The sequence below is a fragment of the uncultured Kordia sp. genome, from assembly GCF_947489565.1.
Lineage (GTDB): Bacteria > Bacteroidota > Bacteroidia > Flavobacteriales > Flavobacteriaceae > Kordia.
In genome coordinates this window covers 57,672-115,342 of the sequence record NZ_CANLEA010000009.1, presented here as the reverse complement: position 1 = coordinate 115,342, position 57,671 = coordinate 57,672, and the positions used below count along the sequence as shown (strand labels likewise).

The 57,671-nt window shown below is 34.5% G+C and carries 45 protein-coding genes (2 of these 45 cut by a window edge); 26 read left to right on the top strand and 19 right to left on the bottom strand.

Annotation, left to right across the window (positions count from 1 at the left end; translation table 11 throughout):
• Both Q0845_RS13745 and Q0845_RS13740 read right to left on the bottom strand, forming a co-directional pair.
• Positions 1-676: the beginning of a helicase HerA-like domain-containing protein gene (locus Q0845_RS13745; protein ID WP_298514174.1), read on the bottom strand. The gene continues 845 nt to the left of window position 1, outside the view; only the first 676 of its 1,521 coding nucleotides appear in the window; it begins with the start codon at positions 674-676; its stop codon lies off the left edge, out of view.
• Positions 677-835: 159 nt separating this feature from the next.
• A complete protein-coding gene (locus tag Q0845_RS13740; protein WP_298514172.1) occupies positions 836-3,181 on the bottom strand; it encodes a T9SS type A sorting domain-containing protein in 2,346 nt (781 codons plus the stop codon).
• A 224-nt stretch (positions 3,182-3,405) separates the two neighbouring features.
• Between Q0845_RS13740 and Q0845_RS13735 the strand changes: the two genes are divergently transcribed.
• Positions 3,406-3,939, top strand: a complete 534-nt coding sequence (locus Q0845_RS13735; protein WP_298514170.1) for a hypothetical protein — start codon at positions 3,406-3,408, stop codon at positions 3,937-3,939.
• A 155-nt stretch (positions 3,940-4,094) separates the two neighbouring features.
• On the opposite strand, the gene Q0845_RS13730 is transcribed toward Q0845_RS13735, so the two are convergent.
• A complete protein-coding gene (locus Q0845_RS13730; RefSeq protein ID WP_298514167.1) occupies positions 4,095-4,799 on the bottom strand; it encodes a bifunctional 2-polyprenyl-6-hydroxyphenol methylase/3-demethylubiquinol 3-O-methyltransferase UbiG in 705 nt (234 codons plus the stop codon).
• Positions 4,800-5,103: 304 nt separating this feature from the next.
• Between Q0845_RS13730 and Q0845_RS13725 the strand changes: the two genes are divergently transcribed.
• From Q0845_RS13725 to Q0845_RS13715, 3 genes are all read left to right on the top strand, one after another.
• Positions 5,104-5,610, top strand: coding sequence for a YkgJ family cysteine cluster protein (locus Q0845_RS13725; protein ID WP_298514165.1), 507 nt, complete (start codon positions 5,104-5,106; stop codon positions 5,608-5,610).
• A gap of 66 nt (positions 5,611-5,676) precedes the next feature.
• Entirely contained in the window at positions 5,677-6,528 is an 852-nt protein-coding gene (locus tag Q0845_RS13720) for a sterol desaturase family protein (RefSeq protein ID WP_298514162.1), read from the top strand.
• Positions 6,529-6,537: 9 nt separating this feature from the next.
• Positions 6,538-7,773, top strand: a complete 1,236-nt coding sequence (locus Q0845_RS13715) for a glycosyltransferase family 4 protein (protein WP_298514159.1) — start codon at positions 6,538-6,540, stop codon at positions 7,771-7,773.
• A 485-nt stretch (positions 7,774-8,258) separates the two neighbouring features.
• Here the strand turns inward: Q0845_RS13715 and Q0845_RS13710 are convergent, their stop codons facing one another.
• Entirely contained in the window at positions 8,259-9,542 is a 1,284-nt protein-coding gene (locus Q0845_RS13710; protein ID WP_298514156.1) for a DUF1343 domain-containing protein, read from the bottom strand.
• Between the two features lie 8 nt (positions 9,543-9,550).
• Here Q0845_RS13710 and Q0845_RS13705 point away from each other — a divergent pair, with 8 nt between their 5' ends.
• Complete coding sequence (locus Q0845_RS13705) at positions 9,551-10,792, top strand: FtsX-like permease family protein (RefSeq protein WP_298514153.1); 1,242 nt, start codon at positions 9,551-9,553, stop codon at positions 10,790-10,792.
• A gap of 105 nt (positions 10,793-10,897) precedes the next feature.
• Here Q0845_RS13705 and Q0845_RS13700 read toward each other — a convergent pair whose 3' ends face one another.
• Positions 10,898-13,303 (bottom strand): tetratricopeptide repeat protein, encoded by a 2,406-nt coding sequence (locus Q0845_RS13700; RefSeq protein WP_298514150.1) that lies wholly within the window; start codon positions 13,301-13,303, stop codon positions 10,898-10,900.
• Positions 13,304-13,490: 187 nt separating this feature from the next.
• Here Q0845_RS13700 and Q0845_RS13695 point away from each other — a divergent pair, with 187 nt between their 5' ends.
• On the top strand, positions 13,491-14,852 hold the full coding sequence (locus Q0845_RS13695) for a pyridoxal-phosphate dependent enzyme (RefSeq protein ID WP_298514146.1): 1,362 nt from the start codon (positions 13,491-13,493) through the stop codon (positions 14,850-14,852).
• A gap of 73 nt (positions 14,853-14,925) precedes the next feature.
• On the opposite strand, the gene Q0845_RS13690 is transcribed toward Q0845_RS13695, so the two are convergent.
• The 6 genes from Q0845_RS13690 to Q0845_RS13665 form a co-directional block, all read right to left on the bottom strand.
• Positions 14,926-15,270: a hypothetical protein gene (locus Q0845_RS13690; protein ID WP_298514144.1), complete on the bottom strand. Its 345-nt coding sequence runs from the start codon at positions 15,268-15,270 to the stop codon at positions 14,926-14,928.
• A gap of 791 nt (positions 15,271-16,061) precedes the next feature.
• The gene (locus Q0845_RS13685) at positions 16,062-17,117 is read right to left on the bottom strand and encodes a T9SS type A sorting domain-containing protein (RefSeq protein WP_298514141.1); all 1,056 of its coding nucleotides are present in this window, start codon (positions 17,115-17,117) and stop codon (positions 16,062-16,064) included.
• Between the two features lie 204 nt (positions 17,118-17,321).
• Positions 17,322-17,534 (bottom strand): hypothetical protein, encoded by a 213-nt coding sequence (locus tag Q0845_RS13680; RefSeq protein WP_298514139.1) that lies wholly within the window; start codon positions 17,532-17,534, stop codon positions 17,322-17,324.
• Between the two features lie 220 nt (positions 17,535-17,754).
• Entirely contained in the window at positions 17,755-18,498 is a 744-nt protein-coding gene (locus Q0845_RS13675; RefSeq protein WP_298514137.1) for a hypothetical protein, read from the bottom strand.
• A complete protein-coding gene (locus tag Q0845_RS13670) occupies positions 18,498-18,998 on the bottom strand; it encodes a hypothetical protein (protein ID WP_298514134.1) in 501 nt (166 codons plus the stop codon). The genes Q0845_RS13675 and Q0845_RS13670 overlap by 1 nt, the downstream gene beginning before the upstream one ends.
• Before the next feature lie 138 nt (positions 18,999-19,136).
• Positions 19,137-19,289, bottom strand: a complete 153-nt coding sequence (locus Q0845_RS13665) for a hypothetical protein (RefSeq protein WP_298514132.1) — start codon at positions 19,287-19,289, stop codon at positions 19,137-19,139.
• Positions 19,290-19,930: 641 nt separating this feature from the next.
• Between Q0845_RS13665 and Q0845_RS13660 the strand changes: the two genes are divergently transcribed.
• From Q0845_RS13660 to Q0845_RS13635, 6 genes are all read left to right on the top strand, one after another.
• Entirely contained in the window at positions 19,931-20,695 is a 765-nt protein-coding gene (locus Q0845_RS13660) for a DUF6261 family protein (protein WP_298514131.1), read from the top strand.
• Positions 20,696-20,731: 36 nt separating this feature from the next.
• Positions 20,732-21,022, top strand: a complete 291-nt coding sequence (locus Q0845_RS13655; protein WP_298514129.1) for a GIY-YIG nuclease family protein — start codon at positions 20,732-20,734, stop codon at positions 21,020-21,022.
• A 402-nt stretch (positions 21,023-21,424) separates the two neighbouring features.
• Positions 21,425-23,755, top strand: a complete 2,331-nt coding sequence (locus tag Q0845_RS13650) for a sensor histidine kinase (protein ID WP_298514127.1) — start codon at positions 21,425-21,427, stop codon at positions 23,753-23,755.
• Between the two features lie 7 nt (positions 23,756-23,762).
• On the top strand, positions 23,763-24,425 hold the full coding sequence (locus Q0845_RS13645) for a hypothetical protein (RefSeq protein WP_298514125.1): 663 nt from the start codon (positions 23,763-23,765) through the stop codon (positions 24,423-24,425).
• Positions 24,422-25,063: an HNH endonuclease gene (locus tag Q0845_RS13640; RefSeq protein ID WP_298514121.1), complete on the top strand. Its 642-nt coding sequence runs from the start codon at positions 24,422-24,424 to the stop codon at positions 25,061-25,063. Before Q0845_RS13645 ends, Q0845_RS13640 begins: the two co-directional genes overlap by 4 nt.
• Positions 25,060-26,637, top strand: coding sequence for an N-6 DNA methylase (locus Q0845_RS13635; RefSeq protein ID WP_298514119.1), 1,578 nt, complete (start codon positions 25,060-25,062; stop codon positions 26,635-26,637). Before Q0845_RS13640 ends, Q0845_RS13635 begins: the two co-directional genes overlap by 4 nt.
• A gap of 47 nt (positions 26,638-26,684) precedes the next feature.
• Here the strand turns inward: Q0845_RS13635 and Q0845_RS13630 are convergent, their stop codons facing one another.
• From Q0845_RS13630 to Q0845_RS13620, 3 genes are all read right to left on the bottom strand, one after another.
• Positions 26,685-27,014, bottom strand: a complete 330-nt coding sequence (locus Q0845_RS13630; protein WP_298514117.1) for a hypothetical protein — start codon at positions 27,012-27,014, stop codon at positions 26,685-26,687.
• A gap of 202 nt (positions 27,015-27,216) precedes the next feature.
• Positions 27,217-27,594 (bottom strand): hypothetical protein, encoded by a 378-nt coding sequence (locus Q0845_RS13625; RefSeq protein ID WP_298514113.1) that lies wholly within the window; start codon positions 27,592-27,594, stop codon positions 27,217-27,219.
• Between the two features lie 178 nt (positions 27,595-27,772).
• On the bottom strand, positions 27,773-28,042 hold the full coding sequence (locus Q0845_RS13620) for a hypothetical protein (RefSeq protein WP_298514108.1): 270 nt from the start codon (positions 28,040-28,042) through the stop codon (positions 27,773-27,775).
• A 456-nt stretch (positions 28,043-28,498) separates the two neighbouring features.
• On the opposite strand from Q0845_RS13620, the gene Q0845_RS13615 reads away from it, so the two are divergent.
• From Q0845_RS13615 to Q0845_RS13605, 3 genes are all read left to right on the top strand, one after another.
• Positions 28,499-30,157: an AraC family transcriptional regulator gene (locus Q0845_RS13615; protein WP_298514106.1), complete on the top strand. Its 1,659-nt coding sequence runs from the start codon at positions 28,499-28,501 to the stop codon at positions 30,155-30,157.
• A gap of 96 nt (positions 30,158-30,253) precedes the next feature.
• On the top strand, positions 30,254-30,562 hold the full coding sequence (locus Q0845_RS13610) for a hypothetical protein (protein WP_298514103.1): 309 nt from the start codon (positions 30,254-30,256) through the stop codon (positions 30,560-30,562).
• A 119-nt stretch (positions 30,563-30,681) separates the two neighbouring features.
• Complete coding sequence (locus Q0845_RS13605) at positions 30,682-30,948, top strand: hypothetical protein (RefSeq protein WP_298514100.1); 267 nt, start codon at positions 30,682-30,684, stop codon at positions 30,946-30,948.
• 214 nt (positions 30,949-31,162) lie between these two features.
• On the opposite strand, the gene Q0845_RS13600 is transcribed toward Q0845_RS13605, so the two are convergent.
• The 3 genes from Q0845_RS13600 to Q0845_RS13590 all read right to left on the bottom strand — a co-directional run bounded on the left by Q0845_RS13600 (position 31,163) and on the right by Q0845_RS13590 (position 36,548).
• Positions 31,163-32,674 (bottom strand): T9SS type A sorting domain-containing protein, encoded by a 1,512-nt coding sequence (locus tag Q0845_RS13600; RefSeq protein ID WP_298514098.1) that lies wholly within the window; start codon positions 32,672-32,674, stop codon positions 31,163-31,165.
• Between the two features lie 568 nt (positions 32,675-33,242).
• Positions 33,243-35,558, bottom strand: coding sequence for a beta-glucosidase BglX (gene bglX / locus Q0845_RS13595; protein ID WP_298514096.1), 2,316 nt, complete (start codon positions 35,556-35,558; stop codon positions 33,243-33,245).
• A gap of 117 nt (positions 35,559-35,675) precedes the next feature.
• Complete coding sequence (locus tag Q0845_RS13590) at positions 35,676-36,548, bottom strand: AraC family transcriptional regulator (RefSeq protein WP_298514094.1); 873 nt, start codon at positions 36,546-36,548, stop codon at positions 35,676-35,678.
• 217 nt (positions 36,549-36,765) lie between these two features.
• On the opposite strand from Q0845_RS13590, the gene Q0845_RS13585 reads away from it, so the two are divergent.
• The 9 genes from Q0845_RS13585 to Q0845_RS13545 all read left to right on the top strand — a co-directional run bounded on the left by Q0845_RS13585 (position 36,766) and on the right by Q0845_RS13545 (position 53,280).
• Positions 36,766-39,801 carry a TonB-dependent receptor gene (locus Q0845_RS13585; protein ID WP_298514091.1) on the top strand — a complete coding sequence of 1,012 codons (3,036 nt, stop codon included), beginning with the start codon at positions 36,766-36,768 and terminating at the stop codon, positions 39,799-39,801.
• 20 nt (positions 39,802-39,821) lie between these two features.
• On the top strand, positions 39,822-41,363 hold the full coding sequence (locus tag Q0845_RS13580; RefSeq protein WP_298514088.1) for a RagB/SusD family nutrient uptake outer membrane protein: 1,542 nt from the start codon (positions 39,822-39,824) through the stop codon (positions 41,361-41,363).
• A 216-nt stretch (positions 41,364-41,579) separates the two neighbouring features.
• The gene (locus Q0845_RS13575) at positions 41,580-44,879 is read left to right on the top strand and encodes a VCBS repeat-containing protein (RefSeq protein ID WP_298514085.1); all 3,300 of its coding nucleotides are present in this window, start codon (positions 41,580-41,582) and stop codon (positions 44,877-44,879) included.
• A gap of 72 nt (positions 44,880-44,951) precedes the next feature.
• Positions 44,952-45,947 (top strand): SMP-30/gluconolactonase/LRE family protein, encoded by a 996-nt coding sequence (locus tag Q0845_RS13570; protein ID WP_298514083.1) that lies wholly within the window; start codon positions 44,952-44,954, stop codon positions 45,945-45,947.
• A gap of 1 nt (position 45,948) precedes the next feature.
• Positions 45,949-48,192 (top strand): glycoside hydrolase family 3 N-terminal domain-containing protein, encoded by a 2,244-nt coding sequence (locus Q0845_RS13565; protein WP_298514081.1) that lies wholly within the window; start codon positions 45,949-45,951, stop codon positions 48,190-48,192.
• On the top strand, positions 48,185-48,679 hold the full coding sequence (locus tag Q0845_RS13560) for a gluconokinase (RefSeq protein ID WP_298514079.1): 495 nt from the start codon (positions 48,185-48,187) through the stop codon (positions 48,677-48,679). The genes Q0845_RS13565 and Q0845_RS13560 overlap by 8 nt, the downstream gene beginning before the upstream one ends.
• Entirely contained in the window at positions 48,676-50,064 is a 1,389-nt protein-coding gene (gene gndA / locus Q0845_RS13555; protein ID WP_298514077.1) for an NADP-dependent phosphogluconate dehydrogenase, read from the top strand. Before Q0845_RS13560 ends, gndA begins: the two co-directional genes overlap by 4 nt.
• Positions 50,052-51,437 carry a gluconate:H+ symporter gene (locus tag Q0845_RS13550; protein ID WP_298514075.1) on the top strand — a complete coding sequence of 462 codons (1,386 nt, stop codon included), beginning with the start codon at positions 50,052-50,054 and terminating at the stop codon, positions 51,435-51,437. The genes gndA and Q0845_RS13550 overlap by 13 nt, the downstream gene beginning before the upstream one ends.
• 16 nt (positions 51,438-51,453) lie before the next feature.
• A complete protein-coding gene (locus Q0845_RS13545; RefSeq protein ID WP_298514073.1) occupies positions 51,454-53,280 on the top strand; it encodes an MFS transporter in 1,827 nt (608 codons plus the stop codon).
• A gap of 14 nt (positions 53,281-53,294) precedes the next feature.
• Here the strand turns inward: Q0845_RS13545 and Q0845_RS13540 are convergent, their stop codons facing one another.
• Complete coding sequence (locus tag Q0845_RS13540; protein WP_298514071.1) at positions 53,295-54,467, bottom strand: nitrate/nitrite transporter; 1,173 nt, start codon at positions 54,465-54,467, stop codon at positions 53,295-53,297.
• Between the two features lie 96 nt (positions 54,468-54,563).
• Between Q0845_RS13540 and Q0845_RS13535 the strand changes: the two genes are divergently transcribed.
• Together Q0845_RS13535 and Q0845_RS13530 are read left to right on the top strand one after the other, a co-directional pair.
• Positions 54,564-55,148 (top strand): SRPBCC family protein, encoded by a 585-nt coding sequence (locus Q0845_RS13535; RefSeq protein WP_298514069.1) that lies wholly within the window; start codon positions 54,564-54,566, stop codon positions 55,146-55,148.
• A gap of 8 nt (positions 55,149-55,156) precedes the next feature.
• The gene (locus tag Q0845_RS13530; protein ID WP_298514067.1) at positions 55,157-55,861 is read left to right on the top strand and encodes a hypothetical protein; all 705 of its coding nucleotides are present in this window, start codon (positions 55,157-55,159) and stop codon (positions 55,859-55,861) included.
• Between the two features lie 7 nt (positions 55,862-55,868).
• On the opposite strand, the gene Q0845_RS13525 is transcribed toward Q0845_RS13530, so the two are convergent.
• Positions 55,869-57,671, bottom strand: partial view of a thioredoxin domain-containing protein gene (locus tag Q0845_RS13525; RefSeq protein WP_298514065.1) — the 3' portion only. 288 nt of this gene lie beyond the right edge of the window; 1,803 of the gene's 2,091 nt are visible here — the last part of the coding sequence; its start codon lies beyond the right edge, outside the window; the stop codon is at positions 55,869-55,871.

The following is a 57,671-nucleotide window of genomic DNA, read 5'->3' as shown; positions in this document are numbered from 1 at the left end:
TTTCACCAAAAAATAAATCGGCACCTTGCTGTTCTAATTCGATAATTTTACGCAAAATAGCACCTGTAGAAGCGGTAGAAATTCGTCCGTATGCTTCTTGAAATTCTTTTTTTCCTTCATTAGTAGCATATTGCAGTACTTTTTTAAAGTCTTTTAAATCGAGTAATGGCATTTTATTGTCATCACAGTATTTAAAAATAACGGCAACAATTCCTGATTGTGTTTCAGACAAGTCTAAAATTCGAGATAATAATACAGGACCAAATTCAGAAACGGTAGCACGCAAACGCACACCATCTTGATCGGATAGTGATAAAACTTCAATAGGAAAATTTTTAGCTTCAAACGGAAATCCAATTTTAGCATGACGTTCGTCAATTTTAGGATGTCCTGGACTCGGTTGTGCCAATCCACTTAAATCACCTTTTAAATCCATTAATAACACAGGAATTCCTTTATCTGAGAGGTTTTCAGCAAGTACTTGCAAGGTTTTGGTTTTTCCTGTTCCTGTAGCGCCGGCAATTAAACCGTGTCTGTTTAAGGTTTTTAATGGAATTTTTACATAGGCATCTGTAACAGTTTCTCCTTCATACATGGCAGCTCCCATGGTAATATATTCTCCTTTGGTTACATATCCTTTTTCAATGTGTTCAATAAAATTATACTTGCTACTCATCTGTTCGAAAATTTGGTTAAAAGTAAGCGATTTTGATGAAGTCTAAAAAAAATGCTTTCAGATTTCCGCGAAAGTTATTCACGAAGAAAGGTATAAAAATAAAAACATCCGCTTTTCAAATGAAAAACGGATGCTGTTTAAGTAAGGTAAGTTCAATGTCTAGTATCTCACAATCTTTTTAGTGATACTAGTATTTGTTTCTACGTCAGTAATTCTTATGAAATAGATTCCAGCAGCTTCACTTCTCATAGAAAGTGAGTTATCTCCTTGATTAAAAGAACCTGCTTGGATGCGTTGTCCTGTAACACTACTAATTTCGTATGTTAAGCTTGTATATTGTTTTACATTTACTGTAAAGTCTGAAGCTGAAGGATTTGGATAAATACGCAGACTACTTGTCAATGCATTTTCTCCAACGCTTAATGGTTCAGTAATTTTGAATAAGTTAGAAACACTAGATGCAAATGATCCATTACCATTAATTAAAGTATTTCCATTTCCATCTTCTAAACGATACGTTCCTGCTCCGTATTGGCAGCAAATTCCATCACCATATGAATCAAGTAATGTAAATGTGTAACATTCATTAAGTGTTGTAATGTTTACATCTTGAATTTCATCAGGTTGAGTTCCGTTTACAGCAGTTGTAATATATGGTCCACCACTTCCAACAACAGTTCCGTTAGAATCTTCTAAAGTCCAAGTAGTTTCTGCTCCGTAACGGTCTGGCGTAATAATTACTCTAATTGTTGTTACTTCAAATCCTTGCGGAATGGTAAAGTTTCTAGTATTTGAATCGTTTGATGGCGATTGATCTGTATTTCCATTAGGGTTTGAAACAGTAGCTGTAAATGAATGATTACCTTCTCCAGAAACTCCAATTGCTGATAAAGGAATATCGTCAAATTCATCATTTGCTAAACTTCCTGTCCAGTTGATGGTTGTTGCTGTACCACCATCTAATTGATACATAATAGTAGCACTTGTCATTTGTGTATTTCCAGCATTTCTAATACGAATAGTTGGCGTAATAGTATCTTCACACAAGTCTGTAGGAACATTTAATATAGAAATTGCCGCGTCAAAATCGAATGTTTGTGTTGGTGGAAATTGTTCTAATGTAATTGGATTTGTTCCAGCAGGATCTAACCAAAACTCTAATTGAGTAGCATTGGTTGTACCAAAATCCCAAGAAACTCCAAATCGTCCATAAATATCAAAACCTCCGTTATCATTGGTTCCAGAACAAGCTGCAGAACCTCCAGAAAGTTTTCCGATTATCAATCCGTCTTGGTCAAATAAAGGAGAACCTGAAGAACCTGGCTCGGTTACACCTAAATCCCAATCGGCAATTCGCCACATTTCAGCATTTGGTTCACCGTTAAAAGCAGTTGTTGTTCTTGTTGCTCCTTGTACATCTACACATACTTTTTGAATATCTCCGCTTGGGTGATGCACACCAACATTTAAAGAAGGTACAGCAGTAGTAGAACGATTCCATCCTGCCCATACTAAGTCAGCACTATTATTTGCAAAGAAAGTAGCATCTGTAATTTCAATCAATGCCATATCTGATTTTGCATTGGCAGCTCTTAAAATACCACCACTAGCCGTTTGGATAAAAGAATTGTCAACACTTGGTGCATTGGTAGCACAGTCTGCAACAGATTCGTCACTTGCCCAGTTGAAACGGAAAGCCCATCCAGCAACAGAACCACCTAAACAGTGATTGGCTGTTAAGAAATATGGAGTTCCATCATTATTTGTATTATTTACTAAAGAACCAGTACAGTTACCGCTTCCTCCAACAACGATCATTCCAACAGATCTTTTTACATCTTCTTTTATGTCATGTGCCGTAGAATTAAACGCAGAAATATCACAGTTTACATCTACATTACATGGTCCAGAGTCATTCAATGCTTCTGGGTTGATTTCACTTGGATCAGGATAATTTAATGTTCTATATCCATGTACCACATTTCCAATATTTAAACGTCCTTGACCTCTTACTTTTTTTGGTTCAAAGTATTCAATCCAAAGACTTTCTCCATCTACCATCCAAGTTCCTAAAATTTCTTCAGGACTGTTGTGTAAATGCGTAAATTCATTTAATATTTGAGAATGATCACCATTATATACATATACTTTTCCACCTACAGGAATATTGTAGCGATCAAAGATTAAGTTCATTGTTAAGGCTCCAGGAGAAATAAAGTTGATTCTCCAGATACGATCTCCGTTTGGTAATTCATACCATCCGCCAGCATTATCGATTCCATAATCTACAAAATGATCATATCCAAATCGCCAAGGAATGGATTTATCTAAATCATTTACAGCATCTTCAGCTCTTAATGGAGCCAAATTTGGTTTTTCAAATTGAATTGGAGCCACTTTATCGATTGTCGGAATACTCCAACTTTCGGGTTGTGGTCTTTGAGGATTTTGCGCAGATACCTGTAAAATAAAGGCAAGTAGCACAAGAAGAGTAAAGTTTTTCATAGTAAATAGGTTGTGTTAATTTAGTTTACGATATTTTTTTGTCGGGAAATTAACAAAAAAATAACATTTATTGTCCTTTTTTTTAAATTTGTGACAATATTTCTTGGTTGATTTTGAATTAATTAACAATTTTTACTACAAAAATACATTTTATATTTCTTTTTTGGAATACTATTTGAAAAGCAATATTCTTGTAACGCCTACCACTTATATATTTATTTGATATGAAAAAATTACTTATTGTTACTTTCCTGTTTATCTGTGCACAAACTTCTATGGCACAAACGGACCCGTATATAGACAGTGTAAAGAAGTATTTAACTATTAATGGAACGCAAGAACAATACGAAGGCGCTATTAATTCAATGTTTGATATGTTAAAAAATCGCTTCAAAGATTATAAAATTCCTGAGGCTATTTGGAACGAGTTAGAAGGTGACAAGAAAAAACATGTCGAAGATGTAAAGGCGATTCTTGTTTCAGCATATAAAGCTTATTTTACGCTGAATGACATTAAGAATATGATCGTTTTTTATGAATCGGATGCTGTAAAACAGATGAGAGCCGATAAAGCTAAACTCACAGATACACAACGACAACAAATTGTAAACTTTTACGATTCGGATACAGGTTTAAAAATGATTGCCAGTCGTGATGGTTTGGCAAAAATTGAAGGAGAGATTTCTCAACAGTGGAGTGGCGATTTGTATAAAAGTGTCCTAAATAAACTTGCAGAAAAAGGATATAGCTTGAATTGATTCTTTAGACGCATTTTACTTTTAGACTGTTATCGCTTTAGAATATTAGACATGCTTCGCTTTTAGATGCGGCTTTTCCTTTTAGTATTTTGGTAGCGCTTACGCTTTGGTATTTTAGTAAATAAACTTTATTTTCAAAGAGACAAATCCACAAATTATTTCGTCAACTTTGCCAAATAATCATAATGTTCACCTTCTACAATCAATTCGCATTGTAGACCACAAGCGTGCGCAGCATTTTGCAATGTGTTATAATCAATATATAACCAATTAAAAGGCGCTTCATGTTCCCCTTTATAGCTTACATAATACAATAGTTCACCATAATAATCGGTTTCAGAAGGAATCCATTTGCCGCCATCTTCGTCTTCATCAAACATATAAATGATATCTGATGAATCGACTAAGATTTGTCCATCGTCGGTCAATAAGGTCTTTAAATGATTTAAAAAGGCAGTAATTCGATTTAATTTTCCACACATGCCTGCACCATTCATTAAGAGCAGAATAGTATCAAACTGTCCAGAAAACTCCATCACATCTGCTGTTTCCGCATGTGTAATGCCTCTAAGTTTACAAGCTTCAATAGCAGCTTCAGAAACATCGATGGCAGTAACTTCCAGATTACGTTCATTTTGTAAATACAGACTGTGACTTCCTGCGCCGCAACCTACATCCAATACTTTTCCTTTTGATAATTGCAATGCAGTTTGTTCTAGCAAAGGCATTTCTGAGTAGGAACGAAATAAATAAGGAAGTGGCAACGAATCTTCTTCCGAAATAGAAGTCGCCGTTACAATATCTTCTGTGTAATTTCCTTGTTGATAATCTAAAATCGCTTTTCCGAATAAATCTTTCATACGTTACCTGCTTCTCGACAAAAGTACACTAAGAAATTGAACTTTCTCTAAAAGGCATAAAAAAAGCAACGACTACTAACTAATGTATTTGTCGTTGCTTTGTGTTAACTATAACCTAAATAATTAACAAAATAAATCTAGACCCTAAAAATCCCCCAATTTTACGACTCTAGCTTTCATCTTCTTATACATAAAAATGACCTCTCATTTTTAGTATTATACACTCTAGTGTCTCTATGAAATTTTTGTTACCCACTAAATCCGAAAAATGTTGTGTATTTTTGTTTTTTTAAGACAAATGCAAATGCAGGACATTATTGAGGAGTTGCCAAAAAAGGCAAAAGAAGTAGAAAAAGAGAATCAAAAATTCTTTCAAAAGTTAAAAAAGAAAGTTCCTAAGAATCTCGATTATATTATGCAAGAACTGCATGAGGAAGAATTTAAGAAAACAGATTGTCTTGCTTGTGCCAATTGCTGTAAAACCACAAGTCCGATATTTACCAATGCTGATATAGCACGTATTTCAAAGCATTTTCGCATGAAAGAACATCAGTTTATCAGTCAGTTTTTATACTTTGATGAAGACAATCATTATGTGTTGCAGAGCGCGCCTTGTCATTTTTTAGGAGCCGATAATGAATGTAATATTTATGATGTACGCCCAAAAGCGTGTAGAGAATATCCACATACCAATCGTAAAAAGTTCCATAAGATTTCCGAAATTACCATGAACAATATAGCGATATGTCCCGCAACCTATAATATCATTGAAAAATTAAAGACGGTGATTGAAGCAAAAGGAAAACGTTAGTTTGGACTAATTTTCAGAAAAACGTATCTTTATAAACTCACAAAACCTACGAAACCTTACATTATTTTGGACACTATTTTATCATATTTTGAGTCGATTCCTTCTGCGCACCGAAGTGCAATTTTAGTTGGTGGAATCGCATTTTTTTGGTTGATTGAATATATAATTCCTTTATTTCGATTCAATTATAAAAAAGTAAATCACGCCGGAATCAATATCTTTTTTACCTTAACAACGATTGCCGTTAATTTCTTTTTAGCATTTTTATTGTTCAAAGTTTCTGTGTGGACACAAACCAACGAATTTGGAATTTTACACTGGATTAATGCAGAATATACAACACTATCTGCTTGGTGGTATGTGCTAATTGGAGTGGCTTTGTTAGACTTCTTTGGCGCTTGGTTGGCACATTATGTAGAACACAGAGTTCCAGTATTGTGGCGTTTTCATCTAGTACATCATACAGATACACATGTAGACACTACTACTGCCAACAGACATCATCCAGGAGAAAGTGTCATCCGTTTTATATTTACCTTATTAGGCGTATTAATTGTAGGTGCGCCTGTAGCGATTATCATGCTGTATCAATCCATATCAGTCGTATTGTCACAGTTCAATCATGCGAATATTAGCATTCCAAAAAAACTAGATAAATGGATTAGTTATCTTATTGTTTCACCAAACATGCACAAAGTTCATCATCATCATGTATTGCCATATACAGATACAAACTATGGAAATATCTTTTCAATTTGGGATCATATTTTTAGAACCTTTGCCGTAAAAGATCCAGATACCTTGGTGTACGGAGTTGATACGTATCCAGATGCTGCTGAAAATGCAGATTTAAAGAGTTTACTCAAAATTCCTTTCAACAAATATCGTCCGCCAACTACCTTAAACTCGAATGAGTAATTATATTCTATGCAACACGTGTTAGTCATTGGCTATGTATGGCCAGAACCAAATTCATCTGCCGCAGGAACGCGAATGTTGCAATTATTACAACTATTTCGTGCGCAACATTGGGACGTCACTTTTGCGTGTCCAGCAGCGAAAAGCGAATTTTGTTATGACTTACGTCAGATGGGAATTGCATCAAAGACCATTCAGATTAACGATCCTAGCTTTGACGAATTCGTTAAAAAATTGCAGCCAACAATTGTATTGTTTGATCGTTTTATGATGGAAGAACAATTTGGTTGGCGTGTGACGGAAAACTGTCCTGATGCATTGCGAATTCTGGACACAGAAGATTTGCATAGTTTGCGAAAAGCACGTCATCAAGCCATAAAAGATGGAAAAGATTTTCATATTGATCAATTAAAAAGATACAACTTAGCTCAGCGAGAAATTGCCAGTATTTTACGTTGCGATATTTCATTACTAATTTCAGAAGTTGAACGTGACATTTTGATCAATGATTTCAAAATTGATGCTTCTTTGTTATTGTACATTCCGTTTATGGTAGAAGCGGTATCGCAAGAGGCCATAGCAACATTGCCAACTTTTGAAGAACGACAGCATTTTGTCACTATCGGAAACTTTTTACATGCGCCGAATCGCGATTTGGTACTTTATTTAAAAAAGGAAGTTTTGCCATTGTTGCGAAAAAAGTTGCCCAATGTAGAAATGCACGTGTACGGTTCGTATGCAAAAGAACAAAACTTACAACTCAATCAACCCAAAGAACGATTCTATGTAAAAGGACGTGCAGAAAGTGCTGCTGAGGTCATTTCGAACGCGAGAATTCTACTGGCACCTTTGCGTTTTGGCGCAGGACTCAAAGGGAAATTTATCGATGGTATGCAAAACGGAACACCATGCGTTACAAGTTCTGTTGGCGCAGAAGGTATGCATGGTACATTCCCTTGGAACGGAGTTGTTTCAGATGATCTTGAAGCCTTGATTAATGAAACTGTGGAATTATATACAGACAAAAATCGTTGGCAAAAAGCACAGCAAAACGGTTTTGAAATTTTAACAAATCGGTATCAAAAAGAAATCTTTCAGCAACAGCTTTTAGACAAAATACAGACTACGCAACAACATTTGGAAGCACATCGAACACAAAACTTCTTTGGAAGTCTCTTACAATTACACAATACGAAAAGTACCAAATACATGTCACTTTGGATTGAAGAGAAAAATAAGCTTTGAAATGATACATGTTGAATGCTGATTTTTTCAAAGTTTATTTAGTTTTTTAAAGTAGTTCTCGATACAATTTTTCTTCATTTTATTACGAAAAACCACTCGAACTGACGTTTTGAAATGATACATGTTGAATGCTGAATTTTTCAAAGTTTATTCAGTTTTTCAAAGTAGTTCTCGATAGAATTTTTCTTCATTTTATTACGAAAAACCACTCGAACTGACGTTTGAAATTATACATGTTGAATGCTGATTTTTAAATGTAAAAGTGGATTTTTTCAATTTACGATTCGTCACGTCGAGTTAATTTGTGTAGCAAATTAGTATCGAGATGTGCTGAATTTTTCAAAGTTTATTCAGTTTTTCAAAGTAGTTCTCGATACAATTTTTCTTCATTTTATTACGAAAAACCACTCGAACTGACGTTTGAAATTATACATGTTGAATGCTGAATTTTAAATGTAAAAATATAGTTTCAAACAACAAACAAACTACAACTCATACATCAAATACTTCGCTCTCGTTTTCTTAAATGCCTCCAAACCTTCTTTCCAAGTCGCTTTGATTTCCGCTTCCGACATGCCAGCTTCAATTTGTTGCTGTAATTTGTCTGTTCCAGCCAGTTTAGAGAAGAATTTATTTTTATTGAAAAAAGCCGTTTTTTCAGCATACTGCTTGTGTGTTTTATAAAACTCTAACAACCATTCTAAGTTGAGTTCCGACAAACGCGGTTCTTTGGTTAAGTTGTATCCGTTGCATTCTTTTCCATTGTGTTTTGGATTCTTTGCGCCAAAATTTGGCTTTGGCGTAAAGCTGTATAAATGTCGTTTTAAAAAGTATTCGGGCGTTCCTATAATTTGAAATTGTTTCTCCGTGCCGCGACCAATGCTAATCGGTGTTCCTTCAAACAAACATAAGCTTGGATATAAGTTAATTGATTGATCGTTTGGTAAGTTTGGAGACGGTTTTATGGGTAAACTGTACGCTGTTTGATGTGTATAATTATCAACCGGAATTACCGTTATGGCACATTGTACTTTGTTCGCCAACCAACCTTCGCCGTTAATCATTTGTGCGTATTCACCAATCGTCATTCCGTGTACAATCGGAATCGGATGCATTCCCACAAAACTTTTAAACTTCTTTTCTAAAATAGGTCCGTCTACATAATGTCCATTCGGATTAGGTCTGTCGAGTACAATGACAGGAATATTTGCTTCTGCACAAGCTTCCATAACATAATGAAGTGTAGAAATGTAGGTGTAAAAACGAACACCAACATCTTGGACATCAAAAATAACTACATCCAAATTTTCAAGCTGTTTTGGGAAGGGTTTTTTATTCTTTCCATACAAAGAAATAATAGGCAATCCTGTTTTAATATCTTTTCCATCTTTTACAATTTCGCCAGCATCAGCTTTTCCTCGAAAACCATGTTCGGGAGAAAAAACGGTTTTCACAGCTACTTTTAAAGCGACTAACGAATCCACCAAATGCGTATAGGTTTTATTGGATTTAAAAATGACGCTCGTTTGATTGGCCACAATTCCAACACGCTTGTTTTTAAGCATTGGTAGTAGTTCGGATGTTTTATTTGCACCAACGATGATTTCTTTCTGAGGCAATTCTGCGGAAGCGTTTTCCACTTTAGCCATAGAAGAATGACTAGCATCTGCAATATTTTGCGCGTTTTGTTGTTCTTTAGAGCCACATCTTGTGAAAAATCCAATTAATAACAACAATAAAAATGTATTTTTGAAAAATCTATAAACCATTCTTGAATTTGAATTACGAGTTTTTTATTGCCAAACGTATTATTAAGGCAAAACAATATAAAAGTAGTGTATCGGCAACAATAATAAAAATTGCCATCGCAGCTATTGCTATTGGCATTGTTATGATGATGGTTGCGATTGCTACAGGAATGGGACTGCAAAAAACGATCCAAGAAAAGGTTGCGACCTTTAACGGGCATATACAAATCTCGCATTTTGACAATAATAACTCCGAAGTTTCTTTGATGCCTTTGGAGATAGAACAGGACTTTTACCCAAGTTTTACGCAGGTTCCGGGCGTTACTCATATTCAAGCGGTAGCTATTAAAGCAGGAATTATTCGTACTGAAAAAACTTTTGAAGGTGTTTTGGCAAAAGGTGTTGGAGCAGATTATAATTGGGAAGCTTTTGAAGATTTTTTAACCGAAGGACGTTTTCCAAATGTTTCTGAAAAACGTGAAAATAGAGAAATACTCATGTCTGCTTATATGGCAAGACGATTGGAATTGAAATTGGGAGATACGTTCAAAACATTATTCCTAAAAGAAGATACTAGCGAAATTCCGAACGAACGAACCTTTGAAATCGTGGGAATTTACGATTCAGGATTTCAAAAGTTTGATGCCAATGTGATGTTGGTAGACATTCGTCATATTCAGCGTATGAATAAATGGAAGAATGGCGAAGTTGGAAATTTTGAAGTCTTCATTGATGATTTTGGTGCTATTGAAACGAAAACAAAAGAAGTATATAAAGCCATTTCGTCTACTTTAGATACACAAAGTGTCATTGGCAAGTTTCCGTTTATTTTTGAGTGGATTTCGTTGTTTGATGTCAACATTTTTCTCATTATCGGAATCATTATTATTGTAGGTGGCATTAATATGATTACGGCATTGTTAGTGTTAATTTTAGATAGAACTCCTATGATTGGAATCCTAAAATCGTTGGGAAGTAACGATTGGAGTATTCGTAAAATCTTCTTGTACAATGCTGCTTATTTGATAGGAATTGGATTGCTTTGGGGAAATATACTTGGAATTGGACTTATTTGGTTACAACATACATTTGGCTTTTTAACCTTCCCAAATCCAGAGCAATATCACACCACTATTATTCCAACACATATTGAAGTATGGCATATTTTAGCACTTAATATAGGGACATTGGTTTTATGTGTATTGATGTTATTACTTCCATCATACATTATCACAAAAATTTCTCCAGTAAAGGCGATTAAGTTTCAGTAAAAACTTTGTTTTTTTATTTTTTTTGTCACGAATTCACGAATGTTTTTTCTGCTTGCTGTTGATTTTTCTATGTACACGAATTGGTGTTAGTAAATCATTTAAAATTCAATACCAAGACTTTTCCACTTTCAAACCTTTAATTTTACGTTTTATTTTCGCTTTGAATGATTTGTTTTTAAACAATGGACTTTCTCCTAAAATCAAGCGTTTGAGTTGTTGTAGTTCAAAAATATCTTCGGGAATAGATTCTATTTGTGTACTTTCAAATCCAAACCAAGTCAGCTTTTGCAAGGCTGCAATTCCTTCGGGAATCGTGGTGAATTTTGTATTGGTAATTCGGCAATATTCCAGATTCGTACAAGCATACAAAGAAGTATCAAAACGTTCCATTTGACTATTGAAAATTCGGAGTTTTTTTAAGGCTTTCAAATTTCCAAAACCTTTCGGGAATACAGTCGTTTTTCCATCTATTGCAAGTTCTGTTAATGTATGATTTTCTGCAATTTCATGCGCGTCATCTACAAAGTCTACATCATCTAGTTCTAGTGTTGAAAGTTGCGGTAGCTTCTCTAATAAACGCCCAATAGAGAGTTCGTATCCTGGCGTGGATGAACGGCGTTTATCATAGTCAAACTTTAGCTTTTTGAGCGTGTTTGGAAAATTATAAATTCCTGTAAAGCTTTCTGCATTTCGAATCTTAATTGCTACTTCTTGAAGTTGCGTTAGTTTCCCTACGGCTGCATCAATAGTAAGTCTATTAATATCCTGTAATTTCAACGTTTGTAAATTTGTGAGACTAGCAATTGCAGCCGAAATTATGGAAGTATTAGAACCTTCAATTTCCAGATGAGTCAAGCTTTTTAGCGTATACACTGAATCGGGAATCTGTGACAAGTTGGTACATCTTAAATGTAGTTTTTCTAAAGTAGTAATGGCGCCTAAATTTTCGGGCAGCGTTCTAATTTCCCAACCTTCAATATGCAGTTCCTTTAAGTTTTTGAGTTTCATAATAGATGGCGGAAGCGTTGCAACTTCTTTTCCAACATCTAGTTTTAATACTTCCAGAGTTTGTAACTTATCAAAAGTATCTGGAAGTTCTTTTAAACTGTAACAATCAATTTCGAGTTCTTTTACCACATCAGCCATAAACAAGCTTTTCGGTAAATAATTTATATTGAATTCGCGGAATCTAATTTTTTCCTTGCCTTTATATTCATCAGCATTTACATTATCTTCAAGAGCAACCGTTTTTTTAGTGTTTGAGATGAATTCGGCATCTGGAAACGTAGTCATAATTCGTTTAATAATCTTTGTTTCTCTATCCAAATCGCTACTAGAAGTATCAATCAATTTAAGATGTTTCAACGCGAAAAAGGCATCTGATAACTCTGTAATATCTGTATATTTTAAAAATAATTCTTCTAATTCTTTCAGTTGCCCGATATCTGGAATTTGTTTCAAACCATAATTATAACTAAGGTTGAGCGTTTTTAGTTTTTTAAGATTGAGCAGTTTGTCGGATATTTGTTCTATATCATTATCATATAGACTCAACACTTCCAAATCAGTCATTTCGTAGATAAAATCAGGAACTACTTTCAATTGTTGATGCATTAAATACACCATACGAATGCCTTTAATTTTTTTCAGATTGTCTGGAAACTTTTCTATTTGCTGTCCGTAATGTGAATCTCGCCAACTATCTACACGTTTGGTTCCGCTTAAATCTAATCTTGGAATTGGAAATTTTACAGAAACAGGCCAGTATGTCAGTACATTGCACTTTTTAATCGTGTTTAATTTGTCCCATCTACTTGGAAAACCACCTAAAGAGCGCAATGTTTTTCCGCCTAAATTTCTATAAATTTCTCCATAGCGATCTTCAACAACTTTCCTGAATTCTTTATGTTCTTTAAGCAGTGCAATGGCTTCTTTAATTTGTGAAGCTTCCCAAGATTCTATTTTTTTGCAGATTTCTTGTAATACTGGCGAATTGATTTCTTCTTCGCCAAGTGCTCCAATAATAATTTGATAGCGTCTTGTATGTCCGTATTTCTCTTTAATGGCAGGATCTAGAATATTGGGATCAACTCCTAAATGAATGCTAATTTCAAAAGCTTTATAAAAACCTTCTGTATCTCCCATGGCAAACAAAATTTCTGCTTTTGTAGCATTGTAAATTGAGTCTTGACTTTTAAATTTCAGTGCTTTGTTGATACTTTCTAAAGCTTCTTCATATCGTTTTAATACATACAAGGAAAAAGCTTTATTGTTATGTGCTAAGGCATATTCAGGATTCAACGCAAGCGATTTATTAAAATAGAAAATCGCTTTTTCTCTATCGCCCATGTCAGAATATGTTTCTCCTAAATTATGATACGATGCATGGTTTGGGTAAATTTCTAGAGCTTTATAATACCTTTCTTGTGCTTCTTGAAACTTTCCTTCTTGTCGCAATTCCCATGCTTCGTTATGTATAAGTCTCCAATCTTGTTCTTCGTTTTCTGCCATGATGTATAATTATGCTTCTAATATACTATAGTTGTCACAGAAATTAAGAAATACAGTGCTACTTTTTATGAAATGATATAAGAAAGTTTCTTAAACTTTATTAGCCTATTAATTTAATAGACTTTTAAGAATTTAATATTAAAATATCTACAAAGACTTTGTATCTTTGTCCCATCAAGATATAAGAATGGAATACGCAAAAAATATATTGGAAACTATCGGAAATACACCTTTAGTTAAAATGAATGCCTTAGTAGAAGGCATTGATGCTTTGGTATTGGCAAAATATGAGACTTTCAATCCGGGGAATTCTGTAAAAGACAGAATGGCCTTAAAGATGATTGAAGATGCCGAAGCAGATGGACGCTTACAACCTGGCGGAACTATTATTGAAGGAACTTCTGGAAACACAGGAATGGGCTTAGCATTGGCTGCCATTGTAAAAGGGTACAAGCTTATTTGTGTGATGGCAGACAAACAATCGAAAGAGAAAATGGACATTTTACGTGCCGTTGGTGCGGAAGTAATTGTATGTCCAACAGCAGTTGAGCCAGAAGATCCACGTTCGTATTATTCTGTATCAAAACGTTTGGGTGAAGAAACACCAAACTCATGGTACGTAAACCAGTATGACAATCCAAGTAATGCCAAAGCGCACTACGAAAGTACAGGTCCTGAAATTTGGGATCAGACTAATGGAAAAGTAACGCATTTTATTGTAGGTGTAGGAACTGGTGGAACCATTTCGGGAGTTGGAAAATACTTAAAAGAACAAAATCCGAATGTAAAAGTTTGGGGAGTTGACACGTATGGTTCTGTGTTTAAAAAATATCACGAAACTGGTATTTTTGATGAAAACGAAATCTATTCGTACGTTACGGAAGGAATTGGAGAAGATATTTTACCTAAAAATGTGGACTTTAGTATTATTGACGGTTTTACAAAAGTAACTGACAAAGATGCGGCAGTGTATACACAACGTTTGGCAAAAGAAGAAGGAATGTTCTTAGGAAATTCTGCTGGAGCTGCTATAAAAGGTGTATTACAGCTAAAAGAACATTTTAGCAAAGACGATGTGGTGGTGGTTTTATTTCACGATCATGGAAGTAGATATGTTGGGAAAATGTTTAACGACGATTGGATGCGTGAACGTGGTTTCTTGGAAGAAGAAATCTCAACGGCTGCCGATTTGATCAAAGGACATTCTGACAAACCATTGGTGACTGTAAAAACAGGAGAGTTGGTATCGCATGCTATTGAGCGTATGCGTAAGTTTAAAATTTCACAAATTCCTGTAGAGGATACAGAAGGTTTTGTAGGTTCTGTAGATGAGACTTCGCTTTTTACAAAGTATTTGGAAAACAAAGACATTGCGGATACGTATATTGCAGATATCATGGAAAAACCATTTCCAATAGTGCATCACAATACACCAATTGAAGAAATTTCAAAATTGATTACCAAAGATAATCAAGCAGTATTGGTAGCTTTGGATGGAGGTAAGCATCATATTATTACGAAATATGATATCATCAAAGGAATTGGTTAATTACTATTATACAAAGAAATTATACAAGCATAAAAAAAGTCGAATAGCAATATTCGACTTTTTTATGTTTATATTATAATGTAGGATGTTCTTTTGTTTTAAAATCTGCTACGAGTTTCTTGTAGCGTTTCTCTAGGTTTCTATTATCAATCAGTATAATAATCAATACCGAGAAGAAAATTAAGATAAAATAACTTAGTACAGAGTCTAGTGTTTCATCTTCATCTCCTATGCCGCCGCCAAGTAGACTACTATCATCCGCAGTAGCAATGGTAGGAGGATTTAATACAGCCTCGTTCCCAGGTTCAGTAATGGAAGTATTAAAATTGAATGCATTGTCATCAGCGTATTTTGTATTTGCTGCTAACAAATTGCAGGTATATAATAAAACCAATAGTATGGTATATTTTAGTTTCACAGTTTAAAATTATAAAAAAAAACTCACAAAAATAATTTTAATGTCTGATTTTTAGTTTCTTATAAATCACATATCTCGTCATCTTATTCTGTAAAACATATTGAAAAAGCATCATTTCGTATCAAACGATACTACTGTGCATATGCTTTTCAAATGACCAGCGATTCATGTTCTTCTTCAAGAGAAACAAATTAATGTTTCTATAAGAAAATAATCAAATCTTTTAAAATTAGCCTTTTACGGAGTCTTTTTTAGTGTTTAATAAGTTCTTTATTATTTAGGACTAAAAATTACAACGTACTTCTAATAAAATATGATACAACAGAAATATTGGCTTAGGGGAAAGATTTCTTCTGTGTACAATCTATATTTTATTGAAATTTGGAATTAAAAAATTCCGCTCTTTAATTAAAACTCTGACAAAATAACAATTTTTTTTCGAGAATATTGTAAAAAACCTTCGGATTAACTGCAAAGAAAGGAAGATAAACGGTATTTTTTAAGAAATTCTTTGTAAGAATCATGAATTTGTCACCAACTAGTTAACGAAATAACATTGTTGCGAAAAAAGGAAGTTGTATCGTAAATGAGAAAGAATTTAAAAATACTACAAAAGAAGTAACATATCATTTTGACAGAATCAGTATTAAATCGTCAAGAAATATGTATTGCTTTTGTCCACATTTAGGTAATTACAAACTTTAAATATGTTCGCCACAATAAACAATTAACCTACAAAAAACATCTTGAAATGAGTTTTATATTTCAAGATGCTTCTTTTATACTATTGATTAATATTTTATAATCTTCTTTACTTCGTAGTTGTTTAATTTTAAGAAATATACACCATTGGCAACAGTGCTCAAATCTAGTTTATCTACAGAAGCTAATTTTCCTTTCATGATCTCTCTTCCATGTTGATCCGTTAAAGCATAGCTCGTGTTTTGTGCTAAGCCTGCAATGTGTACATAGTCTTTTGTCGGATTTGGATAATAGGTAAACTTTCTAGCGGAAGCTTCATCAACTCCTAGTGTGGTTAAATCGAATCGTACAACTCTACTGCCAGTTTGCTCAGCAATGTATAAGTTATTATCGTCCAGAACCATTCCCCATGGTGTTTGAGGTAAGGTTAAAAAGGTGAAAGGAATAGGTGTACTTTGCGAAGTGTCTACTCTAGAAACGGTATTGGTTCCACTTTGTGAAACATACATGATATCTCCGTCAAAAACGATATGCAGAGCACCTACGTCTACCAATACTTCTTCAATGGTTGGAGTTGGATCGGTAACATTTATTTTAGATACGGAACCACTATGAGTAAAGTAAAGCTCGTCTCCTTTAAATACGACCGCATCTACAAGAGTTCCCGGAATTTGTGTAATGACATCTACAGGTATTGGATTGCTTTGGCTAAGATCAACTTTAACAATTTTGGATTGATTGCGAGAGGTAACATACATTTCATTGTTTCTAAAGGCAATTCCCGCAGGCTGAATGATGTTGGTAGCAACATCTGTTAAAACTGCAGTAGGATTGGTAACATCAATTTTAACAACCTTGTCGTTTGCTAACATAGGAATGTATAAATCATTTCCTTGAATCATTAGATATACACCGAAACTTAAGTTTGGTAAAAATTCAGTGGTAGCAGTCGTGGAAGTGTCCGTAAGGTCTTTTCTCTGAATCGACATGTTTCCAACAGAACTGATAAATAAATCATTGTCTTTAATTGTGACTCCTACAGGATTTAAAAGTCCTGTATTGGCAACAACTTCTGCTTGAGCAGAGAGCATTAAAGACATAAAAAGGCATGCCGCCAAGCAGATGCAAGTGTAATTTTTTTTCATGGTAATGGTTTTAATGTTTGCTATCTACAAGGTAATCGGAATATGTAGGAAAATAAAAAGGTAGTGTGTTGGATTTATAAATGTTGAATACTTTATTTAGAGTTAATGTTTTGACAATTAATTGTTTGAATTAAATATAATTGATTCTTTAAGGTATAGAAAAAGCGAACTGAAGTTCGCTATTGAAGTTGAATTAAGGATGAATCAAAAAATATCCTCAATCCATTTAGTAGTTAAAATAATAGGATGCTTATAATCAGAGCAAAAGAATGCATTCATACATTCACTATAATTATCAGCAGTAGAACAGATGTAATGAAAACTTTCGCAAGGATCATTTTCCCCACCATTGATACGTAATTGGTCTTCCTTTTTTAGCTCATTAACGCCATCAATTTTTAAAATAGATTTTAACATAACAAATAATTTAAATTAATAATGATTCAAATGAAAAGAAAAATACTAATTGGCACAACAAACAGAAGTCGGGATTATAAAAAACCGACATCTAAAACCTGTAATTAAAACAACAACAATCATATAAAAAATCATACACAAAAAAAGCGAACCGAAGTTCGCTTATAAATGATTGTTTTATGTTTTCCAACATATTAAATGTACAGTTGCTATTAGGATATCATAGTGAAATTGTGCTCAACATTGTTTCATTTTGTATGTCGTTTGGGTCTAAAGCGTATTGATATACACCTTGATCGCCTACTAAAATCAATAAATCATTCTGAATAATGACATCAAAGCTTTCGGTATTAATGGCATGCACAAGGTTCATGTTTTCAGGATCAGAAATGTCAAATATCTTTACTTCATCATCACACACAAATAAATAATCGCCATAAAATCCCATGCCAACGGGTCCTGCCAAATTGCGTTGCGATATCAATATCGGATTCGTCACATCTGTTACATCATATACTTCCAATACATTCAGATTGACACCACATTGATTGCCGCCTTTTAAAGTGACAAAAGCGTGCGTTGGTGTTGCAATCACAGGATCGCAAGCAGTAAAATGTTGTACAGCCGATAAAAGCTGAGGTGTTTCAAAATTATTGGCATCATAAATAAACATCCCATTTCTTGAACCGATATACAAGTACGATTTATAAGAAAATAAAGTTTCTATATCAAATCCGACATTTACAGAGTTGACCAACACCGGATTTTCTCTATCATTAATATCAAACACATTTAAGTTAAAATGATCAACCGTGTATAAATGATTGTCCAAAATGGTAAAACGGGCTAATGATCCTGATTGTCCTGTCTCACTTGCAAAATTAGCACTATCAGTACTATCTGCATTACAGCTTGCCAACAACATGGCGAAACTTCCTAAAAATATATATACAATCTTTCTCATTAGTTTAGGTTTAAAGTCCAGTTTACAACAATTTCATCATCGCTAGTCGTCTGATGATAATAACCATCAGGCGATTCCATAACGGGGAAAGTATTTTTGATACGTTTCGTTTCCGTAACACTTGTCATGGCATCATTAAACTTCAAGGCTACCAAATCGACCGCTTGATTTATATAAAAAGAATCTCCTTTAAAAATAATATCGGTCACGCCAGGCGTCGTTAAAAACTTTTCTGCTACTGGATTCGATGGATCGCTGTTATTGATAATGTGAAAACCTACATGCGGTTCGTTCACAAATAAATAATTACCAATGACATAAATTTTACCTGTTTTCTCTATGGCACGTGCTTCTTGTAGTGTAATAGAACTTTCTAGTTCGGTTCGTAAGAGTATCGTAGGTTCATAAAGGCTATTCGCTATAGTATCGCCTCCATCATCTGAGTACCAACAGGAAATAAGACTCAGACAGAGTATGAGAGTAAAGAGTTTGTTTTTCATAAGGGTTGTTGTTTTGTAAATAGATACAAAAGTTAGGATAAGGTTGCGTAATGGTATTGTTAAAAAACAAAGCCCAACTAGTAGTAGTTGAGCTTTTATTGTTTATAACTCCTTATGAGTAAAAAGTAGTTTTTATGTCTAACGAGGGCAATGACAAATGGAATCTACTGTTCTACGGTTGCAGTAAGTTCTTGTAATATTATTTTCTATTGGCAATCCTCCTGTAATGCTAAAAATAGAAACAGTTGTTTTTTTGAATGTTAATGTTTGAATCGTTTTTTGATTTTTCATGATGTATAGTTTTAAAATTCGATGACAAAACTATAAAAGCTACTGTGGCTATTTTCAGGAAAAACACTATTTCATTAAAGGAAATTAGCGGAAGTTTTTTCAGTGTATGCTACGCTTTAACTTACTTACTAAAAACGCTCATTTTTATAGACTTAAAGTAAATAATTGGCATCAGAAACGATAGCGACATATAAACTACGAGTTTATCACTATAAAAAACTGAAAAGAGAAGGTTGAAGTGTCAAAATCTAACGCTTATAAAAAATATTCAACGCTTATCAAATAATTTCAAGGTTCAATTGATTTTTTTTAGAGATTCATCATATCAAACAGTAATGTTTCGCGCATTATAAGCCAAACAAAAGGGAGTTGCAGGCTTGCGAGAATGTTTCAGGTTTCCCCGAAAGCCTGTTGCACGGTTGCGAGAACATTTCGGGTTTTCCCGAAAGCCTCCTGCAGGTCTGCGAGAACGTTTCGGGACTTCCCGAAAGCTTCCTGCACGTCTGCGAGACCGTTTCGGGATTTCCCGAAAGCTTGTTGCATTGCTGCGAGATCGTTTCGGGAGCGTTTTTATTGCGAAATGTGTAATAGTGTACTCGAAAAGTGTTAAAAAATTATAAATCTTCTAAAAACTCAATGTTATGGAAAATCCAACATTAGACCGCTACAGAAATAGCGAATTTTTACAATACATGAAAGATGTATTAGAGCTTGTCAACGCCAATGATGTTGATGTATTACAACTTACCGCACAGCGTGATGCCCTTGCAACGCTTACGTCTCAAATGGACAATTTGTTTCAGCAGGAGCAGAGCAGTGGCATTACACAAGAATTAATTGAATTGGATGCTCGACGCGATAAAGCGTTTATGGGAATTAAGGCCAATTTGGAAGCCTACAACTATCATTACGATGAGCGTTTTCAATCGGCTGCACGTAGTTTGTTATTTAATATGAATAACTACGGTAGCAATATTCCACGAATGAACTACCAAGCCGAAACCGCCGTCATAGATAGTATGTTATCCGATTGGGAAACTGAAACCGATTTGGCAAACGCCATTACTACGACGGCACTGACCGATTGGATTGCAGAACTTAAAACAGCAAACGAAGCTTTTAACGACCGATACTTAGCACGTATCTCAGAGTCGGCAGCCAATCCTGCCACAAGTTTTACTTCATTACGAGAGGATACTACCGATGCCTACAAAACCTTAACGGCACATGTAGAGGCACATGCAACACTAGGCAGCAATGCTACACATCAAGAATTGGTGAATGAGTTTAGTGTATTGGCAAAGCAGTATAACTTAACTGTGGGACTTCGATTGAGTTCGGGAAGTACGGAAACTGAGTCTTCGAGTGCCTCAGACTCCTCAGAAACTGAGGAAGATCAAAGTTGAGAATTACGAATTCGAGCACTCAATCTTTAATTAAATATGCCAAAAGGATATATGTACATATTGGAGTGTAGTGATGGTAGTTACTATACAGGAAGCACCAAAGATTTAGCAAGGCGTTTTATGCAACATGCCACTGGAAATGGTGCCAACCATACCAAAAAGCGCTTGCCCGTTAAGTTGGTATATGTAGAAACTTATACCCGAATTGATACTGCGTTTTACAGAGAAAAGCAAGTACAAGGCTGGAGTCGTAAAAAGAAAGAAGCGTTGATTGCGGGGAAGTATGAAAAACTTCTCGAGTTATCTATAGCGTATCGGGATAAGTAGCCTTCGAGAACCTCAGGCTACTTGAATCCTGCTAGTGAGTATGTCGAAGTATGTTGCTAATTCGAGCACTGAGCCGAGGGCTGAGGCTCTCGAAGCCCGAAATGCCACCCATTTAGTTTTCTAGGAAGCTGTTTGGGTGGTTTTTTTGAGTCATTACGGGTTTCCGTAGTTATATAACTTTTTTTTAGTTTAATATTGAGGTTTTAGAAATGTCTACTTTTAGTAACCGCCTAGAAAAATATCCTTCATTATTATATATTTGTATGAAAGAAGTTTCAAAGTGAATATTTAGTATGAGTAAATTTTTAAAATTTTAAAGCTTGTATTTAGAATAGAAATTTCATGATAAATTATAGATAATTATATTTCTAGTGTTGAAGAGATTAACTAAATGAATTCTAGATGAAAACAGAAAATGAATTAAAAAATGAAATTAAATCTCTTTTAGAAGAAGAGAAAATTAATTTTCAAACTTTTCTTGAATTATCGTCTGATCTAGCAAAGTATGATGGTGATAATTTACGATTTACAACTGATTCAGGTGCTCTAGCTCATTTGGGAAGAGATAGTATAAAGGATCATACTACAGCTGTTTTGGAACTTGTTAAAAACGGATATGATGCAGACGCGACTAATGTTGAAATTGAAATTTGCATTAAGGAAAATGATAAAAGCTACATAAGAATTTCAGATTCAGGCACTGGAATGACAAAAGAAGAGGTGTTAAAGAAATGGTTGCGAATCGGATTTTCATCAAAGAGAATTGAAACTACGTCAAAAAAGGGAAGGAGAAAAACAGGTGAAAAAGGTATAGGCAGATTATCTGCTGATCGATTAGGATCTTCAATCAATTTAATTACAAAAAAAGAAGGAGAAATTTTTGGTTTAAAAATAAACTGGAATGATTTTGATAAACAAGGTGTTGATTTACATTTAATACCTTTTGAAAAAATAAATTCTCCTAAAATAAATTTACCTAAATATAAAGGTAAAGTAAGTTCAACAGGAACTGAGTTAATAATTACAGGATTAAGAAACGAATGGAAAGACTCAGATTTAAAGAGACTATATGAAGAATTATTAATATTAATTTCACCATTTAGAGTAGTTAAAGATTTTAAAATAACAGTAAAAACAAATCTAATAACAGAATACAAAGGTGAAATTAAATCTAAAGCACATCTGGAGCCTGAAGTTGAAATAAATGTGTTTTACGATGGTGTAAGCGATGAAATAATATACACCTTGAAAGATAAATACAAGATTAGTGATACATCTGAAAAAATAATCACATGGAAACAGTTGACTCAAAAACAAGAGGGAAAAAAAATATTATTAAATGATATTAAAAATAATAGCATTAGCCAAAGTAACCCTACTTGTGGTCCAGTTATGTTTGATTTGATGTTTTATCCAAGAGACAAAGCAATGGTCAAAGACTCTGGTTTTACATTGAATCAATTAAAGGAATATTTGAGTTATAATGGAGGGGTGAAGATATACAGAGATAATATAAGTGTAAAACCTTATGGTTTCTCAGGGAAGGATGGAGAAGATTGGCTTAATTTAGGTGAAAGACAAGGACAAAACCCAGCAGGTATTGGTCGCTCTGATTGGATGGTTAAAAATAATCAAATGTTAGGGGCTATTTATATAAGTAGAGACGAGAATATAGATCTTGAAGACAGTGCAGCTAGAGAAGGATTGGTACATAATGAAGCTTATTATGATTTAAGAGCATTAGTTTTAAGTGGATTGAGGCTTTTAGAATTACATAGACATAAAATCCACAAGGACATTAATATAAATGAAGATAAACCAAAACGTCCTTCTTACAAAAAAATATTAGATAATTATAAAATCCAGTTAGACAATCTTAAAAAAGAACTTATCGGGCTGAAACAGAAGGCAAAGGAAAATAATCATTCATACGTGCTAGATGCTTCAACTAATATTGACGCTGTTCTTGTACAGACTAAAGAAACAGAGAAAACTATTGAAGAAGTTCTTGATAAAAATAGAACTCTAGGTGGATTAGCCACTATAGGTATCTCATCAGCAGTTTTTGGTCATGAAACACAAACTTCAATTACTCAATTTAAGATGGCTAATGAAGAAGCTATTGAATCTTTAAATGAAATACCTCCAGATATTAAAGAAGCTCTTACTGAATTGAACTCTTCCAAGAAACATGCAAATCAGGTTGCAGAATGGGGGGCTTTTGCTCTAACAAGAATTAAAAGAGATAAAAGAACTCGAAAAAAAATAGAGGTTAGTTCCTTGCTAAGAAAAATAATACTTGAAGTTACTCCTACCTTTAAAGCCAGCGGGATTGAAATTTCTACAGATTTTAAAGAGGTACAAGCAAAAACATTTCCAATGGATATTGAAACTGTTTTAATTAACTTATTAACAAATGCTTATTCTGCGTGTTTGAATATACTAAAAGATAGAAAAGTTTTTTTAGGTTTAAACTCTAAAAGTGTAGAAAATAAAGAAGGTTTTGAAATTATTGTTTCAGATTCTGGTTTAGGGGTTCATGATGAATTTAAGGAAATAATTTGGGAGGCCTTATATAGTACAAAAACAGATGACAAAGGAAATGTTTCTGGAACTGGTTTAGGTCTTACAATAGTTCAATCTATAGTTGATGATTTGGAAGGGGTAAGAAAAGTTGAAAATGATTTGATTCTTGGCGGAGCCAAGTTTTCTATTTGGTTACCATTAAAATAATTTGTGTATGCTTAAAGTAGCAATAATTGACGATAATAAAGAATTAAGGAATAGAGTAGCTAAACGTATTTCAAGATATTTGAAAAAAGAGGGCATCAAATGGGAAGTAAAACACTATGATCCATTAGAGGAAATTGAAGATTATGCTAGTTGGATTGTTCAAAATAAAGTAGTTATACTTATTGTAGACGAGAAGTTAAATGTGGTCCCAAATGAAAAAGGAAAATCTACAAGCTATAGCGGACATGATATCGTCAAGCTATTGAGAGTGACTAACAAGCAATTACCCATGTATGTAATTACAGCTTTTGATGATGATACAGTTTTACAAGGAATGAAAGGTCAATTTGATGGTATTGTTAGTAGAACATTATTTTCTGATAAAAAAAATGCTGAACAATATATGCAAAGATTTGTGCGAGCAACTCAGTCATATCTTAATAATTATCAAGAAGAGTATAATAGGCTGGCTCAATTGTCAGAGTTGGTTGCATTAGATAAAGCAACTAAAGAAGATATTTCAGAATTAAAAGGTTTACAAACTAAACTTGAAATTCCTTTAACCTCTTTAAGTATAAATGATAGAAAACAATGGCTGATCGAGTTGGAAGATAAGACAATTAAACTGGAAGAATTATCGAATAAGATTAAGCAATTTTTGGAAAAATGAAATGGACAATAATAAATAAAAACTTAACTAAACGACCAATAAAAGTCTCTGAATATAGAAAATATAGGTCAGAAATACGTTTAGAAGCTAAAGAAAAATGTGTATACTGTGCAATTCATGAAAACTCTCTTGGAGGAAGTGATAATTTTCACATAGAACACTTCAAGCCTAAATCAAAATTTTCTGCATTGGAAAAAGAGTTTGAAAACCTTTTTTATGCCTGTGCTATTTGTAATCGATTTAAAAGTAATGATTGGCCTGAGGAGCCTAATTCAAATCATTCAGTCCCTTCATATCCCGATCCAAAACAAGTTAATTATAACACCTTATTTGATATAGATGAAAATGGGTTATTACACGGGAAATATGTAGCTTCGAAATATATAATAGAGAAAATTGTTTTAAATAGGCCTCAATTAATAAATGAGAGAAAGGAATTTAAATTACGCGCTAGGTTAGATAAAGCTATAATGAATTTACCAGAATTAGCATCAAAAGTTCTTTTGGTAGATAGATCAGAAAAACGCGATTTATTATTACAGGAGTATATGCATCTTACAGCTGAAATTATTTCATTTCAAAATAGTGAAAAGAAAATAAGTAGGTATAGACCAAGTGAAATTAAGAGAGCTAAATGATTTTAGATAAAAAAAATACAGGTTCATATTACACTCCGCCTTATTTGGCAAGCTTTATTTCAAAAAGAGTATTATCTCATTTTGAAGGGAGAAGTCGTATTTCTATTTTAGAACCAAGTGTTGGTGATGGCGCTTTTATTTCTGAATTAAATGAGGAAAAGGCTATTAGTATTAAATTAACAGCTTTAGATACTAATGAAAGTGAACTTGAAAAAGCATTAGAAAAATGGGATAAAAAGTCATCATCTTTTTTAAAAACAGATTTTTTAGAATATCCAATTATTAAAAAGTATTCAACTGTCATAGGAAACCCTCCTTATATTAAAAAAAGCACTCTTTCGAAAAGACAAATAAAATTAAGTAAAGAAATACATATTGAAGAAGGTTTAACAGAGGCTTCTGTGAAGAATATTTGGGCAACTTTTTTAGTTAAAGCTAATACTCTTTTAACAAAAAATGGAGTTTTGGCATTTGTTTTACCTGCAGAGTTATTGCAAGTTAAATTCGCAGAAGAAGTTAGAGAGTATTTAAAAAAAGAATTTGAAAGAATTGAAATTTTTACTTTTAATGAATTAATGTTTGAATGTAAAGGTCAAGATACAATTGTGCTATTTGCATATAAAAATGCTAAACAGAAAGGAGAGTTTTTTACTAATATTATTTCTGCTGAAGCATTGAAGAGTAATGATTTTATCTTAAAAAAAAATGATTTACTCATTGAATCAAAAATAAAATGGATACATCATTTTCTAACATCTGATGAATTAGCATTCATAGATAATCTTAAAAAAGAGCTTAAAACGGTGAATCATTATTCAGATTCAAAACCAGGTATTGTGACAGCAGCTAATAAGTTTTTTATTATAGATAAGGAAATTGAAAAAAAGTATAATTTATCTAGATTTACTAAGCCAATCATACAGAAAGGACTTTTTGTGAATGGTAGTGTTATCTTCAATGATGAAGATTTTCAGAAACTTGAAGAAGAAAATCATCCAAGTAGATTATTGATGTTAAATGACAGTGATAGAATTTCAAAAAAGCTAAGAGAGTATTTGGATATAGGGGAGGTGCAAAAAATACCTAAAAGATATAAATGTAGAATAAGAAACAATTGGTATGTTATTCCTAATATAGCAAAAAAACCTGATGCTTTTTTCTTCAAGAGAAGTCATTTGTATCCAAAACTTCTAAAAAATAATTCTGATGCATTTGTTACAGATTCAGCTTATAAAGTCAAAATGCGGGAAGATTATGATTTAAATAGTTTCATCTATTCGTTTTATAATACTTTAACCTTGTTATTGTCTGAATTAGATGGTAGGTATTATGGAGGAGGAGTTCTAGAACTTGTTCCAAGCGAGTTTAAAAAATTACCAATCCCTTATACCGAAATTAGTAATACAGAATTCAAAGATTTTACGGTTAAATTTGAAAACAAATCTAATATTGAGGAAATACTAACAAAGAATGATTTTAATATTCTTAATTCTATTTTAGAAGTCAGTAATGAAGATTTATTAAAATTAAGAGAAATTAGGAGTAAATTAATAAGAAAAAGGTTAAGAAGGTAATTTACTATTCTTATCAAACCCCTTCAATATTCCAAACACGCAACAATCTATTCCTCATTTTCCTCTCCTTCTTCCAACCGATCCCTCCAAACCTTATCCAGCCACAAATTGTCTAATAGAACTAATAACAAAAATATCCCCGTCAAATTATCTGGAATTCTAGTTTGTTCCATATAAGCAATATCATGATGATCAATGGAACCCTGCCAACCCAATCTATAGAAAAAAATCAATCCTAAAAAAAAGATAATTAGTCTCTCCGTACCTTTATACCATTTGGGCTTTTTGTATGCTAATATGATCATGGTAATTAAACATACTACAGCAATAATAGCTGTATGTACTAAAGTTATTTTTGATAAAAATTCTCCAATCATGTATAAATAATAAAATAGTATTATGTCGATTTAATGTTTTTAATAACATAGGTAGTTGAGCTCGAGCGCTGAATCTTTCAAACAAAACTCAAGGTAAACGGAGTCGAAATATAAAGTTATAAATATGAAATTAAAAATGACTTTAGTATTACATTATAATGAGGAAGTAAACTTGGTCTATGAATTTACAATTGTTGCCTCTTTATGCACTATCTAATACTAAGTTAATGGTATGTTGTAGCTCCAATGAACTAACAGGTTTTCGAATTCTGTAATACGTTTGTGTAATTTTAAGATCTTCTATAAGAAAATAATCAGGATCATTATCTGTAAAGAAAATAAACGAAGCATGTTGCGGCGAGTGTTCAGATAATTGTTCTGCAAATTCAGCTCTTCTGGAGGGTTCATTAAAAGAAAAATCTCCCAAAAGAATATCAACTTGTTCCTTGGTTATAATAGTTAACGCTTTAGGGAATGAGTTAATTAGATATACTTCAAAATTATATGCTTCAATACTCTCGCTAAGTTGTTTTTGTAAAGACGGGTTCTTTGTAATAACAGCTATTTTTTTAGTGCTCATATAGAAGGTTTATCCGTTTTGTACCCTACAAGAAACAACAAATTAATGAATTAAGACTTCACATTGAGCGTTCACATTGAGCGGAGTCGAAATGGAGTCGAAATGGAGTCGAAGTCCAAAACAAAAGCGAACTCCATAGAGTTCGCTTTCATAGTATCATATTATTACAGCATATTGTTTATATACCTACACCTGTAGGTTCTCTCTCGGCACAAAGCGAAGCAGGACTTGTGTCGTCATTTTTAAACTGTGTCTTTTTAATGGTTGGAGGACATGCCAACATAGAGTCGCACATCACATATTTGGAACAGGTAGTGGCACTTTCATTGGCTGTGAGTGTACGAATAATATCCGTAATTACTTGTGTACCTCCTTTTATAGATTGCAAGTTTAAATGAGAGATGGTCGATTTTGTAAGGCGTAAGGTTTTTAGATTCTTTTTTTTCATAATTGTAACGTTTTAAAATGGGTTGACTAGCGTTTTCTTTTCTGGGACGATTATAATTTAAAAATAAAACCGCGTAATTAACTACGGTTTCACCGTAAAAAAAACGTTTAGTGTGTTGTAAATGAGTTGTTTGAGTATGGATGGTTAGTTCTTTGTTATTAAAGATTAGTTTATTCTCAAAGACACGAATTACCTCAAATATGCATTATGAAAAACATAGCAAAAAAGCGCGCGCGGCTGAACCTGTCGAAGTCAAGCCTAAACCCAAATCAACAAATAGACAAACAAATCAACAAAAAACAAATAAGAAGTATATAAGTTTACGAGTTTAGTCTTTGAAACAAAGAATAATATATCATATTACCGACAACCAAGGAACCAAAATAATTATCGTACCTTTTTTGATGATTTGTTTACACTGAGCCTGTCGAAGTGTGTCTTAAAAAAAATCTGACCATGAAACAACTAGTATTCATACTGTTTTTTGCTTTTCTAAACCCTGTCAATGCGCAGAATGATGTGTCCTTTGATGATTTAGTACGATCATATCGTGAATTTCGAGACAAAGAACCTTCTAAAGCTTTAGAATATGCTTTGCAGGCAAAAAGCTTGGCAGTCGTTCAGGGAGATACAAAACAACTTTCACTAGCAGATTATTATATTGCTACTTGTGAAATGGAACTAGAGCAAAACAAGACAGCATTAACACATATTGAATCTGCTATTGCGCAGGCTACGACTATAAATGATACGTTGCTTCTCTATAAATACTTATTTATAAAAGGAAGTATTCTTTCAAAATTGGGAGACGATTCCAAGGCTATAAAGGTATATATGCAATCAAAAAACTACGCAAAGGGAAACTCTGTTAAAGAAATAGCATCGCTTTGTGAAATTACTTTAATCAAAAAGCTGCATAAAGATTTTGAAGAAGCTATAGCGTTGTATAAAGATATACTGAAACGTTTATCTGCCTTAACAGAAACGCGTGATACTAAATATTATAGACTGATAGCACTTGTGGGTATTACAGATACTTATCTGAGAATGCAAAATACAGTAGAAGCTAAGGTTTATAATGAAATTGGACTTAAAAATAGTTCTAAAAATCAAAATGCAAGGGCGTACTATTCTTTGTTAATGAATAAAGCAATTATTCAGTATCAAGAAACACAATACAATGCATCAATAGTATTAACCAAACAGGTAGAAGCCTATGCAGAAGGTAAGGATGAAAGTTTATATGTTACCTCTTTGTTTTATCTTGGGAAGAACGCCTATAAATTAAAATCTTACACGGAATCTATACTGCAATTAGAAAAAACCTATGCTGTTATGAAGGCTTCCGAAAATGTGTATTCCAATGAAAAAGAATTACACGAGTTTTTGACAGCAGCCTATACTGAAGAAAAGAATACAGAAAAGGCGTCGTATCATTTGCAGCAGTATACAGCTCTCGAAAAAAAGCAAAGCGCCGAAGATTTAAAGCTTAATAATGAAATGCATGCTTTGGTAGATATAGTTCCTTTAAAAACGAAAATACATACACTTGACAAACAGCTTACGCAAGAATCCAAAAGTAAAAAAGGGTATATTATAACATCTATAGGATTGTTGTTGGTGCTTATAAGTAGTGTGTTTTATTATAGAGCAAGAAACAAGCGTGTACAAAAGAAATTTGCTGTGCTTTTACAAAAAGTATCAGCACTTGAAAAAGATAAAAAGGAAAAAGTAGAGACTCAAAAAGATACGGTGTCTGATGAAAAAATACAAGCTATTTTAAAGAAGCTAGCCAAGTTTGAAAAAAATGAAACCTACTTGTCTAAAGATTGTAGTTTGGGTGTTATGGCAGAAGCGTTAGAAACGAATACGGCATACTTATCTAAAGTAATTAATACCTATAAAGGAAAGTCGTTTACGGCATATATTACAGAATTACGCATAGAAACTGCTTTGGTAAATTTGAAAAACAACAAGAAATTGCAATCATATACCATCATGGCAATCGCGGACGAATTTGGATTTAAAAGACAGGAAACTTTTTCGAGAGCTTTTAAATTATATACCGGAATTTACCCTTCACAATACATAAGAAACCTGAAAGAAAAGAGCTAATTTGTTGACGATTTATAAAGCGTCAATGCAATTATTTTTTTATTGATTCAATATTTCTTTGCTTGAATACAGTTAACAATAACAATACAAAGTATTATGAAAAAAAAGAATCTAAAAAACCTAATATTACAAAAATATAGGGTTTCAAACTTAACATTATTATACAGAAAAGTAGGCGGATATACACCTGCAGATGCTTCAGAAACGGAAACCTATATAAATACAACTGATGCTTCTGTTGATGGAGCAAACTGTACAGCGGTAGATCAATCAGGATCACCAGATTGTCCTTCGTTTGTATATCATTCATGTCATACGAATGATGGTAGTACAAGAGCAAAACCGCCATCGGAACATGAAGGATGTCAAGCTGGAGGAAATGGAAATGCCATGCATGCAGGATAATATAAATTTTAACTCTTTGTGTCTGAGAAGAAAATTGACGCTTTATAATGCATCAATACCTTTGCTTTTACTGCATAGTAAAAATGAGTTGCTTTACATCATTAATCTTAAATTAAATTATGATGAAAAAAAGAAACCTAAAAACATTACAACTCAAGAAAAATCGTATTTCTAAACTCTATGGAGGAAGTAATTACCACAATGCAGGTGATGTACCTAATGATACTATTCATTACCCGCCACCTTCAGAAGGTATAGAGCCAGGATGTTTATGGTATAGTGAGTTGTATTCTGCTTGCGACTGTGTAACAATTCCACATTCTAATTGTATTGAGTGTCCATTAGAACATAATGCAAATGGAGATATAAGGCATCATCATGCCTAAGTTTAACGTGTTTTGAAAAAGTGATCTTCGGATCACTTTTTTTGGGTTTCAGGTGTTGAGTTTTTGGTCTTAGGAGAAACGTAACAAATGAACAAACCAACAAAAACCAAATCAACAAAAAAACAAATCCACAGAAAAAAACAGAAAAAACCACGCCTCCAAAAAAGAAACGTGGTTTTAGTTTGAAACAAAAAATAAAATAGTACACTACATACTATTGAACTATTATTTTTGCATTGCTCAAGGCATTTGTATGATCAATTATTTGTAATAAATACATGCCTCTTTGCAGCGTCCCAAATGAAATATGATCGGTAGGGTTGAGGTATTCTTTTACAAGGCGTCCTTGTGCATCAAACACTGTAACTTTTTTAGGAGTTGTTCCTTTAATGTATAAGATGTCATTAGTAGGATTAGGATACAGTGTTAGCGTATTTGAAGTATTTGCAATATCATCTATACTTAGTACAACGCTATTATATTCATAAACACGACTGTTTCCAGAAGTACCGCTATTACCTGCTTCTGGTGCACCCATAGCTACACGTGTGTCAAAAGACATATCATCATTAATAGCTACCGAATATCCAAAACGATCGCCTGAAGCAGTTCCAAAAATAGTGGTGCCTATTTGTGACCAAGTTGTCGTGCCTGTAGTTGTAGGCATTTGATATACTTTTACATATCCAGTCAAATTTCCAACACCACTTTGCGATCCTATTGCAATAAACTGCCCAGATTGTGACATGTCTATAGATCCAGCATTTCCAGAACTTCCAAATCCGTCGCCGTTGCCACTTCCTTGCATGTCATTTCCAATTTGTGTCCAAACACCTCCATTAAGAAAATAGGTGCGTACAACACCTGCATTCAGCCCATTGCCATCGTCACCAGGAAAACTAACAGCAATACGACTTCCATTAGAAGCAATATCAACACCTGCACCAGCATTGTCTCCAAAACCATCAGTAATATCTCCACCAATAGGAGTCCAAGTGTTTCCAACTAAATCATATACACGGGCGTATCCTGCATTGGTAGTGCCAATATCACTTAGCGAATTTCCAACGACAATGCGATTCCCGTTAGAGCTAATAGCGACATCAATTCCAAAGTTGTCGCTGCCAGATTCTCCTTGTAAGGTTTGTCCAATTTGTAACCAAGGATCTCCCAAACTTGTTTTTTCAAATACTTTTACATAATTGTTTCCTGCAACAATAAGGCGCGAACCATCACCATTCATATCTAGAGATCTTCCAAAACCAGAAGTTCCTGTTTCTCCTTCCAATTCGTTTCCGTCATAACGGATATATCCTCCTGGCGTATTTGGGTCACCTTGCGCAAGATATACATGTACATATCCTACGCCAGCGGTTCTTCCAGAAGGAGCGCCACAGGCAATCAAAGAAGCATCGTCATTCATAGTGACAGCATTTCCAAAATTATCACCTCCTTCTTCGGCATCAAAATCGGCTCCAGCAGTCCAGTGTACACCATTGTATCCATGCGTACGTACATGTCCACCTCGAATAAAAATTCCTGCATTAATAGCGCTTACGGCAGCAGGTGCGCCAACAACGACCACACGTCCGTTATCGCTAATATCAATAGATCTACCTGCTCCATCGCCCGTATTTTCATTGAGTAAATTTGTGCCCAACTGGACTTGTCCAAGAAGTCCAAAACTAGTGAGTAGTACTGTTAAAGTAAGTAGTGTTTTTTTCATTTTTATTTGAATTGATATCATTTTTAATGTGTTTCAGGATTAAAAATGATCGATTAATAGTTCTGATAAATTATTTTGTGTCGTTTATTGACAAAACGAATGTAGTCGAAAAAGCCACTGTTTTCGGGATGTTGGGACGAGTGACATATAATTGTTGACGAGTGACATGCTTTTGAATGGAGCTTATAAGCAGCGTGTCTCAGTTTTTTAAGAAAGAAGAATTTGTGTATTTGAAAATATGTAAACCAATACAATCATTATTTCTTACTACATGAAAAGATTTTTTCATCAGTAACAATACATCATAAAAAAAGTAAACCGAAGTTCGCTCGCTATCTTTATACAGTTATCTTTTTATATCATGTAAATGTATTCAGCTATTTCATACATGCTGTAGCAGGATTTGTATCGGTATCTGCAAATCTAGTTGTTAGACACTTTACTATTGTTTGTATACTATTACAAACAGGAACAAAAAAAAGATGCTCAACAAACAGAGCATCTTTTAGCGAATTAATAAATAAACCAATGTATGAATTGATTCTTGCGGTGTATAAACAAGAATTAATTAGTTGAGTGTAAATGCGTCCTTAAGAACGGTATCAGAGCTTCCGCCAACAAATACTTCAAAATCACCAGCTTCTACGATAAATTTTCCTTGATTGTTAAAGAAACCAAGTTCTTTGCTAGTTAGCGTAAATTCGATGGTTTTCGTTTCTCCTTTCTTAAAGTGAACCAATTCAAAACCTTTTAACTCTTTTACTGGACGCGTATTGCTTCCAAATAAATCTCTTATATATAACTGTACAACTTCTTTTCCGTCATAATCTCCTGTATTGGTAACATCAACCGTAATTTTGATATCATTTCCAATAGCAAATTCTTTTCCGTGAATTTTGAAGTTTTTATATTCAAATGTTGTGTAGCTCAATCCGTGTCCAAAAGGATATAACGGCGTGTTTTCTACATCTATATAGTGTGACCAGAATACATTGTCGTTTGTATTATCAGGTCTTCCTGTACTTTTATGATTGTAATAAATAGGAATTTGTCCCACATTTCTAGGGAACGTCATCGGTAACTTTCCACTAGGGTTATATTCACCATACAATACTTGTGCAATGGCATTTCCAGATTGTGTTCCAAGTTGCCAACCTTCTACAATAGTTGGAATGTGTTTTGCAGCCCATTCAATGGCTAAAGGTCGTCCATTATTTAAAACAAGTACAATATTTTTATTTACTGCATACACAGCTTCAAGCAATTCTTGTTGTAAGCCAGGTAAATCCAAACTGGTTCTACTTCTACCTTCACCACTTTGAAAACCATGCTCACCCAACACCATGACAACAACATCTGCTGTTTTTGCCGTATTTACAGCGTCGTCAATGCCATCTCGATTTGTGGTGTTCACAACAACTTCCTCGATAAATGCTGTGTGACCCACTACTAAATCAACCCCTTTTTTATGTGTTAAAGAATTGCCTGTGTACTTTTCCATTCCTTCCAAAACAGAAACTGCTGTATTGTCATCGGAAGCAATTCTCCAGCTTCCCAATGGACTGTTTTTATCGGCAGCAAGCGGTCCGATTAATGCTATTTTTTGTCCTTTTTTCTTTAGTGGAAGTAAATTTCCTTCGTTTTTTAATAACACTATAGATTTTTTAGCAACATCTAATACCGCTTCATGATGTTCTGCATGACCGATAACTTCTTTTTCATTAGCAGGATCGCAATACATATATGGATTGTCAAACAATCCGAGTTCAAATTTCACTTTTAAAATTCTACGAACAGCATCGTCTACAATACTTTCTTTTACAACACCATCTTCTACAAGTTTTACAAGTTCACGTACATATACATATCCTTCCATGTCTAAGTCCGAACCTGCACGTGAAGCAATAATAGCTGCTTGGCGTTTGTCTTTTGCATGTCCCCAAAATATAAGCTCATTGATAGAAGCCCAATCTGAAACCACAAAACCATCAAAGTTCCAATCACCTTTTAAAATGTCTCTTTGTAAAAATTCACTTCCTGTTACTGGAACACCATTTAATTCATTGAAAGAATTCATAAATGTTTTTACACCGCTATCTGCAGCAGCTTTAAATGGCGGAAGTACAGTATTATATAAAGTAGAAGTTCCAATATCTACGCTGTTGTATTCTTTTCCAGCTTCTGAGAAACCATACGCAGCAAAATGTTTTGCACATGCAGCGATAGAATGTTTATGACTTAAATCGTCTCCTTGAAAACCATGTACACGTGCACGGGCAATTTTGCTTCCTAAATACGGATCTTCTCCGCCACCTTCCATAACTCTTCCCCAACGTGGATCTCTAGAAATATCTACCATAGGCGCAAAAGTCCAGTTAATTCCTGCAGCAGAAGCTTCGGTCGCAGCAACGCGTGCCGAACTTTCAATCGCCGCTAAATCCCAACTAGCAGATTCAGCTAATGGAATAGGACTTAAGGTTTTATATCCGTGGATAACATCGAAACCTATTAATAAAGGGATTCCTAAACGTGTTTCTTCTACAGCAATGCGTTGTACTTCTTGTACATTTCGGGCACCTCGTACACTTAACATAGCGCCAACCCAACCTTTTCTTAGGTGTTCATATTTTAATTTAGCAGAACCTTCTTCAGGTGTTGGTCCTGTTACATCCCAAAAACCATTATATAAATTCATTTGACCTACTTTTTCATCTAAGGTCATCTTTTCCATCAAAGAATCTACTCTTTGATCAACTGATACTATCTTTACCATTTCCATTTCTGAACCACTTTTTTTGTTTACTCCACATCCAAAAAAACTAAACATAATTCCAGCTGCAATTATTATTTTATAGTGTCGTCTAATCATTGTTGTTTTTTTCATCGGATTGTTATTGTAAAAGTATAATATAATTGTGTTCGGAATTGTACATAAATAGTCAAAACTTGATATTTTTTTACATATTAGAGTTAAAATGAATTCAAAAATGATAAAATAGTATCAAAGTACTTTTTGAATCCCATTAAACTCTGTTCGAAATTCGCTTGGGGTCGCTTTTTTTATTTTTTTAAACATTCTATTGAAATGCGCAAGATTATTAAATCCACATTTATACGCGATTTCTCCTACACTTAAGTCCGTTTCTAAAAGGAAACGAGTTGCATAGCTCACGCGCGTACTATTAGTAAAAGAAATAAAGGTTTTACCTGTTCTGCTCTTAATAAAGCGGTTAAAAGAAACAGGAGTCATATTGATTAAAGCCGAGATTTCATCAAGGGTAATCTTGCGATGAAAGTTATTTTGAATGTACTCGTAAATCTTCTTAATCTTGTCACTATTCTCAAATTCGTTGTAATTTGAAAAGGATGTAGATAATAGCTTCTGATTGCGTGAATTTGACAAGTCTTGTAGAATAGAAATAAACTCTAAAAAGTAGTCAATCCCCGATGTTTTAGGGAGTTCCAGAAGTCGCGGCATAATTTCTTCTGTAATTTTTTCAGAAAATAAGATCCCGTGAATAGATCTGTTTAACATATCTTTGATAGACTTAAACACTCTGCGCGATAATAGCTTTTCATCTAGTAAATCATTATGAATATGAATGGTGACTTCGTGAATTTCTTTGTTTTTACAATTGTGTAATTCCCAACAATGTGGTAAATTAGGACCTACAAGAACTAGCTCGTATTTGCCAATTTCTTCCATGTGATCGCCGATTACTCTTCGAACACCGTCACCGTTGTAAATGAAGTTTAATTCGTATTCCGGATGAAAATGTAAAGGGAAATCAAAATCTTCTTTTACTCTATAATATACGAGGAAACTATCGGACTGAGATAGCTGTGTAATCTCTCTATGAATCTTTTTTTGCATAAATCTTGAACTTAATTTAACACAATTTTAAAGAAAATATATTGGAATTTGATAAAATTGTATTAAAGATTTGTTAATATTGAGTATACATTTGTACAAATAAAATGATTTTTTGTTTAAAAAGATGAAAATTATGCCAAGTGTTTATTCATTTTTTGACAATAAAAGTCTTAAAAAATGCTTTTTATCTAAAAAATAGCCTAATTAATTAACGAATATGAAAAACAATTTTTTAAAGAAATTTTTCCTAGTAATGTTACTGTCATCGTTCAGTGTTTTATCTGCACAAGACATTACAGGAGTTGTTTCTGATGCCGATGGTCCAGTCCCAGGTGTAAATGTTACTGTTAAAGGAACAAGTAATGGAACCGCTACAGATTTTGATGGTAAGTATACGATCAAAAATGTAAACTCAACTGATGTACTAATATTTAGCTATGTCGGTTACAAACCTCAAGAAATTCTTGTAGGTGACAAGAAAACAATCAATGTTACGCTTGAAGAAGACCAAAATTCATTAGATGAGGTTGTCGTAGTCGGATATGGAGCTAAAAAGAAAAGTTTAGTGACAGGAGCTATTTCAAGTGTAAATAGCGACGACATTAAAAGTGTATCTAACCAAAGAGTAGAGCAAGCTTTACAAGGACGTACTTCGGGTGTAACCGTTTCGTCTTCGTCTGGTTCGCCTGGTTCAGGTGCTCGAATTCGTATTAGAGGTACAGGTTCTAGTGGAACTTCAGAGCCTTTATTTATTGTTGATGGAATGAAAGTTTCAAACATTGACAATATTCCACCATCAGACATTGAAAACTTAGAAGTATTAAAGGATGCTGCTTCTGCGGCTATCTATGGTACAGAAGGTGCTAATGGTGTAATCATCATCACTACTAAAAGAGGAAAAGGAAAAGGAGTTAAAGTAAACTTTAATTCACAGCTTGGTTTCCAGTTCTTAAATAGTGATATAGAATTAATGAATGCTTCTCAGTTTGTAACATATATGAATGAAGCAGGCGTTACATCTGTAGTAAATAACGGAGTTGATACCAATTGGGTTGATGAAGTTTTTGATACTGCATTTATGCAACGTTATGATGTAAGTTTATCAGGTGAAGCAGCGGGTATTTCATATTACGCTTCTATCGCACACACTGATCAAGACGGTATTGTGTCAAAAGAAAACTCTTCATTTAAAAGAACTGCATTGCGTTTAAACCTTAAAAGTAATGTTACTAAATGGTTAGAAGTTGGCGCAAGTGCTACTACATCTTTCATAAAAAGAAGAGGAGTACAGGAAAATAACGATACAAGAGGTGTAATTCAAAATGCTTTAGTATTAGATCCGTTAACGCCAGTTACATATCCTGCAGGACAAGTGCCGCAAGAAGTAATTGATAGAGCATCAGATAACGGTTTCCCAGATGTACCATTATTAAGAGATGAAAATGGAAATGTATATGGATATCCAACATATTCAACAGGAGAAACATTAAATCCAGTTGCATATGCAGATGTGAATAGAACATTAAATACCAACAATCAATTCTTATCTACAATCTATGGTAAGTTTACCATCTTAGAAGGATTAAACTTTACATCTAGATTTGGATATGAGTATGGAGATTTCTTAAATGAAAATACAATCAGACCATATTTTGTAGCTTCGGAAGCGCAAAACACAACCTATACAATGTCAGAATCACAAGTTCGTACAAAACGTTGGTTATGGGAGAATTTTGCTTCGTATACAAAATCATTTGATAATCATAACTTCTCTGTATTAGCAGGATATTCTGCAGAAGACTTTGAAGTGCCAACAGTAGCGTCAAGAACTGGATCGGTAGCAATATCAGATTTTACAGGATTTGATTTAGATTTACCTGGATATACAGTAGATGATAGAACAGATAATATTGTTACTTTCAGAGATAACTTAGTATCTATGTATGGTAGATTGTCTTATGATTATGCTGGAAAGTACTTATTTGAAGCTTCTGTAAGACGTGACCGTTCTGACAAATTCCCTACCGCAAATAAAGCAGGTACTTTTTCTGCACTTTCTGGAGGTTGGGTATTATCTAAAGAAGATTTCTGGAGTGATGATTCTTTTGTAAACTACTTCAAAGTAAGAGGAAGTTGGGGACAAAACGGTAACAAGTCTAACTTAGCAGGAAATTCAGATATCATTAGTATCACAAGAAACATCAATGGATTACCAATTGATTATTTAGGTCAAGGTGGAGCGCAGATTACAGGATTTGCAAACACTAACTTAGTGTGGGAAACATCTACACAAACAAACTTTGGTATTGACTTAAGAGCCTTAGATAATAAATTACGTTTCTCTGTAGATTACTTTAAGAAAACAACAGAAGACTTAATTGTTTCAGATGGTAGTTTAATTACACCAGGTTCAGCAGGATTTACATCTAACGAATTTAACGCTGGTACAATTGTAAACAAAGGTCTTGAATTTGAAATTGGATATGCAAACAATGATAATGCATTCAAATATCAAATCAATGCTAACTTATCTACCTTAGATAATGAAGTAACAGAAATCTTATTCTTACCACAAGGAACATCAATTAGAGGAGCAGGAGCGCCACAAAATGATGATGGAATTACAAGATTTACAGAAGGTTTACCTGCATGGTACTTCTTTGGATACCAAACAAATGGTGTTGATCCAGCAACTGGAGAATTACAAAGAGTAGATACGGATGGTGACGGAAACATTACGAATGCAGATAAAACATTCATCGGTTCTCCACATCCAGATGTATTATTTGGAGGTAACATTGCTTTCCAATACAAAGCATTCGATTTTAACTTACAATACCAAGGAAGTCTTGGAAACGATATTTTTACTTCGTACAACCAACCTTCTAGACCTATTACAAACAAGCCAGTTCACTATTTTGATGAAAGATGGTCAAGTCCTGGTGACGTTGCAACTTTCCCATCATCTGCAACTATTACAGATGCATACGATACTGACTTAATGGTAGAAGATGGTTCATACATGAGAATCAAACAAATTCAGTTAGGATACACATTGCCTCAACGTATAGCTGAAAAATTACATATGAATAATCTAAGATTATACGTATCTTTAGATGATTACTTTACATTCACAAAATTCAGAGGATTAGATCCTGAAATCGGAAACTTTGGATTTAATGATATTGGAGTAGATAGAGGGTATTACCCAACTGCCGCAAGGATGATCTTTGGGTTGGCTCTAGATTTTTAATCAAAAAAAACTTTTTGAAAATGAAAAAAAACATTTTTTTAACCGCCGTAATTGTATTTTTAGGAATACTTGCTTGTAGTGATGACTTTACTACAAATGATCCTGAAAATGTAGAAGACCTAGAAACATTTTTCCAAAATGAGGAAAATGTAGAAGCAGCTGTCATTGGAATTTATGACTTAATGCACTTGAACTATAGTAGAGACTGGCACAGTGCCTTCTTAGTAAAATTATTACCTGGAGACGATGCAAATGCTGCAGGAGGAAATTCAAGTGACCAACCACAGTTGCAAGATATTGATGATTATGCTAACATTTCAACTGCCAATGGATCTATTGAAAGTGTTTGGAATAATTTCTATAGTACCATTGCACTTGCGAACTTAGTTATTGAAAGTTTAAATGAAAGTACGTTAAGTAATAAAGATAGAGCAACTGCAGAAGCTAAATTTATCAGAGCTTGGTGCTATTTCGAATTAACAACAATGTTTGGAGATGTTCCATTACGTTTAACGCTTCCACAAGGAGCAGCAGATTTCGGATTGGCAAAATCGTCAAGAGCAGATATTTATGCACAAGTTGAGGCTGACTTAACTGCTGCAATTGCAAGTTTACCAGAAAAAACGGCTTTGGCTGATGCATTTAGATTCTCTAAAGGAGCAGCAGAAGCATTAATGGGGAAAGTATTAGTTTTCCAAGAAAAATATTCTGAATCAATTCCTTTCTTTCAGTCTGTAATTGGAAATTCAGCACACGACTTAGAGCCAAATGTAGCAGATGTTTGGTCAATCGATAAAGAATTTGGAGTAGAATCATTAGTAGAATTAGGATTCGTTTCAACTTCTGGAAGAGATTGGGGAAATATCGCTTGGGGCGGAAGAAACGAAAGTAACTTACACATTCAGTTAATGGGACCTAGAGGTGACGGAATTTTTGACGTAACTGGAACAGGTTTATTAAACGGATGGGGATTCAACTTACCAACAGCGAAACTAGCAAATGCATTTGATGCTGCTGGAGATACACAAAGAAAATCAGCAACGTTACTTACAGAAGCAGAACTAATTGCTGCTGGTGGAGGAGTTGATCCAACAAGTGCTACTGGTGGTGTAATTTGGGATTACGAAGGAGCTATCAGAACAAAATATGCTTCAAGAGCAGAAGACACTAGTGATGGTGGTGTTCGTGAGTTAAACTACAGTACAAACTTTAGAATATTCCGTTATGCAGAAGTATTATTATTAGCTGCAGAAGCGTATAACCAAGCTGGACAAGACGGAAGCGCTCGTACAGAATTAAACAAAGTTAGAAACAGAGCTGGATTGGCAGATGTAAGTACATCACTTTCTGGAACTGCATTATTTGATGCTATTGTAGAAGAGAAATTCTTAGAACTTGCACACGAAGGACAACGTTTTTGGGATTTAGTACGTTGGGGAAGAGCTGCTACAGAATTAGCAGGTACGGGATATGCTCCTAAAAATGACTTATACCCAATTCCTATTACTGAAATTGACAAAAACGGAGAGTTAACAATAGCTGATCAGAATCCTGGATACTAATTCAAGGAGAAAGATAACGTCAATTTTCTATTCAAAATAAGTATTTGAATTGCTGTAACAAAGCAGTATGTAACCATGCTGCTTTGTTATTTTTTAGTAAAAACTCAATTTTGAAAAGTACGACTCGAATGCTTCTTTTATTCTCTTTTTAGTTGAAGACGTACTTTACTATTGCATCACTTTTTAAATTATACACCGAATCAATTTACCTCACTAATGAAAAGACTGAGCAGGGCTTTTATTGTTATTCTTCTCATATTTGGTTGTGCAAAAAACAACAACGAAACGCTTGTTACGGAAACCCTTTTTACAAAATTAGATGCACAACAAACAAATGTCCTTTTCAATAATACCTTAGTTGAAACTGATTCACTCAACTATTTTAAATACACCTCTATCTATATGGGAGGCGGTATTTCGGTCGGAGACATCAATAACGATGGTTTATCCGATCTATTCTTTACAGGAAATCAAGTCGAAAACAAATTATACCTAAACAAAGGCGATTTAACGTTTGATGATATATCTGTAAAAAGTCAAACCCAAGGAGACAACCGCTGGTATACCGGAACAACTATGGTAGACATTAATAATGATGGTTACTTAGATATTTACTGTTCGGTGGCTGGTAAAAGCGGCAACAAAAAAAATCAACTATTTCTAAACAACAAAGACAACACATTTACAGAAGCAGCCGAAAAATATGGCATTGCTGATGAAGGAAACTCTATTCAAGCTACTTTTTTTGATTACGATAATGATGGTGATTTGGACATGTATTTGGCAAACTATCCCATTGCACATCCTTCGACGCCGAATATGATTTATAAAAATCGTATGGAAAATGTCAATGATATTGAATCTGATAAATTATACAGAAACGATGGAGAAACCTTTACCGATGTGTCGGAAGAAGCAGGTGTAAAAAACTATAGTTTCTCTATTGGTATCGCTGCCGCAGATATTAACAATGATGGCTGGCTTGATTTGTACGTTTCAAACGATTATAGCATTCCTGACTTTATGTACATCAACAATCAAGATGGAACCTTTAAAGAAGTTATCAAAGAAGCAACCAATCAAACAGCATTTTACGGAATGGGCGTTGATATTGCTGATATTAATAATGATGGATACTTAGATATCTTTCAAGCAGATATGGACGCTGATAACAATCGCCGATCAAAAGCAAACATGGCAAGTATGAATCCTCGCTTGTTTTACGAAACAGTTTTATATGGATTTCATTATCAATACATGCACAATTGTTTGCAACTCAACTCTGGATTTATGGAGAATGGTGTGCCAAAATTCTCTAACATTTCTCGCTTAACCGGAACTTCTTCTACCGATTGGAGTTGGGCACCTTTATTTGCAGATTTCGACAACGATTCTCACAAAGACTTATTTGTAAGCAATGGCACACGAAAAGAAATCAACAACAAAGATTTCTTCAAAAAAATAGGAAAAAAAGAATATGACAAACTATCACTGGTAGAAAAAAGTCAACAAATCCCTAGTGAAAAAATAGACAACTTTATGTTCAAAAACCTTGGCGGATTGGAATTCAAAAAAGCTAATAAAGATTGGGGAATTGAACACAAAGGATTTTCAAATGGTGCAATTTATGCCGATTTAGACAATGATGGCGATTTAGAAATTATCCTCAACAATATTGACGAAGAAGCAGTTATTTTCCAAAACAATGCTTCTAACAACTACTTAAAAATACAATTCAAAGGTACTGCTACAAATCAACACGGTTTAGGTTCGCGTGCCATCGTATATACTGACGGAAAGCAACAAGTGCAAGAACTCACCTTAACCAGAGGATTTCAATCATCAGTAGCGCCAGAATTGCATTTCGGATTAGATAAAACCACGAAAATAGATAGCTTACACATCATTTGGAATGATGGAAAAACAGCAACACAAAAAAATATCACAGCCAATCAAACACTAATTGTAAGTCATGATGAGGCTGCTCCCAAGACCCAAGCCCTAACACCTAAAACCCAAAAAACAAAGCAGACACTATTCACTACCAATACAACTCTTTCCGAAAGCATCAAACACAGTGAAAATGATCATGACGATTTTGCAACACAAGTATTATTGCCGCACAAAATGTCTACACTTGGTCCAGCAATTGCAACGGCAGATGTTAATAAAGACGGTTTAGAAGATCTCTTTGTTGGCGGATCTTTTGGACTTGTTCCTTCGTTATATATACAAACAAAAGACGGTTTTGAGCCACAAAAAACAACAGCCTTTGATGCGGATAAAATTTCGGAAGATACAGGCGCTTTATTCTTTGATCCCGATCAAGATGGCGATCAAGATTTATACGTAGTAAGTGGCGGATATGAATTCTCGGAAACCTCCAACTTCTTAAAAGATCGTTTGTATATCAATGACGGAACAGGACAATTTCAAAAAGATGAAATGGCCATTCCGAACAATACTATCAGCGGATCGCGCGCTTACACATTAGACTACAATAAAGATGGAAAAAAAGATATTTTAGTACTTGGACGACAAACGCCAGGGAAGTATCCATTTCCAACGTCTAGTTACCTCTTAGAAAATATCTCTACAGCAGACATGGTAAAATTTGAAGACAATACGCAAAACTTTGCGCCTTCCTTACAAGGAATTGGCATGGCAACAAGCGCTATCATTACAGATTTTAATAATGATTCGTGGGATGATATTATTTTGGTAGGCGAATGGATGCCTGTGACCATTTTACAAAACAATGAAGGTGTTTTTACCAATGTGACCGAAAAGATGAAATTGCAAGAAACCGCAGGTTGGTGGTGGAGCATCAATCAAGGTGATTTTGACAATGATGGAGATATGGATTATCTCATTGGAAACAATGGACTGAATTACAAATACAAAGCAACAGAAGACGAAACATTTGATATTTATGTAGAAGATTTTGATAAAAACTCCAAAGAAGATATTGTACTAAGCTACTATGAAGAAGGCGAACAATATCCTGTACGTGGACGTCAATGTTCATCGCAGCAAGTTCCAGGAATCAAACAAAAATTTAAAAACTACGACGACTTTTCAACAGCAACACTCATTGATGTATATGGAAAGAAAAACTTAGAAGAAGCATTGCATTATCAAATAAAATCCTTTGCGAGTATCTATCTAGAAAATACGAAAGATGGATTTAAAATTCATCAGTTGCCAATGCAAGCACAGCTTTCAAGCATCAATCAAATACTAATTGAAGATTATGATAAAGATGGTCATCTAGATGCGCTTATTGCTGGAAACTTATACAATTCTGAAGTAGAAACACCAAGAAATGATGCTAGTTATGGCGCTTTCTTAAAAGGCGATGGAAAAGGAAACTTTCAACCAATACCTGTTACAAAAAGCGGATTTTACACAACAGGAGATGTAAAAGACTTGCAACAAATAAGCATAGGAAATACACCGTATATTCTTTCAGTTAAGAATAATGACTATATACAATTTATCAAACATAACAACTAAAAATACATGCGCTATATCATAAAACACTGTTGATATAGTATTGAAATACACTTTTTTACACCTAACACCTATATGAAAAAAATAGCTTTATTTTTTCTGCTGATCACATTCATGAGTTGCAAAACAAATAACACACCTACCAAAGAACTTACCGCAGAATTAGAATACAAAATAACAGCCCAATTAGGCGAAGGCGCTTTTTGGGATTACAAAAACGAAGTCTTGTATTGGATAGATATTATAGGCGAATCATTACATATATATTCTCCTAAAGACAAAACAAACAAAGCAATAAAAATGCCTGCACCGATTGGCACAATAGTTCCTTCGGAAGAAAAAAACAAAGTCGTTGTGGCATTGAATGATGGTGTATATGTGGTTGACATTACTACGGAAGAAATTACAAAACTAGCCGATGTGGAAGCCGAAAATGGAGGCACACGATTGAACGACGGAAAATGTGATCCAAACGGAAACTTATGGATTGGTTCTATGGACTATTCACAAACGAATCCTGGTGGAAATTTATACAAAGTAAACGCAGAAGGAAAAACAGATAAAATGCTTGGAAACATTACAATTTCAAACGGAATTGTATGGTCTAAAGACAACAAAACGATGTACTATATTGATACACCAACTGCCAACATAAGAGCTTTTGACTTTGATGTAACTACCAGTACAATTACGAATGAAAGAGTGGTTGTAACAATACCAAAAGAAGAAGGTTTCCCAGACGGAATGGCAATTGATGAAAATGATATGCTTTGGGTTGGGTTGTGGAATGGAAACTGTATTGTGAATTACAATCCGCAAACAGGAAAACTCATCCAAAAAATAAAAGTACCTGCACACAATGTGACTTCTTGTGCGTTTGGTGGTAAAAACTTAGATGTACTTTATATTACTACAGCTAGTTTGGACATGACTGACGAAGAAAAAAAACAATATCCAATGGCAGGTTCATTATTCAAAATAAAACTAAATACCAAAGGTGTCCGCAGCACTTTTTTTAAAAAGCCAATACTCAAAGTAACGGAAACAACTAAAGAACAAACACAACACTAACATGAAAAAAATATACACGCTTATTTGTGTGCTGGCATTCACACTAGTTGCTTGTGAAAAAGAGCAAAAACCAACAAATGAACTGGAAACGAAAGTGTCTGATTTACTCTCTAAAATGACACTTGATGAAAAAATAGGACAATTAAACTTACGCGGAACTTCAAGTAGAGTAAAAGGAAAATTACCAGATTCTCTAAAACAAGCAGTCCGCGATGGAAAAATAGGCGCCTTTTTAAATGTTACCAACACGGAGTATGTAGACGAATTACAACGTATTGCTGTAGAAGAAAGCCCAAACAAAATTCCATTAATCTTTGCCCGTGATGTAATTCATGGATATAAAACCATATTTCCAATTCCATTAGGAATGGCGGCAAGTTGGGATACACAAGTGGCTAAAAACTCTTCAAGGGTAGCGGCGGTAGAAGCTTCTTCTTTTGGAATACGTTGGACGTTTGCACCGATGTTAGACATTGCCAGAGACAGTCGTTGGGGAAGAATTGCAGAATCGCCAGGGGAAGATCCATTTTTGGCTTCCACCTTAACGAAAGCTTATGTAGAAGGCTTTCAAGGCGATAGTTTAAACGATCCTACAAGTATGATTGCCTGCGCAAAACACTTTATTGGATATGGAGCTGCCATTGGCGGACGTGATTATAACACAGCTATCATTAGCGATGCACAATTACACAATATTTATTTGCCACCATTCAAATCGGCAGTACAAGCAGGTTCGCAAACGTTTATGACTTCTTTCAATGAAATGAACGGAATTCCAGCTTCTGGAGATCGAAGAATGCTCACAGAAGTATTGCGAGAAGATTTTGGTTTTGATGGTTTTGTAGTATCAGATTGGGATTCTGTCAAAGAAATGATTCCACACGGATATGCAGAAGATTTAAAACATGCTGCTGAACTCTCTTTAAATGCAGGTTTAAATATGGAAATGACCAGCAAAGCTTTTGAAAAACATACCAAAGAATTATTAAAAGAAGGAAGAATTACCGAAGATCAAATCAATAGTTTAGTAGCTGATATTTTACGAGTTAAACTCAGAATGGGCTTGTTTGAAAAACCATATCGTGTAGACAAAAGTGATAATTTATATGCAGATGCACATTTACAAATGGCGAAAGAAGCTGCGATTAAAAGTTCGGTACTCTTAAAAAATGACAATAATGTATTGCCGTTAACTGCTGGAAAGAAAATTGCTGTTATTGGACCATTAGCAGACAAGCCTAGAGAACAATTAGGAACCTGGACGTTTGATGGTGATGGAAAATATACCAAAACACCGATCAATGCGTTTCAAAACAACAATGTAAACTACAATTTTGTAGAAGGCTTATCATACAGTAGAGACAAATCGACGAAAGATTTTTCAAAAGCAATTGCTGCTGCAAAACAATCGGATGTAATAGTATTTATTGGAGGAGAAGAAGCCATTCTTTCTGGAGAAGCACATAGTAGAGCCAATATCAATCTGCCAGGAGCGCAAGAAGAATTGATCAAAGAATTGGCAAAAACAGGCAAACCAATTGTATTAGTGATCATGGCCGGAAGACCAATTACGGTTACGAACATTCTAGATGATGTAGACGCCATTTTAATGACATGGCATCCTGGAACCATGGGCGGACCAGCGATTCACGATATGATTTTTGGAATTGCAGAACCTAGCGGAAGATTGCCAGTAACATGGCCAAAAGTTGCAGGACAATTGCCATTATTCTACAATCATAAAAATACTGGAAGACCCGTAATTCCAGAAGAATTTGTACAAATGGACAGCATTCCAATTGGTGCATGGCAAAGTTCTTTAGGAAATACATCACACTACTTAGATATTGGTTATTTACCACAATATCCGTTTGGATACGGTTTGAGTTATACAACTTTCGCATACAGCAATCAAACTTTATCGAGTAATACAATCTCAGAAAATAATGATATTACGGTGAAAGTTACGGTAAAGAATACAGGAGCGCGCGAAGGAAATGAAATTGTACAATTGTATGTGCAAGATGTAGTTGGACGTATTACGCGACCTGTAAGAGAGTTAAAAGGCTATCAGAAAGTGACTATAAAACCGAATGAAGAAAAAGAGCTCACGTTTACACTTTCGTTAGAAGATTTAAAATACTATGACAATAACGAAGAATATGGAGTAGAAAAAGGTGATTTCAAGGTGTGGATTGGTCAAAATGCTGCCGCAGGATTAACCACAAAATTCAGATATGAATAAACTATTTGTCATCATGGGTGTAAGTGGCTGCGGTAAAACTACCGTTGGAAAACTCCTGTCTTCAACCACAGGAATTCCTTTTGTAGATGCAGATGCATTTCATCCGGATGAAAATGTGCAAAAAATGACCAATGGTATTGCGTTGACAGATGTAGATAGAGCACCTTGGTTACAGAATTTAAACGAAGAACTCAAACGAAAATCACAAGAAAATGGCGCTGTATTAGCATGTTCCGCTTTAAAAGAAAGCTACCGAGAAATCTTGTCAAAAGACTTAGGAAATCTACAGTGGATTTACCTTAAAGGAGATTTTGAATTGATTCAAACACGCATGCAACAACGCCAACAGCACTTTATGAATGTCAACTTATTACAATCGCAGTTTGATACCTTGGAAGAACCGACATACGGAATACAGTTATCCATAGATCATTCGCCAACAAACATCGTGACACAAATACTTAACAAAACAGCACAACCATCATGAAAGCTTCTTTTGGAATTATAGGATTAGGTGTCATGGGAAAGAGTATTGCCATAAATGCTTTAAACAACGACATTTCTGTTGCGGTTTTCAATAGAGAAACGGAACGCGAAGTCAATATTGCAGGAAAATTTGTAGCGGAGCACGAAACTAAAAAAGTGCAAGGTTTTTCAGATATGCGCGATTTTGTCAGAGCTATAGAAACGCCTCGCAGAATTTTACTCATGGTCAACGCAGGAAATCCAGTAGATCATGTAATTCATGCTTTGCTGCCATATCTTTCAGCAGAAGATATCATTTTAGATGGAGGAAACTCGCATTATGAAGATACCAACAGAAGAATATCATTTCTGCAAACTAAACATATCCACTTTTTAGGAGTTGGAATTTCGGGTGGAGAAGAAGGCGCTTTAAAAGGTCCGTCGTTAATGCCTGGTGGCGATCGTACCAGTTATCATAAAGTGGCTGATGTATTGGAAACGATTGCGGCAAAAGATATCTATGGAAATCCGTGTTGTGGGTATATTGGCGCTGAAGGCGCAGGACATTTTGTGAAAATGGTTCACAACGGAATTGAATATGGCGATATGCAACTGTTAGCAGAATTGTACGAGATATTAGCTAAAAGTAAAACCTATGAAGAAATTGCGGCACTATTCAACGCGTGGAATCAGACGGAATTATCAAGTTACTTATTAGAAATTACAGCACAAATTCTAAATACAAAAGAAGGAGACGATTATGTATTGGATACTATTTTGGACAAAGCCGGAAACAAAGGAACTGGTTCATGGTCTAGCAAAGCGGCGTTAGAATTGGGAATTCCGACCACAATTAAAACGGCAGCTGTCTATGCACGATACATTTCATCATTCAAACAAAAAAGACAACAATTAGCCATCAATAGTCACAAAGATACTGTTGGTGACATTGCTATAGAAACACTAAAAGAAGCCTATAGTTTTGCAAGAATCCTCAACTTACATCAAGGATTTGAATTGCTCAAAGCTGCTTCAGAACACTACCAATGGCAATTGGATTTTGCAGAAATCTGTAGAATTTGGTCCAACGGATGCATCATAAAATCAGAACTTTTACAGGAAAGTATTCAAGTTTTCAAACAACACAATTCCTTGCTAGATGCTGTCAATATCACACAAAAACTAGCACAACAAGAACCAAAAGCGAAAGAAATATTGAAATATGCTTTGGACAATCGGTTGAATGTTCCGTGTATTTCAGAAGCGTATTCGTATTGGATTATGATGACGACCGATCGAACATCTGCCAATATGATTCAAGCACAGCGTGACTTCTTTGGAGCACATACCTTTCAAAAAGTAAACGATTCCACACAACAATCATATCATTACCAATGGAAAGCCTAATAGAAGTAGCACAAGAAAAAGCAACACTCGATATTCGCTTATTACTCTCAGTTTTAGGTGGAATATCAGTATTATTAGTCCTTATTTTACGGTTTAAGATTCAGGCATTTATTGCATTGCTCTTAGCAAGTATTACGGTGGGAATTCTGGCTGGAATACCGCCAATGGCCATCATAACGACCATGAAAAAAGGAATGGGCGATACGCTCGGCTTTGTAGCATTAGTCATAGGTTTGGGCGCTATTTTTGGTTCCATACTTGAATATTCTGGTGGCGCAGAAGCGTTAGCGCGATTCATGCTGAAAAAGTTTGGCGAAAAACGAGCTTCTTGGGCACTTATGATTACAGGGTTTCTAGTGGCAATTCCCGTATTTTTTGATGTAGCGTTTATCATTTTAGTACCAATTATCTACTCATTACAACGAAGAACTAAAAAATCATTATTACTATATGCAATTCCGCTTTTGGCAGGATTGGCCATTACACATTCCTTCATTCCACCAACGCCAGGACCCATTGCGGTAGCAGATATTTTGGGAGCCGATTTGGGTTGGGTGATTTTGTTTGGATTTATTGTGGGAGTTCCAACGGCAATTGTGTGCGGACCAATATTTGCTAAATATATTGCTGAAAAAATTCATGTAGATGCTCCAGAAGCGACTACAGAAAACATCAAAAATGAAGATTACCCTGCGATAGGATTAATTCTTTCCATCATCGGAATTCCAATTCTGCTCATTGTCTGCAATACTATTATTAACAGTCCATTGGTAAGTGAAGAATTCATTTCTTTAGAAATAAAACAATGGATAGGTTTGATAGGAAATCCAATTGTAGCGCTCATCATAGCAAATTTAATTGCTTGGTATGTACTGGGAATTCGACGAAAAGTGACCAAACAAAAATTACTAGATATTACTTCTGCGTCAATGGCACCTACAGGAATTATTATCCTGCTTACAGGAGCTGGAGGCGTTTTTAAACAAATGCTCGTAACGACTGAAACTGGTAAAATGTTAGCTGCATATTTTGCAGAAATGGGCATTCCAATTATTATCTTCGGGTTTTTCATTGCAGTATTGGTGAGAATTTTGCAAGGTTCGGCAACCGTCGCTATGATTACCGCAGCAGGAATTACCGCACCGTTAGTCATGGCACAAGTAGATATTACCGCGATTGACAAAGCTTTATTGGTTATTGCTATTGCGTCAGGAGCTTCTATCATGTCGCATGTAAATGACAGCGGATTTTGGCTGGTTAGTAAATATTTAGGAATTAACGAAAAACAAACCTTTCAAAGTTGGACAGTGATGACAACAATTCTAGCTTTGGTTAGTTTTACGATTGTCATTATACTATCATTCATCAAATAAATTTAAAACTCGAAACATGTCAACACAAGCGAAATTAACGTTCAAGGAAAAAATAGGATATGCATTAGGAGATACGGCAGCAAATATTGCTTGGCGTACTATTGGACCGTTTTTGCCTATTTTCTATACAGATGTTTTTGGGTTAGAAGCAGCCGTAGCAGCTACACTTTTATTTGTCATTCGTTTGGGTGATGGTATTACTGATTTGATCATGGGAAATATTGCCGATCGTACCAAAAGTAAATATGGAAAATTTCGACCGTGGTTGTTGTGGACAGCGTTGCCTTTTGGAATTGCTTTGGTATTACAATTTACCACACCCGATTTAGGCTTGACAGGGAAAATAATTTGGGCATACGCCACTTCTATATTTTACACACTGACTTATACGGCGAATAATGTTCCGTATTCGGCATTAATGGGCGTGATGACGAGCGATGTAAAAGAACGTACTGAACTTTCTTCCTATCGTTTCTTTGGAGCGTATTTTGGGGGAATCATTGCTACTATTGGAGTGATTGCTTTGGTAGATTATTTAGGACAAGGAGATCAAAACATAGGGTATCAATATACGATGTATGTGTTGGCGTTTATTTTAGCGGGATTCTCGTTAATTACCTTTTATACCACACGTGAACGTGTGCCAGCGATTGAAGTTACTCCTAAAAAGAAAGAAAATAAAAATAGTCTTTTGTTTGCATTACTATCTATCAGTGTCATTTTAACAATTATTGGTTATGTATTTCACTATAATATAGTTATTGATTATATGCAACCATCTATCGCTGAATCAGGAACTATTCTTAGTAGCTTTGTTTCGTTGGGAATTTCAATACTCGGAATTATAGTTTCCATACTTATTGCATTAATTCCTTCAAAATTTGTTCCATCGTTGAAGCGAATATTTAAAAAAGAAACATTGTATAGTTTAGGTGGTCTATTTTTTATAATCGCTATTGGTTTAATATACTGGATAGAAATAGATCAACCAGAAATTAAAATGCTGACTTCTACACTAATTTTAGTGATTGGATCGATGCTTTTACCAATATTATGCACAGCATTAATCGATGTTACGGATGAAGATTTAAAAGAAGATTATATAGATTTATGTAAAAATAGAGCTTGGTTTATTTTATTATTTATAGGTTTTGTATTTGTAACCTACAATGTAATCAAGCAAAGTACAACAATGTATTATTTTACACATTATGTACAAGATCAAGATAATATTTTTGGTAGTTTAACTGCTTGGGGCGGAGAAAATGGATTGGCAGGATTGTATTTATTGTCACTACTAGTAATCTCTATGATTTCTACAGTATTTGCACCTGCGTTGACACGAAAATTTGGAAAAGTACGATTGTTTATCATAAGTATTTTATTTTCAGCGATTACAGCTGGAGCCATGTATTGGTTGGAAGCCAATGAGGTAGGAAGTATTTTTACCTTGGGAATCCTTTCTGAGTTTGGAGCAGGATTGATGCCAGTATTGTTCTTTGCCATGTTGGGTGATGCTGCCGATTATTCAGAATATAAAAACGGACGCCGTGCCACAGGATTGATTTATTCGGCGGGTACTTTTGCTATGAAATTTGGTGGCGGAATGGCAGGATTTCTAACATTAATGATCTTAAATTTATATAATTATGATGGAGAAGTCGCTGTAAAAACTCCAGAAATGTTAGAAGGAATTAAATTGAATATGAGCATTGTGCCAGCCGTATTTGTATTGGTTGGAATTATTGCGTTATGGTTTTATCCATTGACTGCTAAAAAGATGAAAGAAATTGAAGCTACACTGGCGGAAAGACGTGCAGCGAAAAGCGCCAAAGAAGAATAATTAGCCAATCGTATTTACAGTTTTTTGTTTTTATAGAGTGCTAGCAAACCTAGTACAGGACCAATAGCTAAAATCATTAAGATCGTCGTTGAATTTGTGGTTGCTCTCAACGTATTCATAAGTAGAATGCTGATAATGGTGATAAAAAAGCCAATACAGTTTACGATGGTTAATGCAGTACCTTTCAGTGCTACAGGCGCGTTTTTTGCCACTAAAGTTGAAAAGAGTGGAGAGTCCGCAATGACGACCATTCCCCAAAACAGTAAAAAACAAAAAAACAGCATTGTTGAATTAAGCATAAACATAATAGGTGACACTAAACAGCATACGCAGGATGCTAATAATGATATGAAGGCAACTCGTTTTACACCTACTTTTTGGGCAAGATAACCACCAAGCGCACATGCAAAACCACCAATTCCGATAACGATAAACGATACTAGCGGAATATTAAATACTATTTCCGGGTGTAGTTCGCTATACATTTGAAGCATCAACGGAACAAATGCCCAGAATGCATACAATTCCCACATATGTCCAAAATATCCAAAGGCAGCTGTTCTAAAATCTTTCTTTTTGAATATGTTTGGAATGGCAGTAAGGTTTATTTTTTGTGAAGGTTTTCTAAATGGACCATTCGGAACAAAACTTAACATTAAAATGCCTCCAAAGACTGCCAAAGAAGAAGTCGTGATTAATACAAATTCCCAAGGAAAGTTGCCTTTGAGTTCTTTCAATAAGTGCGGAAAAGCTGTTCCTATGACCAAGGCGCCAACCAGAAAACCAAGCGATTTTCCAAGTCCTTTTTCATAATAATCTGCAGCAATTTTCATTCCGACAGGATAAATTCCCGCCAAGAAAAACCCTGTACAAAAACGAAAGATAAGAATGCTTGCATAGGTGTTTCCTTTCCAAATTAGAGCGATGTTAAATAGTGCTCCCAACAAAGCGCAGACAAAGAATACTTTAGAGGGCGCATACCGATCTGCCACCGATAAAATAGCAAAAATGAGCGTTCCTATGATGAAGCCAAATTGAATCATGGAAGTGATATAGCCTAAAGCACTTTCTCCGAGTAAAAAAGCTACTTTCAAATCGGTCATAACTCCATTTCCAGCAAACCACAACGAAGTGCAAAAGAATTGTGAAAGTACGATGATAGGAAGTATATATTTGGGAGGATTCATGTATGGATTGAATTACTGACTAAATGTAAAGTTTTCTGCGATATTATTTTAAAATATAGTATCTTTTTGCAAGTTAACGACTTAAAGTGATGAATTATGGAACGTAGAAGAATATTTGCCTTTAGACTTTTGGTAGCGCTGTTTGCTTGTTTACAAGTAGCTTGTTCTGATAGTAAAAAATCAAAAGAATCCATACAAAAGGTAGCACAGTTAGAGAAAGTAGAAGTCAAGAAACTAGGAGAAAAGCATTGGAAAATCTACACAGATATTATCATCGATGCTCCTGTAGAAAAAGTTTGGAAAACACTGATGGATTTTGAAAATGCACCTAATTGGAGTTCTTCTTTTCAAGGAATCAAAGAAGAATTAGTGGATGAAAGTAAGGTCACGGTTTTGTATATTTTTAATGGACAAAAACTAGAAATACCACATACCTTAAGTTATACCGAAGGCAAAGAATTTGGTTGGTCAGATCCGTTAGGTGGACCATTAAAAGGATTCAGAGATAATCATAAATATATCGTAGAAAAGATTTCAGATTCCAAAACAAAATTCATTCAAACAGACGATTTTAAACCTATTGGTGAGAGCAATATGACTTCGTATGATATTGCAAGTCGTACTGCAAAAAGTTATCCAATATTCAATAGAGAACTCAAACAAGAAGCAGAGAAAAATTAATAATGAAAATGAATAAAATAGTTATATGTCTAATTTGTGTTTTAGTATTGTCTTGTCAATCAAAAACTAATCAATCAAAAAAAGATGAGTCAAAACATAACAAAAATGTATTGGCAGAAGTCAGCAAAAAAAGTATTGAACTTGATACACTTTTAAATACAAACGATTATTTAGTTCTTGGAAAAAAAATGGCTAAAATAAAAGTTGTGCAATCAAATGAAGTTGAAAATTTCCCAACTTTTGAAATTCTTATTGGGAATGGAAATGATATCATTATAGGAGAAAATATTGATTATGATGATGTTAAAATGTATCGAAAATATAATCTCACATCAACTTTTGAAGACTATAAAGTAACTATTTACAATGGTAAATTAGCAGCTCCAGATTTTTCATCGAATCCAAGTACAAAACGATTTGTTACTCGAATTAAAGAAGCGTGTAAAAAAGGAATCAACTTTGCAGGTCATTATACGTTAGTAACTTGGGGTTGTGGATCTGCTTGTCAAAGTGGAGTAGTGGTCGATAGAAAAACAGGAGTCATATATAGCGGATATGGAACAGCATTAGGAGCTGAATTTAGAAAGAATAGCAAAATGATTATACGAAATGTTGGAGCAATTGATACGAACACTAATTTAATTGAACTTTGTGCTTATTGTGATGTTAATCATGAAGTTTGGACAGGGACAGAGTTTCATGAAGTACAATAAATAAGAACTATTTCATTAACGAAATTGCTTTTTCTACACTTTCTGTGGGCAATTTACACGCTCTATTCACACAGACATAGATAAAAGTTTTGTCTTCGTAAAAACGATTTTCTAACAATGGCAATGTACTTTCAGTGGTGCTTCCGCAAAGAATGATATTTGGTAAATAGTTTTGATGTAATTCTTTGGCTTTCGCGATGGCATCTTTTCCATTGATTACTACTTCATAATACGGATTGGATACGTTTAGATACAGCTGCAACCAATTGGCGTATAAATACGGATACGCAATTGCATCTGGCAACACACGCTGTAGCATTTTTTTACTTTTCGATAAGAAATCCTCATTGCCAAAATAGTGTCCTAGTTTGAATAAGTTGTGACTCATTACAGAATTTGCGGAAGGCATTACGCCATCTTCTACATCAAACTCTTTAAAAGCAAGTCCTTTGGCAGTTGTTTCCGAAAAAGCAAAAAGCTCTTTTTCTGCATCGTAAAAATGAGCAATCGCATATTCTGTCAATGATTTGGCATGGTTCAGCCATTGTTCATCAAAGGTAATTTGATATACTGCTACAAACGCATCAATCAAATAAGCATAATCTTCTAAGTAACCATTAATATTCTGATTTTCTAGACTTCGCAAGACTTTCCAATCGTCTGTAATCAAGTTTTCTTTGATCGAATTTGCAGTATTGATTGCTTTCGTTTTTAAATTTTCATCACCAAAAACTTTGTATGCATCTGCGTATGCTTTTAACATCAAGGCATTCCACGAAGTAATTACTTTGGTATCTGTTTCAGGAGCTACTCTCTTTTTTCGTTCCTCTAAAAGAATTGCTTTCCATTGTGCAATTTTTTGTTGTAATTCTGGTAGAGTCAATCCGTGTTTCTGAATGAAATTCGAATCGGAATATTGTTTTACCAACACATGTTTCCCGTCTTCCGTCGTTGGAATTGTATCAATCCCAAAATAGTCAGAGAATAGCACAAACTCTTCTTTGATTGCTTCTTTGAGTTTTTCTTTTTCCCAAACATAATAAGCGCCTTCTTCCATATTGCCTTCTTCATTTTCGCTATCAGCATTGAGTGAAGCATACAACAAATGGTCTTTGCGCGTTAGTTGTTTTTGAATAAAATCTAAGGTTTGATATACTACATCTTTATGAGTTTCATTTTTGTGAATTTGGTAGGCATATGAAAACAGGGAAATTAATTGCGCATTGTCGTACAACATCTTTTCAAAATGCGGAATGTTCCAATCTTTATCGATTGTATAACGTGCAAATCCGCCTTCTATATGATCAAACAATCCACGATTGGCAATACTTTGAAGCGTGCCATTCACATGAAACATTAGCTCTTCACTTTTTTTAATAGCTGTGTAGCGAAGTAGAAAATTGTAATTGCTAGGTCTTGGAAATTTTTCATTTTCTTTAAGTCCACCAGCATCTGTATCCAACTCTTTTTTCCATGTGTGGATGATACTATCTGTTAAAACTTTAGAAAGATCTATGTCTTTATCTGTAAATGTCTGTAGCGAATTCAAACGTTTGGCTTGTGCTCGTGCAAATTCGATTGTTTTTTCAGGATTTTCTTTTTGAATTTTAACGATTTGTTCCAGCGAATTCATCCAATTTTCTTTGGTAAAATATGTTCCGCCCCAAACAGGTTCGCCACTTGGAAGTGTGATGCAATTTAGTGGCCAGCCTGCATTTCCTGTCATAAGTTGCACAGCTTTGATATAGGTTTTATCAATATCCGGATGTTCTTCACGATCGACTTTTACATTGATAAAGTTTTCGTTCAT

Excerpts from the sequence above, each read along its gene's own strand:
- gndA (WP_298514077.1), top strand. The coding sequence starts at position 48,676 with ATGAAAGCTTCTTTTGGAATTATAGGATTAGGTGTCATGGGAAAGAGT.
- Q0845_RS13735 (WP_298514170.1), top strand. The coding sequence starts at position 3,406 with ATGAAAAAATTACTTATTGTTACTTTCCTGTTTATCTGTGCACAAACT.
- Q0845_RS13710 (WP_298514156.1), bottom strand. The coding sequence starts at position 9,542 with ATGGTTTATAGATTTTTCAAAAATACATTTTTATTGTTGTTATTAATT.
- Q0845_RS13570 (WP_298514083.1), top strand. The coding sequence starts at position 44,952 with ATGAAAAAAATAGCTTTATTTTTTCTGCTGATCACATTCATGAGTTGC.
- Q0845_RS13635 (WP_298514119.1), top strand. The coding sequence starts at position 25,060 with ATGATTTTAGATAAAAAAAATACAGGTTCATATTACACTCCGCCTTAT.
- Q0845_RS13625 (WP_298514113.1), bottom strand. The coding sequence starts at position 27,594 with ATGAGCACTAAAAAAATAGCTGTTATTACAAAGAACCCGTCTTTACAA.
- Q0845_RS13605 (WP_298514100.1), top strand. The coding sequence starts at position 30,682 with ATGATGAAAAAAAGAAACCTAAAAACATTACAACTCAAGAAAAATCGT.
- Q0845_RS13535 (WP_298514069.1), top strand. The coding sequence starts at position 54,564 with ATGGAACGTAGAAGAATATTTGCCTTTAGACTTTTGGTAGCGCTGTTT.
- Q0845_RS13560 (WP_298514079.1), top strand. The coding sequence starts at position 48,185 with ATGAATAAACTATTTGTCATCATGGGTGTAAGTGGCTGCGGTAAAACT.
- Q0845_RS13730 (WP_298514167.1), bottom strand. The coding sequence starts at position 4,799 with ATGAAAGATTTATTCGGAAAAGCGATTTTAGATTATCAACAAGGAAAT.
- Q0845_RS13665 (WP_298514132.1), bottom strand. The coding sequence starts at position 19,289 with ATGAAAAATCAAAAAACGATTCAAACATTAACATTCAAAAAAACAACT.
- bglX (WP_298514096.1), bottom strand. The coding sequence starts at position 35,558 with ATGAAAAAAACAACAATGATTAGACGACACTATAAAATAATAATTGCA.
- Q0845_RS13615 (WP_298514106.1), top strand. The coding sequence starts at position 28,499 with ATGAAACAACTAGTATTCATACTGTTTTTTGCTTTTCTAAACCCTGTC.
- Q0845_RS13580 (WP_298514088.1), top strand. The coding sequence starts at position 39,822 with ATGAAAAAAAACATTTTTTTAACCGCCGTAATTGTATTTTTAGGAATA.
- Q0845_RS13550 (WP_298514075.1), top strand. The coding sequence starts at position 50,052 with ATGGAAAGCCTAATAGAAGTAGCACAAGAAAAAGCAACACTCGATATT.
- Q0845_RS13700 (WP_298514150.1), bottom strand. The coding sequence starts at position 13,303 with ATGGCAGAAAACGAAGAACAAGATTGGAGACTTATACATAACGAAGCA.
- Q0845_RS13530 (WP_298514067.1), top strand. The coding sequence starts at position 55,157 with ATGAATAAAATAGTTATATGTCTAATTTGTGTTTTAGTATTGTCTTGT.
- Q0845_RS13725 (WP_298514165.1), top strand. The coding sequence starts at position 5,104 with ATGCAGGACATTATTGAGGAGTTGCCAAAAAAGGCAAAAGAAGTAGAA.
- Q0845_RS13715 (WP_298514159.1), top strand. The coding sequence starts at position 6,538 with ATGCAACACGTGTTAGTCATTGGCTATGTATGGCCAGAACCAAATTCA.
- Q0845_RS13610 (WP_298514103.1), top strand. The coding sequence starts at position 30,254 with ATGAAAAAAAAGAATCTAAAAAACCTAATATTACAAAAATATAGGGTT.
- Q0845_RS13620 (WP_298514108.1), bottom strand. The coding sequence starts at position 28,042 with ATGAAAAAAAAGAATCTAAAAACCTTACGCCTTACAAAATCGACCATC.
- Q0845_RS13650 (WP_298514127.1), top strand. The coding sequence starts at position 21,425 with ATGAAAACAGAAAATGAATTAAAAAATGAAATTAAATCTCTTTTAGAA.
- Q0845_RS13670 (WP_298514134.1), bottom strand. The coding sequence starts at position 18,998 with ATGAAAAACAAACTCTTTACTCTCATACTCTGTCTGAGTCTTATTTCC.
- Q0845_RS13565 (WP_298514081.1), top strand. The coding sequence starts at position 45,949 with ATGAAAAAAATATACACGCTTATTTGTGTGCTGGCATTCACACTAGTT.
- Q0845_RS13740 (WP_298514172.1), bottom strand. The coding sequence starts at position 3,181 with ATGAAAAACTTTACTCTTCTTGTGCTACTTGCCTTTATTTTACAGGTA.
- Q0845_RS13585 (WP_298514091.1), top strand. The coding sequence starts at position 36,766 with ATGAAAAACAATTTTTTAAAGAAATTTTTCCTAGTAATGTTACTGTCA.
- Q0845_RS13600 (WP_298514098.1), bottom strand. The coding sequence starts at position 32,674 with ATGAAAAAAACACTACTTACTTTAACAGTACTACTCACTAGTTTTGGA.
- Q0845_RS13675 (WP_298514137.1), bottom strand. The coding sequence starts at position 18,498 with ATGAGAAAGATTGTATATATATTTTTAGGAAGTTTCGCCATGTTGTTG.
- Q0845_RS13630 (WP_298514117.1), bottom strand. The coding sequence starts at position 27,014 with ATGATTGGAGAATTTTTATCAAAAATAACTTTAGTACATACAGCTATT.
- Q0845_RS13640 (WP_298514121.1), top strand. The coding sequence starts at position 24,422 with ATGAAATGGACAATAATAAATAAAAACTTAACTAAACGACCAATAAAA.
- Q0845_RS13685 (WP_298514141.1), bottom strand. The coding sequence starts at position 17,117 with ATGAAAAAAAATTACACTTGCATCTGCTTGGCGGCATGCCTTTTTATG.
- Q0845_RS13575 (WP_298514085.1), top strand. The coding sequence starts at position 41,580 with ATGAAAAGACTGAGCAGGGCTTTTATTGTTATTCTTCTCATATTTGGT.
- Q0845_RS13680 (WP_298514139.1), bottom strand. The coding sequence starts at position 17,534 with ATGTTAAAATCTATTTTAAAAATTGATGGCGTTAATGAGCTAAAAAAG.
- Q0845_RS13545 (WP_298514073.1), top strand. The coding sequence starts at position 51,454 with ATGTCAACACAAGCGAAATTAACGTTCAAGGAAAAAATAGGATATGCA.
- Q0845_RS13655 (WP_298514129.1), top strand. The coding sequence starts at position 20,732 with ATGCCAAAAGGATATATGTACATATTGGAGTGTAGTGATGGTAGTTAC.
- Q0845_RS13645 (WP_298514125.1), top strand. The coding sequence starts at position 23,763 with ATGCTTAAAGTAGCAATAATTGACGATAATAAAGAATTAAGGAATAGA.
- Q0845_RS13540 (WP_298514071.1), bottom strand. The coding sequence starts at position 54,467 with ATGAATCCTCCCAAATATATACTTCCTATCATCGTACTTTCACAATTC.
- Q0845_RS13590 (WP_298514094.1), bottom strand. The coding sequence starts at position 36,548 with ATGCAAAAAAAGATTCATAGAGAGATTACACAGCTATCTCAGTCCGAT.
- Q0845_RS13695 (WP_298514146.1), top strand. The coding sequence starts at position 13,491 with ATGGAATACGCAAAAAATATATTGGAAACTATCGGAAATACACCTTTA.
- Q0845_RS13660 (WP_298514131.1), top strand. The coding sequence starts at position 19,931 with ATGGAAAATCCAACATTAGACCGCTACAGAAATAGCGAATTTTTACAA.